Annotated in this window: 53 protein-coding genes (1 of these 53 running past the window's edge); 18 read left to right on the forward strand and 35 right to left on the reverse strand. The window is 60.9% G+C overall.

Annotated elements, in window-relative coordinates; all coding sequences use genetic code 11:
- Window positions 1-48 precede the first annotated feature (48 nt).
- From ACYQ1A_RS17640 to ACYQ1A_RS17650, 3 genes are all read right to left on the reverse strand, one after another.
- Entirely contained in the window at window positions 49-222 is a 174-nt protein-coding gene (locus ACYQ1A_RS17640; RefSeq protein WP_169788457.1) for a hypothetical protein, read from the reverse strand.
- Between the two features lie 269 nt (window positions 223-491).
- Complete coding sequence (locus tag ACYQ1A_RS17645; protein ID WP_499364010.1) at window positions 492-887, reverse strand: hypothetical protein; 396 nt, start codon at window positions 885-887, stop codon at window positions 492-494.
- 266 nt (window positions 888-1,153) lie between these two features.
- Window positions 1,154-3,712, reverse strand: a complete 2,559-nt coding sequence (locus ACYQ1A_RS17650; protein WP_499364014.1) for a mechanosensitive ion channel domain-containing protein — start codon at window positions 3,710-3,712, stop codon at window positions 1,154-1,156.
- 272 nt (window positions 3,713-3,984) lie between these two features.
- Between ACYQ1A_RS17650 and ACYQ1A_RS17655 the strand changes: the two genes are divergently transcribed.
- Entirely contained in the window at window positions 3,985-4,452 is a 468-nt protein-coding gene (locus tag ACYQ1A_RS17655) for a Dps family protein (RefSeq protein WP_062225467.1), read from the forward strand.
- A 137-nt stretch (window positions 4,453-4,589) separates the two neighbouring features.
- Here ACYQ1A_RS17655 and mscL read toward each other — a convergent pair whose 3' ends face one another.
- On the reverse strand, window positions 4,590-5,027 hold the full coding sequence (gene mscL / locus ACYQ1A_RS17660; RefSeq protein ID WP_499364019.1) for a large conductance mechanosensitive channel protein MscL: 438 nt from the start codon (window positions 5,025-5,027) through the stop codon (window positions 4,590-4,592).
- A gap of 92 nt (window positions 5,028-5,119) precedes the next feature.
- Complete coding sequence (rlmM, locus tag ACYQ1A_RS17665; protein WP_499364022.1) at window positions 5,120-6,352, reverse strand: 23S rRNA (cytidine(2498)-2'-O)-methyltransferase RlmM; 1,233 nt, start codon at window positions 6,350-6,352, stop codon at window positions 5,120-5,122.
- A 185-nt stretch (window positions 6,353-6,537) separates the two neighbouring features.
- Between rlmM and ACYQ1A_RS17670 the strand changes: the two genes are divergently transcribed.
- The 4 genes from ACYQ1A_RS17670 (at window position 6,538) to ACYQ1A_RS17685 (ending at window position 10,460) form a co-directional block, all read left to right on the forward strand.
- On the forward strand, window positions 6,538-7,938 hold the full coding sequence (locus tag ACYQ1A_RS17670; RefSeq protein WP_499364025.1) for an NAD(P)/FAD-dependent oxidoreductase: 1,401 nt from the start codon (window positions 6,538-6,540) through the stop codon (window positions 7,936-7,938).
- 221 nt (window positions 7,939-8,159) lie between these two features.
- Window positions 8,160-8,351, forward strand: a complete 192-nt coding sequence (locus tag ACYQ1A_RS17675; RefSeq protein ID WP_062225788.1) for a CsbD family protein — start codon at window positions 8,160-8,162, stop codon at window positions 8,349-8,351.
- Between the two features lie 150 nt (window positions 8,352-8,501).
- A complete protein-coding gene (locus ACYQ1A_RS17680) occupies window positions 8,502-8,702 on the forward strand; it encodes a hypothetical protein (RefSeq protein ID WP_499364027.1) in 201 nt (66 codons plus the stop codon).
- Window positions 8,703-8,813: 111 nt separating this feature from the next.
- Entirely contained in the window at window positions 8,814-10,460 is a 1,647-nt protein-coding gene (locus ACYQ1A_RS17685; RefSeq protein ID WP_499364030.1) for an EAL domain-containing protein, read from the forward strand.
- 12 nt (window positions 10,461-10,472) lie between these two features.
- Here ACYQ1A_RS17685 and ACYQ1A_RS17690 read toward each other — a convergent pair whose 3' ends face one another.
- The 12 genes from ACYQ1A_RS17690 to ACYQ1A_RS17745 form a co-directional block, all read right to left on the reverse strand.
- Window positions 10,473-11,021: a fimbrial protein gene (locus ACYQ1A_RS17690; RefSeq protein ID WP_499364032.1), complete on the reverse strand. Its 549-nt coding sequence runs from the start codon at window positions 11,019-11,021 to the stop codon at window positions 10,473-10,475.
- 26 nt (window positions 11,022-11,047) lie between these two features.
- Window positions 11,048-11,578 carry a fimbrial protein gene (locus ACYQ1A_RS17695; protein WP_499364033.1) on the reverse strand — a complete coding sequence of 177 codons (531 nt, stop codon included), beginning with the start codon at window positions 11,576-11,578 and terminating at the stop codon, window positions 11,048-11,050.
- A gap of 7 nt (window positions 11,579-11,585) precedes the next feature.
- Entirely contained in the window at window positions 11,586-12,119 is a 534-nt protein-coding gene (locus tag ACYQ1A_RS17700) for a fimbrial protein (protein WP_499364034.1), read from the reverse strand.
- Window positions 12,110-14,641 carry a fimbria/pilus outer membrane usher protein gene (locus ACYQ1A_RS17705; protein WP_499364036.1) on the reverse strand — a complete coding sequence of 844 codons (2,532 nt, stop codon included), beginning with the start codon at window positions 14,639-14,641 and terminating at the stop codon, window positions 12,110-12,112. Before ACYQ1A_RS17705 ends, ACYQ1A_RS17700 begins: the two co-directional genes overlap by 10 nt.
- A 145-nt stretch (window positions 14,642-14,786) precedes the next feature.
- A complete protein-coding gene (locus ACYQ1A_RS17710; protein ID WP_499364038.1) occupies window positions 14,787-15,521 on the reverse strand; it encodes a fimbria/pilus periplasmic chaperone in 735 nt (244 codons plus the stop codon).
- 65 nt (window positions 15,522-15,586) lie between these two features.
- Window positions 15,587-16,129, reverse strand: coding sequence for a fimbrial protein (locus ACYQ1A_RS17715; RefSeq protein WP_499364041.1), 543 nt, complete (start codon window positions 16,127-16,129; stop codon window positions 15,587-15,589).
- Between the two features lie 206 nt (window positions 16,130-16,335).
- Window positions 16,336-17,397, reverse strand: coding sequence for a fimbrial protein (locus ACYQ1A_RS17720; RefSeq protein WP_499364043.1), 1,062 nt, complete (start codon window positions 17,395-17,397; stop codon window positions 16,336-16,338).
- Between the two features lie 81 nt (window positions 17,398-17,478).
- On the reverse strand, window positions 17,479-21,696 hold the full coding sequence (locus ACYQ1A_RS17725; protein WP_499364044.1) for a PAS domain S-box protein: 4,218 nt from the start codon (window positions 21,694-21,696) through the stop codon (window positions 17,479-17,481).
- A 361-nt stretch (window positions 21,697-22,057) separates the two neighbouring features.
- Window positions 22,058-23,488 carry a 4Fe-4S binding protein gene (locus ACYQ1A_RS17730; protein WP_499364046.1) on the reverse strand — a complete coding sequence of 477 codons (1,431 nt, stop codon included), beginning with the start codon at window positions 23,486-23,488 and terminating at the stop codon, window positions 22,058-22,060.
- Window positions 23,489-23,497: 9 nt separating this feature from the next.
- Complete coding sequence (locus tag ACYQ1A_RS17735) at window positions 23,498-23,821, reverse strand: cupredoxin domain-containing protein (RefSeq protein ID WP_499364048.1); 324 nt, start codon at window positions 23,819-23,821, stop codon at window positions 23,498-23,500.
- Between the two features lie 77 nt (window positions 23,822-23,898).
- Window positions 23,899-24,438: an iron transporter gene (locus ACYQ1A_RS17740; protein WP_499364050.1), complete on the reverse strand. Its 540-nt coding sequence runs from the start codon at window positions 24,436-24,438 to the stop codon at window positions 23,899-23,901.
- 100 nt (window positions 24,439-24,538) lie between these two features.
- Window positions 24,539-25,348 carry an FTR1 family iron permease gene (locus tag ACYQ1A_RS17745; RefSeq protein WP_499364053.1) on the reverse strand — a complete coding sequence of 270 codons (810 nt, stop codon included), beginning with the start codon at window positions 25,346-25,348 and terminating at the stop codon, window positions 24,539-24,541.
- Between the two features lie 215 nt (window positions 25,349-25,563).
- Here ACYQ1A_RS17745 and ACYQ1A_RS17750 point away from each other — a divergent pair, with 215 nt between their 5' ends.
- Entirely contained in the window at window positions 25,564-25,899 is a 336-nt protein-coding gene (locus tag ACYQ1A_RS17750) for a hypothetical protein (protein WP_499364056.1), read from the forward strand.
- Window positions 25,900-25,903: 4 nt separating this feature from the next.
- On the opposite strand, the gene ACYQ1A_RS17755 is transcribed toward ACYQ1A_RS17750, so the two are convergent.
- Entirely contained in the window at window positions 25,904-26,305 is a 402-nt protein-coding gene (locus tag ACYQ1A_RS17755; protein WP_062226025.1) for a GFA family protein, read from the reverse strand.
- A gap of 221 nt (window positions 26,306-26,526) precedes the next feature.
- On the opposite strand from ACYQ1A_RS17755, the gene ACYQ1A_RS17760 reads away from it, so the two are divergent.
- Window positions 26,527-28,248 carry a T6SS phospholipase effector Tle1-like catalytic domain-containing protein gene (locus tag ACYQ1A_RS17760; protein ID WP_499364058.1) on the forward strand — a complete coding sequence of 574 codons (1,722 nt, stop codon included), beginning with the start codon at window positions 26,527-26,529 and terminating at the stop codon, window positions 28,246-28,248.
- 28 nt (window positions 28,249-28,276) lie between these two features.
- Here the strand turns inward: ACYQ1A_RS17760 and ACYQ1A_RS17765 are convergent, their stop codons facing one another.
- Window positions 28,277-29,344 (reverse strand): purine-nucleoside phosphorylase, encoded by a 1,068-nt coding sequence (locus ACYQ1A_RS17765; RefSeq protein ID WP_499364061.1) that lies wholly within the window; start codon window positions 29,342-29,344, stop codon window positions 28,277-28,279.
- 227 nt (window positions 29,345-29,571) lie between these two features.
- On the opposite strand from ACYQ1A_RS17765, the gene ACYQ1A_RS17770 reads away from it, so the two are divergent.
- A complete protein-coding gene (locus tag ACYQ1A_RS17770) occupies window positions 29,572-29,859 on the forward strand; it encodes a helix-hairpin-helix domain-containing protein (RefSeq protein WP_062223567.1) in 288 nt (95 codons plus the stop codon).
- A 3-nt stretch (window positions 29,860-29,862) separates the two neighbouring features.
- On the opposite strand, the gene rtcA is transcribed toward ACYQ1A_RS17770, so the two are convergent.
- The 4 genes from rtcA to ACYQ1A_RS17790 form a co-directional block, all read right to left on the reverse strand.
- On the reverse strand, window positions 29,863-30,891 hold the full coding sequence (rtcA, locus tag ACYQ1A_RS17775; RefSeq protein ID WP_499364067.1) for an RNA 3'-terminal phosphate cyclase: 1,029 nt from the start codon (window positions 30,889-30,891) through the stop codon (window positions 29,863-29,865).
- A 29-nt stretch (window positions 30,892-30,920) separates the two neighbouring features.
- On the reverse strand, window positions 30,921-32,351 hold the full coding sequence (locus ACYQ1A_RS17780; protein ID WP_062223565.1) for a hypothetical protein: 1,431 nt from the start codon (window positions 32,349-32,351) through the stop codon (window positions 30,921-30,923).
- Between the two features lie 7 nt (window positions 32,352-32,358).
- Window positions 32,359-33,579: an RtcB family protein gene (locus tag ACYQ1A_RS17785; RefSeq protein ID WP_499364071.1), complete on the reverse strand. Its 1,221-nt coding sequence runs from the start codon at window positions 33,577-33,579 to the stop codon at window positions 32,359-32,361.
- Between the two features lie 534 nt (window positions 33,580-34,113).
- On the reverse strand, window positions 34,114-35,682 hold the full coding sequence (locus tag ACYQ1A_RS17790) for a vWA domain-containing protein (RefSeq protein ID WP_499364144.1): 1,569 nt from the start codon (window positions 35,680-35,682) through the stop codon (window positions 34,114-34,116).
- 207 nt (window positions 35,683-35,889) lie between these two features.
- Between ACYQ1A_RS17790 and rtcR the strand changes: the two genes are divergently transcribed.
- On the forward strand, window positions 35,890-37,476 hold the full coding sequence (gene rtcR / locus ACYQ1A_RS17795) for an RNA repair transcriptional activator RtcR (protein WP_499364073.1): 1,587 nt from the start codon (window positions 35,890-35,892) through the stop codon (window positions 37,474-37,476).
- A gap of 39 nt (window positions 37,477-37,515) precedes the next feature.
- Here the strand turns inward: rtcR and ACYQ1A_RS17800 are convergent, their stop codons facing one another.
- The gene (locus ACYQ1A_RS17800) at window positions 37,516-38,280 is read right to left on the reverse strand and encodes a C1 family peptidase (RefSeq protein ID WP_499364075.1); all 765 of its coding nucleotides are present in this window, start codon (window positions 38,278-38,280) and stop codon (window positions 37,516-37,518) included.
- Between the two features lie 455 nt (window positions 38,281-38,735).
- Between ACYQ1A_RS17800 and ACYQ1A_RS17805 the strand changes: the two genes are divergently transcribed.
- Together ACYQ1A_RS17805 and prfH are read left to right on the forward strand one after the other, a co-directional pair.
- A complete protein-coding gene (locus ACYQ1A_RS17805) occupies window positions 38,736-39,878 on the forward strand; it encodes an RNA ligase RtcB family protein (RefSeq protein WP_499364079.1) in 1,143 nt (380 codons plus the stop codon).
- Window positions 39,878-40,495, forward strand: a complete 618-nt coding sequence (gene prfH, locus ACYQ1A_RS17810) for a peptide chain release factor H (RefSeq protein WP_062223569.1) — start codon at window positions 39,878-39,880, stop codon at window positions 40,493-40,495. The genes ACYQ1A_RS17805 and prfH overlap by 1 nt, the downstream gene beginning before the upstream one ends.
- Before the next feature lie 46 nt (window positions 40,496-40,541).
- On the opposite strand, the gene ACYQ1A_RS17815 is transcribed toward prfH, so the two are convergent.
- Window positions 40,542-41,414, reverse strand: a complete 873-nt coding sequence (locus tag ACYQ1A_RS17815; RefSeq protein WP_499364083.1) for an SDR family oxidoreductase — start codon at window positions 41,412-41,414, stop codon at window positions 40,542-40,544.
- Window positions 41,415-41,452: 38 nt separating this feature from the next.
- The gene (locus ACYQ1A_RS17820) at window positions 41,453-42,118 is read right to left on the reverse strand and encodes an O-methyltransferase (protein WP_499364086.1); all 666 of its coding nucleotides are present in this window, start codon (window positions 42,116-42,118) and stop codon (window positions 41,453-41,455) included.
- A 91-nt stretch (window positions 42,119-42,209) separates the two neighbouring features.
- Here ACYQ1A_RS17820 and ACYQ1A_RS17825 point away from each other — a divergent pair, with 91 nt between their 5' ends.
- On the forward strand, window positions 42,210-42,863 hold the full coding sequence (locus ACYQ1A_RS17825; protein ID WP_499364088.1) for a TetR/AcrR family transcriptional regulator: 654 nt from the start codon (window positions 42,210-42,212) through the stop codon (window positions 42,861-42,863).
- A 66-nt stretch (window positions 42,864-42,929) separates the two neighbouring features.
- Here ACYQ1A_RS17825 and ACYQ1A_RS17830 read toward each other — a convergent pair whose 3' ends face one another.
- The 4 genes from ACYQ1A_RS17830 to ACYQ1A_RS17845 all read right to left on the reverse strand — a co-directional run bounded on the left by ACYQ1A_RS17830 (window position 42,930) and on the right by ACYQ1A_RS17845 (window position 47,258).
- Entirely contained in the window at window positions 42,930-43,094 is a 165-nt protein-coding gene (locus ACYQ1A_RS17830; protein WP_499364092.1) for a hypothetical protein, read from the reverse strand.
- Between the two features lie 67 nt (window positions 43,095-43,161).
- On the reverse strand, window positions 43,162-43,515 hold the full coding sequence (locus tag ACYQ1A_RS17835; RefSeq protein ID WP_499364096.1) for a c-type cytochrome: 354 nt from the start codon (window positions 43,513-43,515) through the stop codon (window positions 43,162-43,164).
- Between the two features lie 32 nt (window positions 43,516-43,547).
- Entirely contained in the window at window positions 43,548-46,226 is a 2,679-nt protein-coding gene (locus ACYQ1A_RS17840) for a molybdopterin-dependent oxidoreductase (protein ID WP_499364097.1), read from the reverse strand.
- Between the two features lie 156 nt (window positions 46,227-46,382).
- The gene (locus tag ACYQ1A_RS17845) at window positions 46,383-47,258 is read right to left on the reverse strand and encodes a LysR substrate-binding domain-containing protein (RefSeq protein ID WP_499364098.1); all 876 of its coding nucleotides are present in this window, start codon (window positions 47,256-47,258) and stop codon (window positions 46,383-46,385) included.
- A gap of 111 nt (window positions 47,259-47,369) precedes the next feature.
- On the opposite strand from ACYQ1A_RS17845, the gene ACYQ1A_RS17850 reads away from it, so the two are divergent.
- Window positions 47,370-47,951, forward strand: coding sequence for a nuclear transport factor 2 family protein (locus tag ACYQ1A_RS17850; RefSeq protein WP_499364099.1), 582 nt, complete (start codon window positions 47,370-47,372; stop codon window positions 47,949-47,951).
- Between the two features lie 84 nt (window positions 47,952-48,035).
- Here ACYQ1A_RS17850 and ACYQ1A_RS17855 read toward each other — a convergent pair whose 3' ends face one another.
- Window positions 48,036-48,938, reverse strand: a complete 903-nt coding sequence (locus ACYQ1A_RS17855; RefSeq protein WP_499364101.1) for a LysR family transcriptional regulator — start codon at window positions 48,936-48,938, stop codon at window positions 48,036-48,038.
- A 182-nt stretch (window positions 48,939-49,120) separates the two neighbouring features.
- On the opposite strand from ACYQ1A_RS17855, the gene ACYQ1A_RS17860 reads away from it, so the two are divergent.
- The 5 genes from ACYQ1A_RS17860 to ACYQ1A_RS17880 all read left to right on the forward strand — a co-directional run bounded on the left by ACYQ1A_RS17860 (window position 49,121) and on the right by ACYQ1A_RS17880 (window position 54,010).
- Window positions 49,121-50,620, forward strand: a complete 1,500-nt coding sequence (locus ACYQ1A_RS17860; RefSeq protein ID WP_499364103.1) for a UbiD family decarboxylase — start codon at window positions 49,121-49,123, stop codon at window positions 50,618-50,620.
- 161 nt (window positions 50,621-50,781) lie between these two features.
- A complete protein-coding gene (locus tag ACYQ1A_RS17865; RefSeq protein WP_499364105.1) occupies window positions 50,782-51,498 on the forward strand; it encodes a DUF554 domain-containing protein in 717 nt (238 codons plus the stop codon).
- Between the two features lie 199 nt (window positions 51,499-51,697).
- Window positions 51,698-52,864 (forward strand): porin, encoded by a 1,167-nt coding sequence (locus tag ACYQ1A_RS17870; protein ID WP_499364107.1) that lies wholly within the window; start codon window positions 51,698-51,700, stop codon window positions 52,862-52,864.
- Window positions 52,865-53,113: 249 nt separating this feature from the next.
- Window positions 53,114-53,419 carry a putative quinol monooxygenase gene (locus ACYQ1A_RS17875; RefSeq protein WP_062225391.1) on the forward strand — a complete coding sequence of 102 codons (306 nt, stop codon included), beginning with the start codon at window positions 53,114-53,116 and terminating at the stop codon, window positions 53,417-53,419.
- Between the two features lie 234 nt (window positions 53,420-53,653).
- Window positions 53,654-54,010 carry a hypothetical protein gene (locus ACYQ1A_RS17880; RefSeq protein WP_499364109.1) on the forward strand — a complete coding sequence of 119 codons (357 nt, stop codon included), beginning with the start codon at window positions 53,654-53,656 and terminating at the stop codon, window positions 54,008-54,010.
- Between the two features lie 102 nt (window positions 54,011-54,112).
- Here ACYQ1A_RS17880 and ACYQ1A_RS17885 read toward each other — a convergent pair whose 3' ends face one another.
- The 4 genes from ACYQ1A_RS17885 to ACYQ1A_RS17900 all read right to left on the reverse strand — a co-directional run.
- Window positions 54,113-55,030 carry an ABC transporter substrate-binding protein gene (locus ACYQ1A_RS17885; protein WP_499364112.1) on the reverse strand — a complete coding sequence of 306 codons (918 nt, stop codon included), beginning with the start codon at window positions 55,028-55,030 and terminating at the stop codon, window positions 54,113-54,115.
- 156 nt (window positions 55,031-55,186) lie between these two features.
- Window positions 55,187-55,795, reverse strand: coding sequence for a hypothetical protein (locus tag ACYQ1A_RS17890; RefSeq protein WP_499364114.1), 609 nt, complete (start codon window positions 55,793-55,795; stop codon window positions 55,187-55,189).
- Between the two features lie 42 nt (window positions 55,796-55,837).
- The gene (locus ACYQ1A_RS17895) at window positions 55,838-56,662 is read right to left on the reverse strand and encodes a universal stress protein (RefSeq protein WP_499364116.1); all 825 of its coding nucleotides are present in this window, start codon (window positions 56,660-56,662) and stop codon (window positions 55,838-55,840) included.
- Window positions 56,663-56,677: 15 nt separating this feature from the next.
- Window positions 56,678-56,900, reverse strand: the 3' end of a protein-coding gene (locus ACYQ1A_RS17900; protein WP_499364118.1) for a universal stress protein. Its footprint extends 599 nt past the window's final position; the window shows 223 of its 822 coding nt (coding positions 600-822); its start codon lies beyond the right edge, outside the window; its stop codon occupies window positions 56,678-56,680.

Raw genomic sequence — 56,900 nt, forward strand, 5'->3', positions numbered from 1 at the left:
GTTCAGCGCAAAGCCAAACATCAAACCAAGCGCCGCAGGCTCCCCCTCTCATGGAGGATCCCGAAACCGCGTACTCCGCACCGCCCCCACTATCCCCAACCCGACCGCCACCACCACCCCCACCACTATCCAGTGATCCGGCACATGCGCCAGGTGCGCGCCGTAGGCCAGGCCCACGATGGCGATCACCATCCCGACCAGGTACAAGGCAAACGAAGACATCGTAACCTCCAGGCAATTTGTAATTGTTGATGCCATCAGTCTCGGTCAAAGCCGCAGCGACAGCCGTCGGTGCCAAAAGCAATCCCGTGTCGGCTATCCGCTGATTTGCCTTACGCCAGCGCACCCCTTGGCCGCCACGCAAAAAAAAACACCGCAGCCGTAGCTACGATGTTTTTTTATTCGTTAACAGAACCCCGCTCTGACCAGCTTGGGTAATCACCCCCGATTGCCAAAGCCTACCGTGCGCGGGCGCTGTTATTTAAAACGCCTTAACGCCAACCCCCATTGCTGGTCGAATCAGCCGGGGCCGTAACACCATCGGTGGTGGCCGGGGCCGGAGCGCTCAGACTGTTGTTGCTGTTGTCTTGCTGCATGGTGTCGTTCTGTTGCTGTGTGGCAGCCTGATTCTGCATTTGCTGCTCATCCAGTTTTTGCTGGGCAGCGCTGTAGGTGTAGCTGTCGTTGTTGTTCATGTTGTTGTACGGCGTCATGGCAGCCTGGTCAGTTTGCCACGTGTCCAGACGCGGGGTGTTGTTGTAAAGCCCGGCTTTAAAGCCGCGTTCGCCGTTACCGGCGCCACCGGCACCTTGGCCGCCTTCAGCATAAGAAACACCAGCAACCAGGGTTGCGGCAACGGTACACAGCGTGATGAGAGCCTTTTTCATGGCAGTTCTCCAGATTGGTTGTCACATGAGTGAATGGCCGTTCAGGTCATGGCTGTACTTTAAGCTTGTGCGATCGGCGGCGATGTCGGTGCGGGCTTGCTCTTTGTGTCGGGCGAGTAACGCGGGACCTTGTCAGTGATCACGAAAACCATTGCGCGCAATTACACGCCTTTGTAATCAAACCGCAGTCCCGCCACCCGCGCACCGTATAGGTTTGCTATCAAACGGCCACGCACCACGTAGGACAATGTCATTTGCAATCAGGTTCATACGGCTGTCGGCGGGCTGGCGGGCGTCGGAGGCGCGCTGCCATTGGGGTTGGGCACCATCACGGTGCGATTGGGGTTGGCGATTTCGATACCCAGTTCCTGGAACCGCTTAAACATCCGGCGATTGAATTCGCGCTGTACGCCCCAGCGGCCGCTGTCCGTCGTCGGAATCTGCCCCACCACCGTGATGGTCGCCCCGTCCACCGAATCCACACCCCACAGCTGGAAGTCGCTCAGGATGGCGTCCTTGAACTTGGGATCGTTACGCATGCCGGCGGCGATTTCCGTCAGCGCGGCCGCCACTTTGTCCGGGTCGGTGGGATAAGCCACATTGACCTTGACCGATGCATTACCTAGCCCGCGATTGACGTTGTTGACCGTCGTTACCGAGCTGAACGGAATGATATACAGCGAGCCATCGCCACCGCGCAGGCGTACGGTGCGGATCGACAGTTTTTCCACCGAGCCCGACACCCCGGCTGCGGTCACCCAGTCGCCCACTTCCATCGCGTCTTCCAGCATCAAGAAAATACCGGTGATGAAATCCTGCACCAGCTTTTGCGAACCAAAGCCCAGCGCCACGCCGATAATCGACGCGCCCGCCAGCAACGGTGCGGTATTGATCCCAAGCTGGTTAAGCCCGGTCAGACCAATGATCAGCAGCATCACCATCAACACCGTGGTGCGCAGGATGGGCAGCAAGGTGCGCAGCCGCACCGTGCGCATATGGTCGCCGCGGTCGCTCCACATCTGGATACGGCGATCAACGCTAACGTTGATCACTTCCCAGATCAGCATGGCCAGCAAACTCATGATGCCGATATTGACCGCGGCCGAGAACAAGCGCGGCCCCAGCGTGCCATGGCGCAACCAGCCCAGCACATCAAAGCCCCAGGCTTGCAACAGCGCCAGAATGGTGACGATGCCAACCACCCACGTCACCACCTTCTGCAGCAAGGGGTAATAGTGCTGCGCGCGCTGGCTGACGATGGAAAGCGCATCGCCGTTCTGCTGCAGGGTACGGCCCAACATGCCCAGTCCCACAATCAAGACCACGCGTGCCACGATCAGGATCAGCGCGGTATTGGCAAGGATGTGCACCAGTTTCTGGAAGCCATCGTCCACACCCAGCGCCCAGACAAACCACATCCCGGCAATCAGGCACACGGCAAACACCACCCAGACATCGGCCAGCCAGTTGCGCATCGAGGTCAACGCGCCCTCCTTGCTGCCTTCCGGCGCCCGAATCCAGCTAGCGACCACATGGCGCGAACGTACCACCATCATGATCATGGCCAGATGCGCCAGCAGGCTGAACAGTCGCAGCAAGGCGCGATGGGCTTCGGCACTGAGGCCGGAATCCGCGGCCGCGTCGGCCAAGGCGCCACCAAACACAAACAGGATGACGATGCGACGCAGCCAGACTTCGGCAAAGCGGGCGCTGGCGTCATCCAGCGGCAGCAAACGCAGGCCCGGGGCATGGGGTGCCAGCAGCAAACGCCCTGCCACCATGATGAGCTTGGCGGTAATCCAGGCATTCGACAGCTGCAGGACCAGCGGCCGCACCGGCGCATCCGGATCGACCAGCAAGCTGGTGAGCCCTGCGCTCACCACAAAGAAAGTGAGCACCGGCAACAAGGCCAGCGCCGCCAGCGTCAGCGCCCCCGGCAAACGGCGCAGAAACGCCCAATGCGTGGGCCGGGGTGCTTCTTTGAGCGGCGAGCTGCTTGCGGTGCCGTTGTGGGTCGGGATGATGGGTTCAGTGCTGCTGACCGTTGCGGCGGGTGCATTCAGCGTGACATCGCCGGGATGAGCGGCCGCGTCCGGGTCGGCGGTCGCGGTTGAGGCTGTCGTATCCGTGGGCGTAGCCTTGCCCGCCGCTGCGGCAGCGCGCGCCGCGGCCATATCGGCTTCGCCCGCCAGGAAAGTAATCAAGGTATCGCCAGCCAGAAAACGGCCGCTGGCTTCGGCCGAGGCCAGGCGATGGTCCACCCATGCGCGCAAGGTCAGGCGCGGTTTGCGCAAGCCCCACAACACCAGCGCCTGTATGGCATAGGCCCCCACCAACACCGCCACCAGCCGCCACAAGCCATCGACAAAGGCAGCGCGCCCGGCCGGTGTGCTGATCAGGCTTTCGAACCAGCCGCTGATGGCCGACACCTGCAGCGCGGCATGCGCGGTGTTACGCGCCTCGCGCACGGCGGCTTTAAGCCAGGTTTGCGATTGCACCAGGATTGCGGCGACCAGGCTATTGGAAGTAAACGCGCTCGCCTTGGCCGGGGCCGATGCGGCCACCGCCGAGGCCGAAGCCGCCGCCGGTGCCGAGGCCACCGCCGAAGCATCGACCACCACGCCCGCCTTGGCGACCGTGCGCAAGGTGGCCATCACCTCATTGCGCTTTCGATCATCTGACAACACCTCCAGCGCCTGGCGCGCTTCGGCCGGCGTAAGCTGGTCGGCGGCGGATGCCGAAGTGGGAACGGGCGCTTTGGCAGGACGGGCCTGCGCGGACAGCGCGGTTACGGCAAACAGCAAGGGCAGCAGGAATCGGCGCATGGTTTTGGGGGCTGGGCTCTGACAAGACGGTTATAGGAAAAGGTACGTGGCTTGTCGGTATTTGATGAGTCGGCAACAACGGATAGCCATGTAGGCCATAGAACCACGCCGTCCGTCCCGGCGCGGGGCAGTCCAACGTCGTTGTCTTAGCCAGAACCTATAGCCCGCAGCGGTAAAAATTGATTTCACCGTGCCGGTGCGGAGGTGCAGAATTGCTTTCGGCCCTGTCAGGCAAGCTCTCTGCAACAGACACCAACATCAGGAGGTTCATCATGGATATTCATCTGGGTATTTCTGAGCAAGACCGCAAAGCCATCGCCGACGGCTTATCCCGTTTGCTGGCCGACACCTACACGCTGTATCTGCAGACGCATAATTTTCACTGGAACGTCACCGGGCCGATGTTCAACACGCTGCATGTGATGTTCGAGACCCAATACAACGAACTGGCGCTGGCAACCGATCTGATTGCCGAACGCATCCGCGCCCTCGGTTTTCCTGCCCCCGGCACCTATGGCAAGTTTGCCGCCCTCACCCGCGTTGAGGCGGTGGAAGGCATTCCGGAAGCCACCGAAATGATCCGCATCCTGCTCAAAGGCCAGGAAACCGTGGTCACCACGGCGCGCGGTTTACTGGATAAGGTGGGTGAAGTAAACGACCAGGCCACCGATGATCTGCTGACGCAACGGCTGCAAGTGCATGAAAAGACGGCGTGGATGCTGCGCGCGCTGTTGCAATAACGCAGGAATGCTGTGGAGCATGCGTGCCGCGGCGGGTAGGGCAGATTTGCTTAGCGCCTTGATGCCCGCCTGCTGTCATCAATAAAAAACCCGGCCCAGTTTGCACTGGCCGGGTTTTTTGCGGGCGCCTGAAATGATTACAGCTGGCGCTGCTGCAAGGCGTCGCGGATCTCGCGCAGCAGTTTCACGTCTTCTGGCTCAGCCGCCACCGGGGCGGGTTTGGCTTCTTCTTTGTGTTTGAGGTTATTGATGCCTTTGACGATCAGGAACACCGCAAACGCCACAATCAAGAAACTGATCGCCACATTCAGAAACTGACCATAGTTCAATGTCACGGCACCGGCTTTTTGCGCCGCTTCCAGCGTCGGATACGGGCCCGGCACCTTGTCGCTTTGCTTCAGCAGCACATACAGATTGGCAAAATCGACCTTGCCCAGCAGCAGCCCGATCGGCGGCATGATGATGTCTTTGACCAGCGAATCCACGATCTTGCCAAAGGCCGCGCCGATGATCACGCCGACCGCGAGGTCGACCACATTGCCGCGCATGGCGAATTCTTTGAATTCCTTGAACATGTAAACCGCTCCGTTAGTTGGCTGAAAGGTTGCGAACAGGTTATTCATCCGGTCCGCAGCCTGTCAATGCAGAACTGCAAGCCCTGCCCCGCTTAACGCGGTTTGTTGCGCGGCGTGCGAGCACCGGTTTTGCTGGTGTTGCGTGCCACCGAACGCCCGCCCACACGCGGCTTGGCTGCGGGTTTGGCCGCAGCCGGCTTGGCCGCCACCGGTTTGGCCACGGCCTTGGCGGCCGGTCGCGCTTTGCTACCGGTATTCGGTTCGGTGGTCTTGCGCGCCGACACCGGCGCCTTGGGACGGCCCAGGTAGCAAGTAATCTCTTCGCGATCGTGATACAGATGGCGCGCGGTCAGCACGTAATGCACGTCGGCACGGTCCATCGCGGCTTCGATAATGCCAAAGCATTTTTCGATTTCGGCCCAGCGCTTTTTCATCGGCAACTTCAGATTGAACACTGCGTGCCGCGCCATACCATTGGCCAGCCATTTGCTGATCAGCTCGGCAATCCGTGCCGGTTGTTCGATCATGTCGCAGACCAGCCAGTCCACCGGATGTTGTGGCTTGTAGCGGAATCCGTCTTCGCGCAGATGTTTGACGTGCGGATGGATCGCCATATCGCCCTTCATCGGGCCGTTATCGATGGCGAAAACTTTGAGGCCGCGCGCCACCAGCTGATAAGTCCAGCCGCCGGGCGCAGCGCCCAGATCAACCCCGGTCATGCCCGGCTTGAGCAGCGAATCGGCATCCGGCACCAGCGTCATGAAGGCTTCGGACAGTTTGAGCGTGGAACGGCTCGGCGCTTCGGTCGGCATGCGCACCCGGGCAATGCCCATCGGCCATGGGTTGGAATGGCGCGGGTCGGTGGTGCCGATGATCGCGCGCGTCATGCTGGAGAAAAACACATGCAGCCGATACGGCGCGCGTTCATTCAACAGGTTCATTTCGGCCAGCGCGGTACCCAGCACATCGCCAAAGCGGCGGCAGAAACCGGACAGCGGTTTGCCTTCGTCGCTGTCTGGATGTTCCAGCCACAAATCATTGAACGGCCCGGCCCCGCTGGCTTGCAGCGCTTCCAGAATCGGGCCGAGACGGTCTTTCTCGCCCAGCTCGATATCGGCCATGACCCGGATGGTCTGACGCGCAAAGATGGTCTCATTGGCGCGTGGCACATTGGGGTTTTCATGGTCGCCGGCCTTGCCTGGCTTGAATAACACATAGCCCGGCGCGCTTTCCCAGCCGCCCGTTTGCCCGGTGCGGGCTTCCCATTCGTGGCGGACGTCGTTTTCGAAACCGGCCCGGCAATAAAACAGCAGTGCGTTGCGCATTGCGGTGATGCTCTGAAAAAACAAAAGCGAAGGATACAGCAAGTCCCTCATCCCGCCGAACGCCTGTCGCTGCCCGCTGCCGTTGATCGCCCAGCGGCTGGCCGGATGCATCCAGCCCCGGCCCGGCTGCGTATGAAGCCAACGACCCGGTTCAGCCGGCAATAACCAGCGCAGGAACAGGCAGGATGCAGCATTCATTTGGCTCCGACCCACAGCGCGCCGCAGCATGGGGCGCCGCTCCCCCGGCAGGCCCCGCCAGCACGCGGCCGCGGCGTGTTGCCGTGGTTGGCGCAGGCATAGCGGGGCTGGCCAGCGCCCTGCTGCTGCAACGGCGCGGGCATCAGGTCACGGTGTATGAAGCGGCCAACGTGCTGGGCGGGCATGCGCACACGGTGGACGTGCGGCTGGATGGCTGGACTTACCCGGTCGACACCGGGTTCGGCGTATTTGAGGCGCGCAGCAGCCCCAACCTCGCCGCCTTCCTCGACGCGCTCGGGGTGCAGACGGTGCACAGCGACCGCTCGCTGGGTGTATCGCTCGATGCGGGCGCGCTGGAATGGTCGACCACCGATGTGTTGTCGCTGTTTGCGCAACGGCGCAACCTGGCTTCGCCGCGCTTTTTGCAGATGCTGCGCCAGTTGCTGCGGTTTGATGCCGAGGCCGAGGCGCAACTGGCACCCTGCGCTGCACGCGGCACCACCTTGGGCGAACTGCTGGATCAGGGCGGCTACGGCGCGGCCTTGCGCGACTGGCACTTGTTGCCGCTGGCGGCGACGCGCTGGCATTGCTCGCTGGCGGCTGCGGCGCAAATTCCGGCCGCGCGCTTTTTGCGGCTGTGCCAGCAGCAAGGCTTGCTGCGCATTAACGACCGGCCGCAATGGCGTACCGTGGCGGGTGGGGCGCGCGAATACATCTTCCGCATCGATCAGGAATTACAGGATGTGCGCCGCTGCAGCCCGGTGCGCGCCATCCATCGCTCGGAGTTCGGTGTCACCGTCGTCAGCGGGCCCGAGGCAGAACAGTTTGATGAAGTCATCCTCGCCACGCCCGCCGCCACCAGCCTGCGTTTGTTGCAACAGCCGGACGCGCAAGAGCGTGCCGTGTTGGCGGCCTTCCAGGTACAGCACAATGTGGCCGTGCTGCATACCGACACCCGCTTGCTGCCGCAGCGGCGCAGTGTCTGGTCGGCCTGCAATTATCTGGGCGGCAGAGACGTCGCGCAGGATCAGCCGGTCAGCGTCAGTTATCTGCTGAATCAAATGCAGCCCTTGCCATTCCGCACGCCGGTGATCCTGACGCTCAACCCGCGCAGCGCCCCGGCCGAAGCATTGACGCTGGGCCAGTTTGGCAGCGCCCAGCCGCTACTCGATCACGCAGCGCTGCAAGCGCAACAAGCACTGCAGCCCTTGCAAGGGCGCAATCGCGTCTGGTTTGCCGGGGCGTGGACGGGTCTGGGTTTGCACGAAGACGGTCTGCATTCCGCGCTGGAGGTGGCTGCCGCGTTTGATGCGCTGCCGCCGTGGGCCACGCTGCAGGCAGCGCCGCTGGCCGAAATCATGGCCAGTCTGCAGCAGCGACCACGCTAAAGCGCGACCTCGGTCAACCCGGCGATGCAGTGCCTTTGCGGCGCCGACCACGCCGTCCGTCGCGGTCAGGTGAGGCATGGCCCACCCGGCGCGCCGCACTCTTCCTACAGCAAACTCAGGAGCTGGCGGATCGGCTAGTCCCGGCCACACGCCTAAAGTGGGAACCGTTGCAAGGCCATGTTGGCCACCGTTCAAAACGGCACATTACAAGGAGCTCGATCATGAACAAGGCACAAGTGGAAGGTCGCAAGGAACAAGTTAAAGGCACCGTGAAGGAAGTTGCCGGCAAGATCACCGGTAACACCGCCAAGGAAGTCGCTGGCAAGGTACAAAAGAATGCCGGCAAGGCGGAAGCGAATGTGGGTGATGCAGTGAATGAGCTGGACAAGACCAGCACCACCCGTCGCCACTAAGCGCCCTACCCGTCAGGGTTTTCCTGACTGGTCAATAAAAAGCGATGCCTTGTGCATCGCTTTTTGTTTGTGCGGCGCCGGGCTTGGCAAACGCCTGAATACACAGGCAAACTGCCGCGCAGGGCAGCCACCGCACCGGAGCATCGACACATGCTGAATCATCGCCACGCATTTCTTGTTTGTTTACCGTTACTGTCAGCACTATTACTGACGGGCTGTGAGCGTAAAGACCCGCCGGTCAAGATTGATCAGGGCGGTGCCGAGGCCATGGATAAGGCCAAGGCCATCAGCGAAGGTGTGCAAAAACAAGACGATCAAACCAACAAGAACATCGACCAGCAAAGCAAATAGCCGGGCAATATTTGCATTTGCACGCATTGCTGCCGTCCAACTGCAGACCATGCATCTGGCATAACGGCTGCTACGCTAGGAAAGGAACTCCCTCCTTGTGCAGGATAGCGTGTGCCCGCCACAGCCCAACCCGCCCCATCCACCGCCGCCGTGTCGCCTGGATTTCTGCACGGTTTGTCGCAACTCGATCGCCTGCGGCTGGCGCCCGCCACCGCCCTCGGCCTGACCCTGCTATTAGCGCTGGCGCTGCTGCTGCCGCTGCTGGCGGCCAGTTGGGTGGCCGAACTGGCCGTGCAAGCGCGCGAACGCGATGCCTTGGCGGATTACGCCGAACGCGGTTTGCAGAATTTCGAGACGGTGATGACCAACGTCGGCGAGGCGCTGGACCTGTTGCAACAACATCACGACGTGCCATGTAGCCCGGCCTGGCAAGAAACCGCCCGCCACGCCGTGGTGCGCTTCCGCTATGTGCAGGTGGCGCTGGCCATCAGCCCCGATCCCGCCCATGTGCTGCTGTGTGACTCCATGGCCACCACCTTTATCGCCCCACCGCGCCTGGGCAAGCCCGACTGGCACGGCCCGCGTTACAACGCCTGGATCAGCGTGCCCGATCCGCAAGGCGCGGGGCGCCAGATGATCGTGCTGGCGCAGGGGCAGAACGCCGTATTGATCGATCCGGAATCAATGATCGATGTGGTGAGCGACCGCAGTTCTTATTCGCTTGGCGTGGTCGGCGTTACCCACGGCGCGGTGATCGCCGCCTGGCCTTATGCCAATCGCGAGGCCTTGCGGCAAAGCTATTTTCAGCCCGGCGTTGCGCTGCAAGACGGCCGTTTTCATGTGGTGGCGCGCTCAAACAAGCTGCCGGTGGCGGTGATTGCCAGCGAGCCAGAGGATGACATCCTCGACCGCTGGACACTGGCTTTGCGCTATTGGTTGCCCGCCGGGCTGGTCTCGGGCGTGCTGGTGGCGTGGGTTTTTTTACGCGCGGTGCGCCGTCATCTGTCGTTTGAAGGCCAGTTGCGCCAGGCCGTGGCGCAGCGGCGCTTTGAAGTGCATTACCAACCTATTGTCGATTTGCTTAGCCGCCGCTGTGTCGGCGCCGAGGCACTGGTGCGCTGGCGGCAAAGCAGTGGCCAGTTGGTACGGCCGGATCTGTTTATCCCCTTAGCCGAGGAAATCGGCCTGATCCAGGCCCTGACCGATCAAGTGCTGGAAACCGTGATCAGCGAAATGGGCACCACGCTGGCGGCCAATCCGGCGCTGTATATCTCGATCAATGTGGCGGCGGTCGATCTGGCCGGGCGGCGCTTTGTCGACAAGCTGGCGGCCGAAATGCAGCAAGTCGGTTTTTCCCCGCAGCAGATTGCCATCGAAGCCACCGAACGCGGCTTTATGCATGCCGATACCGCCAACGAAATCATCCAGGCGCTGCGCAGCGCGGGCCATCCGGTGCTGATTGACGACTTTGGCACCGGCTATTCCGGCTTGTCGTATCTGCAGCATTTTCGGGTCGATACGCTCAAGATCGACAAAGCATTTGTCGACACCGTGGGCACCGAAGCCGCCTCGGCCAGCGTGGCGCCGCATATCGTCGAGATGGGCCATACGCTGCAGCTCAAGCTGGTTGCCGAAGGCGTCGAAACCGAAGAACAGGCCGTGTGGCTGGCGGCGCGCGGCGTGCAGTGTGGCCAGGGCTGGCTGTTTGCCCGCGCCATGCCACGCGACGATTTTCTGGCGTGGCTGGCCGAGCTGTAGTCGCTGGCAGCGTTATTGATAGGTAAAGGTGAAGGTGGACTTGGCCACCACTGAGCCGGGCCGTGGCGCGGTGCCCACCGTGGTTTGCTGCAGCCATGCCTCCACGCCAAAGCTGGCAGTGCGCGCGGCGCTGTTATAGCTGACCGTGGCAAAATCACCCAGCCGCATGCCGCTTTGTGCTGCCTGCACATACACCGCGCGGTTGCTTTTCAACTGCACCGCCACCCCGGTGGCGCTGCCGCTGTTTTTAAGCCAGTTGTTGATGTTGCCGGAGTCTGAGGTTTGCGCCGTGGTCACCATCAGCGTGCTCACATCACTGCTATCGCAATCGCGCAACACGATGGTGCCGGTGCGCGAAGCATGGCTCCAGCCGCCGCCCGTGAAGGCGGTACTCACATCCACATTGCCAAAACCGAGGTTGACACTGGTGGTGCTGCTGTCCACCTGGCAGGTGTTTTTGATAATGGTGGCCGAGATATTGATGTCGGCGGTGTTACCGGCCAGGGCCACCGGAGCCAGCACGGCCAGGGTCAGAGGGTAAGCAAAGCGGCTAAGGTGCATATCGTTCTCGCAATCATGAGGTGGGGTTACTGGTAACTGAACTCGAGCAACAAAGCGTGCTCCACGCTGCCGGGGCTAACGGCGGCGGGCGTGGCCTGGACCAGATTGGCCTTGAGCAAAATGCGCGCAACGCCGGGGTCTTCATAAATCGGCGTCGCCACGCTGTAGAGCGCAGTCGGGTTGCGCGTATCGGCCACCGAGGTCTGGGTGCTGGCAAACACCACATTCAGCCCGATGCCACCGGCGCTGCCTTTATTGGCCAGCAGGCGCGGCGCGCCGACATAGGGCAGGTAACTGGTTTTGACCGACATGGTTTCCAGACCGCCCACGCCGCATTGCCGGAAAGTGAGCGTCACGTCCTTGACGCCTGGCCCCTGATTAACGCCAGCAAAGTCAGCCAGCAACCAGGTGCCAAGGGCAATCGAACGGCGCGCATCGGCGGTGCTGATCATGCAGGTGGCACGGATCAGTTCGGCGCTGGCGGTGACTTCGGTCTCGTTGGCCGCTGGCACCGTGGCGGCGGCGAGCAGCGCGCCGCAGCCAATAAGCCAGGCCATCCCTGCCCTAGTCGTAGCGTACATACACCACCACCCTTGCCCGCACAAAGCCAGCCGTAACCTGATTGGCCGTTTGCACATAGCGGGCATGAAACCCATAAGTCTGGTCGGCCGTGGGGGCAAATCTGACGTCGGAACTGCCGTCGGCATTAAGCACATTGCGCCCGTCATCGGTAAACAAGGCCACACCGGCGCCATATGCGGGCAACAAGGTCGCCACATTGGCAAACCACTGCAACTGCCCCTGCAGCCGTACATTGTTTTCCGGCTGAAATTCAAAATGGATGGCTTGCACCAGGCCGTCACAGTCGCGCAGCGTGAGCTGGAACGGCGTATCCGCCACCAGGCTGCCGCGACCTTTGAACATGCCACGTGGCATACGCGCCAGCCGTACGAATTGTTCCGTCGAAGCCGGGCTGAGCTGGCAGGTGCCGCGATGGACTTGCCCGGTAAATTCCAGCTGGCTACTGCTTTCACCCGCCGCCCAGGCGGGCGCGCCGCACACCAGTAGTAGCAGGCCAAGGGCATGGATTATTCGCATCGCACTTGCTCCAGCATCAGCGGCACCGGCCGCGCGGTGGCTGCGGGCGGCAAGGCATAGCTCAGCGTGCATTGCCGCTCCACGCTATCGCCCCACTGCACCTTGAGTCGGCCCGCCGCTGCAATGCCACGGGTATACGCGCGGCCCCCCTGCCCCATCACGCCGACGCTATTGCCTTGTTCGTCAAAAATCTCAGCGCCGAGCGGAATCACGGCCGCACCCGCATCGCGCACAATATTCAGCGTGACCGAACGGCCCAGGTCAGTTTCAAAGCGCAACAACAAGACGGCACCGGCGCGTGGCACCACGGCAGCGCTGCTGCTTTTCAGTTCGATATCGTCGCTGATGCCTTGCGGATCGAGCGCCACTTCATTGCTGCGATAGGGATTGAGATTGGGCATGATGGCGCGGCCAAAGCCATCAATCCGCGCGCCGCCGCCATTCACCAGTACCGCGCCCGCCGCGCCATCGGCTTCGACTATGGCGATGGCGCTATCGGCCTGCAGCGGCGGCCCCAGCACTACCCCGTTGCGATACGCCACCAGCGCGCCCGATGCGCCGAGTGAGGCCTGGCGCGCTTCGCTGCCCTGGCTGAGCGAGGCATTGAGCGTGCCGTAGCGCGTGGCATAGCTGGAATAAGCACCCAGTTCATTATTGCCTTGCACACCATGGTTGGAATGACCGTTCAGGCCGTAACTGAAATCGCCTTGCGCGCCGGAGGTACTGGCACCAAGGTTGCGGTGACCATCGCTGCTGCGGGCAAAGGTGGCCGAGACCGAATTGAAGGCGGGTTTATCCGTGCCGCCCCCAAACGGCAGCGACAGATTGACGAACACTTGCGTGGTGGCGCGTTCGGCATCGGCCGGTTGATAGCGTTGCAGACTGGCGCTGTAACTGAGCATGCGCCAGGTGTTGGAATAGCCGATCTGGTATTGCAGATCCGCCTGCGGCTGGTCCCAGTAGTTCTGGTGGCTGGCCGTGATATAGGCGGAGCCATAGGGCGGCGGCAAGGTCTGGTTGAGCGACACCTGAGCCCGGCTACGTACCCGCGCCACGCTGGCCGCACTGCCGCGCGCGCCATTCTGGATGGCGACCTCGGCATCGCGCAGGCTGTAATAACCGGCGGTGTTGTAGCGATAAGCCGCCAATGTCAGATCGGTCTGCGTACCGGGTAAGGTCTTGCTGTAACTGGCGCGCCAGCTGGCGCCGTCTGCTTCATCACGCGGCAAGGTGGTACGGCTTTGCGTTACGTCCAGTGCCAGCGCGCCCCACGCGGTATTAAAGGCTGCGCCTAACAACGTGGCGTGATAGCGGTCGCTGACAGCCACGCCCGCGTAGCCGGTCAGCATATTGTTGATGCCGTATTGCCACGTGCCCTGCACCACAGCGGGGTGCCGCGTGGTGGCGTTGTCGTCCAGTTGGCCCAGCGCAAAACTGAAACGGCTCTGCCCCGGTCGCAACAACTGCGCCACCGCAGCATAGGGCACGCTGAATTTTTTTTCGCTGCCATCTGCTTCGGTCACCGTCACATCCAGATCGCCGCCATAACCCGTGGCATACAAATCTTCAAACGCAAACGGCCCCGGCGCGACCGTCGTCTGGTAAAGCAGATTGCCGTTCTGCGTTACGCTGACGCGGGCATTCGTGGTGGCTACGCCACGGACCACCGGTGCAAAACCTTTTTCGGTATCGCCCAGCATGCGGTCATCGCTGCCCAGGCGCAGCCCGACCAGACCATAGGCATCAAACAGTTGGCCATCGGTGTACAGCTGGCCCAGCGTTAATTGCGCCTGCCAGCGCGTGACGTCGTGCTGCGCCCAGGTTTCCAGCGATTGGTAGCGGGTAGGCGCGTCGCCGCTTCGGTTCAGGGCCGAGCGATAGCGTAATCGCCAGCCGCCCACGTTAAAGCCACTGAGCAAGCTTAACCACGCGCTGCGGGTGGCGGCGTCGCTGCCGTCGGTGCGATAAAGGTTGAGATCATATTGCACGGTGGCTGCGGTAATGCCTTCATCCCAGCGCGCCGGATTGACCACGCCCGGGCGTTCACGCTGCAGATACAACTGCGGCACGCTCAGTTCCAGCCTTTGTTCGTTCACGTCAAAGCGGGCGCGGGCGCCCGCCAGCTGCGCCAGCGTGGCGCAGTCATCCAGCGGGCCGCTGGCCACGTCGGGCGTCAGGGTGGGCGGCGTGATGCCCAGGCTTTGCAACAAGGCCGCACCGAGGCAGGGCTGCGCTTCGCGGGCAGCGGCTGCGCGTTTGAAAGTGATGGCCTGTTTGCCCATGGCATTGCCGTTGAGCAAGACCTCCACCGTCAGATTGCCCTGCGGCATGGGATTGCCGCGCGCATAACGCGATAAATCGATCATGGCGCCAGAAACAAATGAATCATCAAATTCAATATTCTCATTTTCGATTGCTGGCTCGGCCATTTCAGTCGGCGCGTCCACTGTCTGATCCGCCAGCACGCGTGTTATTGCAAAAGCCAGCAATAAAAGAATGAGGCGCGCATTTATTTTTGCCATGACCCATCCCGGCCCGCTGGCCCTGGTTTTGTTTTTAATAAATGACGGATTTCATTGCATCACCGCGCCCGGTTTTAATGGGACGGACAATTTAATTCGTCTATTTTTTCAGCAGATTGCAATTCGATAAGCGCTTTGAATTCTTCTATTCAAGCAGGGTTTGTCCATCCACCACGCCACCGAAATCATTTATAAAGTGGTAATCAATCGTCACCGGCCCGGCCGGTTTGCCTTTCAGGCCTTTCAGCGCAAATTGCTTTTGACTGTGCGGGGCCACCATGCCGGCTTCTGCGTTGGCCTTTGTGCCCGCGGCGCTCACATCGATGCCTGCCAGTGACACATGAAACGGCGATGGATTGGCAACCTGCAGCATTACTGCATGCGGGTCAGCCGGGTCGGTCTGCAATTGCCACGTCAGCAGCGCGGGTGCAGCGCTGGCCTCGCCGACCAGACCCACCGGGCGAAAGAACAATTTGATGCGCGTGCGAAACGCCAGCTGCAGGGTATTGGCGTCGTCGCCCGTCGCTTTGCTCTTGGGCGGCACCTCCAGCACGTTAAGCCAGAACAGCGATTCACGATCTGTCGGCAGCGCTTCCTGGGTATAGGCAATACGCAGACTCTGGCCCTTGCCCGCATCCAGTCGCGCCACGGGCGGTGTCAGCGTAAACGGCACTTTGATCTCTTCCGGACGTTGCTCGGCGGCGCCATCATCAATCCACGATTGCGCCAGCAGCGGGCGTTTGCCGCCATTGGTCAGGCGTACCGTAATTTCCCTGTCCTTGCCGTTGTAGACCGCGCGGGTGCCGGAAATCACCACATCCGCCGTGGCCGCCAGCGCCGCGCACAGCGCGACAAAGCACAGCACAAGCTTGTTGAACATTTGCATACCAGGGGCTCCTGCCTCCCGAGCGCGTCGGGAGGATCGCTCAGCAATCAGCCTGCCGCTTAGTCGTAGGCCAGGGTGTAGACGGCACTGGTGGCGATCGTGCCTTCGGTGTGTGCGCCGGTACTTTTGTAGCGCGTAACAAAATGCAGATTGGCCTTTTTATTGGTGTCGATCTTTTTGGTAATGACCGAGGACGGATCGCCCACTGCCACTTTTTTGACCACACCGGCTTCCTCGTTGTACAGCGCCACCTGGATGTTCTGCGCCGACAACGCCGTCAGCGACGGCCGCAGATTATTGGTGGCCAGATCGGCCAGGTTGGGATTACCGGCCATAAACGAGGCATATACATTGGTTTTGGCGCAGTTGCTGATACTGATATCAAAACTGCCCATATCCGCCGATTCGGCATTGGCCGCTAATTTGGCTACCGGCATGGTGCGCATGGCAACCAAAGCATCCGGGCCACCGCTATTGGTGGCAACCGTGCATGTTTCATTGGTGAGCGCGCCGTCAATATTAATGCGGCCAGTATCAGCGTATGCATAAGTGGCAATGCCGGATAGAAACAGCATTGCGCCTGCCATCTTTGACTTTTTCATGTTGTGAACCTTAAGCGGGTTAATTCAAACGGATAAAAACCGAGTCCGGCGCGCTGCGGCAAAATGAATTCAAAGCGTGTAACGGGATCGGCTGCACAGTATTGCCAAAGCGCGCGCCGGGCAGAATAGGAACAGTCTCACTGGATTTGTTTGGCCTATGTGCTGGCACCTGGCTACTGGCAATAATCCGGGCGTTGCGGCTGGTCCTAAAAGTAGGAGAAGGTCATGACCAGCTTGCCGGTCATATTGCCGCCCTTGACGGTCTGGCCAACCTGCACCACGCGTACATGCCATTGCACCACCAGGCGGTCGGGCTTGCCTTTGCTCCCCACCCGCACCAGTTGCGTGCGCTTGTCCAGCGCAAACGGCTTGGTGCCGCTGCTATCCATCAGCTGGAACATCAGCCCCGCCGTGCCGCCCCCTGCAACCGGCGGAAACATACCGCTTGGTGCGCTATAGGCATCGGTGCTGGATTTGGCCTGAACATGCACCAGCGCACCGTCACACTGACTCAGCGTCACCGCAAACGGCTTGGCAGGAGAGGCGTTACCCGGCGCCCGAAACGTGGTCGCCAGCGGAAAGGTGCCGATGCTGAAGCTCTGTTTGACGCTGCTGCTATCGACCGTGCAGGTGGGCACATGGGGCGCCTCAACCACGACATTGATACGCACATTGGGGCCACGGCGGGTGTCGATCACCTGCCCCAATCCAGCGGGAGTGGTATATCCGAGCGTCCACATCCGGCGATACAGCGAGCCGCTCTGGACCGGGCCGGTGACCACCAGTTGATAGCGTGCGGTATGTGTGCGACTAAACTGTCCGGGATCACGGACGTCGATATCGGCGCAGCCGCGCGGCAGCAGCCCCCAGTTCGACCCGGTGTTTTCGATATTGCCGCCCGGGTTGACCAACTGCAGGCCGATGCCAGGGATGCCGGTGATCAAGGGCACCGTACCGGGCATCGGGCTGGCCGTATACAGTGCAAAGCCATCATTCCTGAAGCAGGCCCAAATGTAGGCACTGAGATCGCTGCTATTGGTGTTGCAGGTGTAGCTATAGCTGGCGCGGGCGGTCGCCACCACTTCACGCGGCTGGGCCGTGGTCGGCACCGTCACCGTGCCAAAATCGATGTCATTAAAACTGTTCAGGCTGCAGACGCCCCCCGCGCTCCACGCCATGCCCGGCAGCAGCAGCGCGGCAGCTGACACGGCGCGCCCAAGCGGGCCGTCGCAGCGTGGCAGCCGGTTTAACAAAATGGATAAGGGCATGGCGGCAAACTCGTGACAGTGGGCGAAGCGCTGACCATAAGTGGCCGCCTTCGCCAGCGACTATCGGAGTTTTCTCGGCGCTCAGGCCACGCCGCGACCGAGCAAGTCGGCGCTCTGGCTGGCCAGATCGCGGATCGCCGCCAGATCTGATGCACTCAGGGACAGCGCGCGCCGATCGGTGGCCGCTGCGCTGGCCTTGTGCTCCAGCGCCGCCGCCAGCTGCGCCAGCGCCACTGCGCCCATGGTGCCAGCCATGCCTTTGAGCGCATGCAGCGTGGCGGCCGCCGCAACCAGATCGCCCATGGCGACCTGGCGCTCCAGTTCGGCCTGCATGCGCTGGCATTCCGCCGGGAACAAGGCCAGCGCGGCGCGATACACCTCGATCTGCCCCCCAAAGCGCTGCGCCAGCGCATCAAACGGCTCAATCAAGGCGTCTGCCGCATTGGCGGACGCGGGCGCGGTTGCGCTCGCGATAGGCGCGCCGGTGAGCGCCAGCACTTTCTGCACCACTTCTTCCATATCGATGGGCTTGCCGACATGGCCATTCATGCCCGCCGCCAGGCAGGCTTGCTGATCGGCCTCGGACACGTTGGCGGTCATGGCCAGTATGGGCAAATGCGCCCCGCGCGCATCGGCGCGGATACGGCGCGTGGCGGTCAGGCCGTCGATATCGGGCATCTGCACATCCATGATGACCAGGTCGTACAACGCGTGCCGCGTCAGCGCCATCTCCACGCCTTGCAAACCGCCTTCCGCCAGTTCCACTTCGGCGCCTTCATAACGCAGCAATTCAAAGGCGACCTGGCGATTAAGCGCGTTATCTTCAACCACCAGGATATTGAGGCCCGTCAGCCGCTCCGGTGCTAGCACCGGCGTGGGTAAAGCCACCGGGGCCACCGACTGCGCCATGGCATGCTCGATGGCGTCGATCAATTGTTGCGGCGTGACCGGTTTGGACAAAAACGCCAGGAAGGGGGCATCGCCTTGATGCGTGAGGTCACCCAGCACCTCGCGACCATAGGCAGTCACCATCACCACCACCGGCGGTTTGGCATGCGCGGTGTGGATGGCCGTGGCCGCCTGCAAGCCATCGATACCCGGCATGCGCCAGTCCATCAACACCACGTCATACGGCCGCTGTTGCTCGCGGGCTGCCTGCACCCGGTCTATGGCTTGCCGCCCGCTACCCACATAATCGGCATGCCAGCCTATGGTCTCGACCGTGTTGACCAGGATTTCACCCACCGTGGGCAAATCGTCCACGATAAGCACACGCAAATTTGGGGTGCCGCGCGCGCTGGCGATGGGCACATCGTTAGCCACTTCAAATGCCAGATCAAACCAGAAGCGACTGCCCTCACCGACCGTGCTGCTTACCTGTAACTCGCCCCCCATCAAATCGACCAGCTTCTTGCTGATGGCCAGGCCCAGCCCGGTGCCGCCGTAGCGGCGCGTGGTCGAGGCCTCGGCCTGGGTAAAGCCATCAAAAATCCGCTGCAAATGATCGGGCTCGATGCCGATGCCGGTATCGCGCACGCTAAAGCGCAAATTAATGCGCTGCGCGCTACGCGCCAGCACCTCGATGCCCAGCACCACAATGCCGGTATCGGTGAACTTGAGGGCGTTGCCTGCCAGATTGATCAGGATTTGCTGCAAGCGCAGCTGGTCACCGCGCACCATGGCAGGCAGCGTCGGCGGCAACTGGTACATCACTTCGACGTTTTTATTGCCGTAGCTACCCGACAGAATCACGGCCAGATCGCGCAGCAATTCTTCCAGCTCAAACGGATGGAGATCGAGTTGCAGTTTGCCCGCATCGATTTTGGAAAAATCCAGAATGTCGTTCAGCAAGCCCAGCAGCGACGTGGCGGCGGTCTGCGCCTTGCTGGCGTAATCCAGCTGGCGTGCGTCCAGCTCGGTCTGGCGCATCAGTTGCAACATCCCCAGCACGGCGTTCATCGGCGTGCGGATTTCGTGGCTCATATTGGCCAGAAACTGGCTCTTGGCCACGCTGGCGGTTTCGGCCATCTCACGCGCCTGGCGCAAGCCGGTTTCAAATTCCAGGCGACGGCTGATGTCCTGCGCGATGCCCAGGTAGCCGGTGATATTGTTGTGCTCGTCGCGGATGGAGGTCACCGTGATCGACACCGGCACATGGCTGCCGTCGCGGCGCACATAGGTCCACTCGGTGTCATCGTTGCGCCCTTCCATCACGATCAGCGTGCGCACGCCAGGCAAGGGAATGCCGAGTTCAAGCTCGTATTTATGCCGCCGCAGCGCAATTTCTTCGGGCAAATGCAGCAATTCCGGCGTGCTCTTGCCGACCAGCTCTTCGGCGCGGTAGCCCAACATGCGCTCGGCGCCTTCATTGAATACGGTGATGATGCCGTTGAGGTCGGTGGCGATGATCGAGTAATCCGACGCGGCGCGCAGCACGCTGCCAAGCAGGCCGTTCAGGCGATCGACTTCCATATTGCTGAGTTTGCGGTCGGTCACATCCACCCGCAGCGCCACATAGCGCTCGATGACACCATCGGCATCGGCGTACGGCGCAATCACCGTATTAAACCAGCGTAAAGAACCATCTTTGGCCCGATTACAGATCTCGCCGCGCCAAGCCTGGCCATGCGAAATGCTGTGCCATAGCCCGGCCCAGAAGCCGGCCGGATGCACGCCGGAATTAAATATGCTGTGCGGCTGCCCCAGCAATTCCTGACGGGTATAGCCGCTGGCCTGGCAGAGCCGCTCGTTGACTTCCAGAATGCGGCCGTCGCGATCGCTCACCGAATACAACATCTGTTCATTGATGGTCTGGAACAGCACATTGCGCTCACGCAGCGCCGTGGCCAGTTCTTCGGTACGGGCGCTGACCTGGGCCTCGAGATTGGCGTTGAGTTCGTTGATTTGCGCCTGCGCTGCTTTTTGTTCGCCAATATCGCGCACGGTTTTGGAGATGCCGATGATCACGCCATCGGCATCACGCACGGGCGACAGCGAGATCGACACATCCAGCATGCGACCGTCGCGATGGCGGCGCACGGTCTCGAAGGCGGGAATGGCCTCACCAGCCACCACGCGCTGCTGGATCAGCTTTTCTTGCTCTTCTTGCTCGGCCAGGCGCTCAGGCAAATTACGCCCGATGGCTTCGCTGGCGTGGTAGCCAAACAAGCGTTCGGCCCCCTGGTTCCAGCTGGTGACCGTGCCATCGAGCGCCTTGCCGATGATGGCGTCGATCGAGCTTTCCACGATGGCGGCGCGGCGTGCTTGTTCGGAGCGCAACAAGGACTTGCGCTGCCGGCTTTGCGTCAAGGTCCAGATCAACACGCCTTTGAGGATGGATAACATCACCCCGATCAGGACGACCCACTCCGGCGCAAACAGATTCAGCCCTTCGGCAAATGTCGGGTAAACATGCAGCGCCAGCTTCCATTGGCGGCCATAAAACCCTTGCTGTAAATCCAGCGTTGCGGTTTCGGCCCCTACGCCTTCGGCCAGCGGCGTGCGATAAAACGGCGCCGCCTGCGCCGACTGCGTGATATCGCTGACCACCAGTTGCGCGGCATGCGGGTCAAGACCAAGGTTGGTCAGCACTTCATCCATCGACAACGGCGCATAGGACCAGCCCATCAAGGCAGCCTCGCGGGCCGCGGGCGACGCGGGCATGCTGCCGTCGCCGCGGAACACCGGCAGCAAAAACAAAAACGACTGCAGCGGCTTGCCAACGGACTGCACCAGCGTAATCGGCCCGGTCAAACGCGCTTCGCCGGTCTGCATGGCAGCCACGGCGGCCTGGCGGCGGTTGGATTCAGAGGCGATATCGAGGCCGATGGCCTGGCGGTTGCGGCCCTCGGGCTCGACATATTGAATGACAAACAGATCGCCATCATGTGGCGCAATTTGCAGAATGCTGAAGGACGGGTTGTCGACGCGGGCACTGGCGACAAACATTTCGCGCTGCGCCGCCGGTACCCGCCGCACAAAGCCAAAGCCGCCAGCGCCGGGAAATTCGCGCAGCAGATCTCGCGTCTGGCTATAGCGATGAAACACATCGCGCGAAATGCCGTTCTCCCCCGCCACCACCACCGCCCCGCGCGCGCCGCGCAGACCAAACTGATAGCGCAACAAACGCTCGGCCATGGTATCGCTGATCTGGCTGGCCACTTGCTGCATCGCCTGCGCCTGCTCGCGCACATTGTGCTGCCGCACCTGCGCCGCCACGATCAGCGTCAGCACCAGGCCGGCGACAAAACCGATAACAGGCCAGAACATCGGCGCAGAGGGGCGTACAGCCAGCTTCATAGGAACCAAGGGGGCAAAGGTGATGGGCACAAAGCTGAGCGTAGCCCAAAGCGGCAGGCCGTGTATCGCCCGATGCAGCGGCCGCCGGGGACACGGCCCGGCCCGGGCCACTTGCAATTCAGTACATAGGCCAGCGCGCAGCAGTCGGCAAGCTCGGGCCCACGGCGCGCACGCGGCCCGCTGCAGCAGACCGGGCTGGTTGCGGCGGGGCGTCGCGCCAACCCATCCGCGTTTGCTGGCGTCGGCGGGCGGGCGCTACGCCCGATGCAGCCCGTTTTTGTGTGATTGGCGGGCGGACCGCTGGCGCAGCATGCCACTGCGCCAGCGTATTAATGCAAAGCCCGGCCAGACTGATCCGCGCTCAACAAACCCGCGCGCCAGGCATGCAATGCGCCAATTGCCACACCGACCAGCCGCCAAACATCAGCCACCATGTCAAATCCACCAGCGCACATGCGGCCGCGACCGACAGCCATGCCAGGGCGCGTTGTGCCATGCCGGCCTGATAGCGCCGCACGATGCCCAGCGCCAGCACAGCAGTCCACAGGTTGGCGCCGGCCAACAAGCCAAAACGCAGCGGCTGCACCCAGGTCAGATTGATGCCCTCCGGGCGTAGCAGGCTGACGGTGGTGGCGGAAAGCCCGAGGAACAGGCCACAGCCCGCCAGCGGCACCAGCGCCAACGCCAGATGTTCAAAGCGCTTGCTGTCCCAGCCACCCAGCGCCCGATTGCCCACGGCCAACAGCAGCGACAACGCACTGCCCATCACTGCGCCCACGCCCACAATCCAAGCCACCACCAGCGTGCCATCCAGAATGGTGAACACATCGTTGTGCAGCGGGTAATTGGTAAACACGTACCACGGCAGGGTTTTTTCCAGCGGCCACATCAGGTCATGGTTGATCAGCCATTCGGCACAGGCTTGTTTGATCGCCACCATCCACGGGCTAACGGTCCACTGAAACGCACCGATGGCAATGCCCAGCATGCCAAACAACAGCAACGCGGTTTGCCACTTCGATTCTTTGGGCGGGCCAACCTGCACGATTTCGGCATTGGGCGAGCGGGGGCTGAGTGCGATGGCATCACGATGGCCACTGCACCGGCCGCACATATGGCATTCGGCATTGCCTTGCATATTGCGGATCGGCACCATCGGCGCACAGACGATGGGGATCACCTTGTGGCTGTGATAGCTTTTTTTCCAGGCATGCACGTCGACGCGGAAATGGATGGGCGCAAGTCGCGACAACAAATTGAATACGCCATTCACCGGGCACAGATATTTGCACCAGGCGCGCCGATCGCGCGCGTAGACCAGGCCGATGAACATGGCGGCAACGGTGGAGCCGCCCAGCACCACCAGCACCGCGCGCGGATATTGGTACACGCTGACCATCTGGCCGTAAATCGTGGTGCCGGCAAATGCCACGAAGGGCCAGCCGGACCAGCGCAGCCAGCGCGGCATGGCCCGATCCAGCCCAAAGCGACTGGTGAATTCGCTAAGCGCGCCTTCCGGGCATAACACCCCGCACCAGGCACGGCCCAGCAGCACCATGCTGAGCAAAACGAAAGGCCACCAGATTCCCCAGAACAGGAACTGCGCAAACACCGTCAGGTTATTCAGGATGCGCGCGTCCGAATCGGGCAGCGGCAGGGCCACCGGAATGATCAGCAGGCTGGCATAAAACAGCACCACCAACCATTGCATGCCGATGATCATGCCGCGATGGCGCGCCAGCCAGTCACCGGCGCGGGCAAGAAGCGGAGAGGCAGACAGCGTGCCGCTCATAATGATTCCTTAACGGGCAACGATGGTGCCTTTGGCGGTATTGGGGTGGAAATCGTCGAACCATTTATAGGTGCCCGGCTGCATCGGCGCGCAAATGACTGAAGACGTCACGCCGGGGCCCAGCACTTTTTCTTTGCGCAGGTCGGTGCTTTCAAATTCCACCGGCTGCGCGCCCGCGTTGGTGACCACAATGCGGATTTTCTTACCCGCAGGCACGGTGAGGTTCAGGGGCGTAGCTTTGCCATCCTTGAACTCGATTTTGATTTCAAATGGCTCTTCGGCATGGGCCAGCGGCGCCAGTGCAACCAGCAAACCCACTGCAACAGCGGACATCCATCGACGCATTGTTTGGTTCCTGTCCATAAACAACAAAGCCGGGATGCCAAGCATCCCGGCAGCACAGCCACGACTTAGTAGCCGCCCTTCTTGCCGGTACCGGCGAAGGTGAATTCGTAGTCATTGGTGATGGGCGCCCACCATGCACCCACGCCGGTTTCCTTATCGACGTGACGACCAAAATGCGCCATCGGGTTTTGCGACGGCGGCAGGATGGTCAAATGCAACTTGTATTTGCCCGGGCCAGCCAGTTTGACGTTATCGCCATAATGCGGGCCGTCGCTGGCCACCATGGCCATCATGTCGCCAGCGATTTTGGTGTTGCTGCCAACTTTGGTGATTTCGTATTTAACCAGCAGCGCCGGCATCCACTCGCCTTCGGCAAAACCGTTGGGATTGTTCTTGAGCGCGTGGATATCGGCTTCAAGGTGGATGTCGGATTCTTCGGCTTTGCGCATCATGCCTTCCGGTTCCATCTTGATCGGTTGCAAATAAACCGCGCCGATTTCCATACCGCCTTTCAACAGCGGTTTGCCGATGGGATATTCAGCAGCGAACGACGGGGCCGACAGACATACAGCGGCGACAGCACTTGCCAGGATGTATTTACGCATTGCGCTTGGTCTCAGGTTGTTAAACGTTATTTGAATGATGCGTGCGGTTGCGGCGTGTCGAGCCACGCCAGAAAAAAACGATCAGTGACAGCCGTCGCGCTCAGGCACGACGCTTGCCCAGCGTGCGTGCCAGCAGCGTGATGACCAGCAGCGTGCCCACCCAGGCCAGCAACTGGATGCCTGCGGGGCGTGCGGTATAGCCCACCACGGCGTGCAGCATCTTGCCGGTGACGCTGTCATCGGTGAGCAGCCACGAGGTATCCCACAGTGCATCGCCCAGCGGCGGCACCCAGTCGGCAGCAATCAAAAAGCCGACGCACTGGCTGGCCATACCGGCGGCCAGCAGCAGCACCAGCGCATTCGTCACGGCAAACAATTTGCGGGTATTGATCTGCAGCAGGCCAAAGTAAAGCGCGGCGCCCACGCCTACCCCACCCGCCAGCCCGATCAGGGCGCCTATGGCCATCTGCACGCCCTGGCCTTGCTGGCCAGCGGCGATGCCATACAAAAACAACACGGTCTCGGAGCCTTCGCGCAGCAAGGCGATGCCGACCACCATGGCCAGACCCGTCATGGAGGTCGACCCGGCGGTGACCGATCTGCCGAGCGAACCGAGTGACTGCGCCATTTCGCGACCATGGCGGTTCATCCAGATGCAATGCCAGGCCAGCATCAGCACCGCGACAAACATGATGCCGGCGTTAAAGACCTCTTGCCCCATGCCTGAGGCCCAGTTGGAAATGACCTCGGCAAACACGGCGACCAGGCTGGCACCTATGGTGCCGCCCACGATGCCCAGGCCCACCCACAAACCACGGCGTGGCACCGTGCGGGTGGCGGCCATCACGATCGAGACCACCAGCGCGGCTTCGAGAATCTCGCGAAATACAATCAACATCGTGGAAAACATGGGCTAATCCGGCGGAAATCGAGGGCGTATTTTGCACCTGTTAAGCGTCAACAGGAATCATTCTCGATTGTGGAAACGCCGACTTAGGCATGACTTAGCCTGTGCCGGGCGTCGCCAGATATCGCAAATTTCAGCCTAACTGTTTGACAGATAAGGGAGTCGCCAGCCAGGCTCAAACTCGAGACGCAAAATTATACGCATTTGGGAGTATTCACATGCCGACCATCAGCCCGTATTCCAACGCGAGCCAGGCTTACTACCAGCAATTGCTACAGCAACAGCAGCAGCAAGCTGCCCGCGCGCCAGCCAGCAACACCGACAATGCCGTCAGCAGCAACAGCACCAGCAGTGTGACCGCTGCGGCCGCCGCCCGCGCCACCGACATCGCGGCGCAGAATGCCACCCCGGCCAGCACGGCGGTGCAGAATGCCGCCAGCGGCAACGGCGCCAACGCCGTCACCGCGCCCAACAATGCCTTTAGCGTCTACAACAACGGCGGCAGCGTGCCGCAGGCGTTTCAGACCGGCAGCGTGCTCAATACTTCGGCCTGAGGGTTTACTCGCCGGGCAGTTCGGCAAATTGTGGCAATTCGTCGGTGATGTGATACCACGGCGCTTTAAAGGCGACGTAGATATGGTGATCCGGCTGCTTGCTCGGGCTGTCCTGCAACGAGCCCAGCCGCACATGCACGTACTCGCGCCCGCGCACCAGGGCAAACAGGGGTGAGTGGCAGCGCGCGCACAACGCGTCATAACCCTCAGCCGATTCATCCTGCCGGAGTAACTCGGTCTCGCCTTGGGTGACCTGCAGCCGATCGGCGCGGATGCCGCCATAGGTACTGAAAGCGGAACCCGTGCGCTGGCGGCAGCGCGTGCAATGGCAATAACCCGCGTATTCCAGCGCGTCTTCCACCTGATAGTGCACCGCGCCGCAAAGGCATCGTCCTGTCAGTTGCATATTGCTGTCCTCCTTTCATTTCGACGCCAGGCGTCGCGTGGATGCGTCCGGATCAAGCCTGGCACAAGGTACTGGAAGCCATGGGCGAAGGTAGAAGCGCATCTGCCCAGCGGCCACGGCGCGGCGGCAGGCCGCACGCCAGGCCACCGGCTATCAGCGCGCCCGGCTGACGCCGCCACACTGTCTAGGCTGATGACAGCCCACGCCTTCCGGAGCTGATCATGCCCGACGCCGCCCCCCGCCATCTGATGCTGTTTTGCGACGGCACCAATAACACGCTGACCGCGCATCATGGCGATACCAACGTGCTGCAACTGTATGAACGCTTTGCCCACGCCTATCCGGATGATCCGGCCTGGTTGCTGTATTACGATCCCGGCATCGGCTCGATCAGCGGCGCGCCACCGGTGGATTTAAGCGACTGGTTGCGCAACAGCGCCAATCGCACGCTGCAACTGGCGCTGGGCAAGGACATCTACGCCAATATCGCCGATGGCTACCGTTTTTTGATGCAGCACTGGCAAGCGGGCGACCAGATCTATTGCTTTGGTTTTTCGCGCGGTGCGTTCACCGCACGCGCGATTGCCGGGATGGTCAATCTGTTTGGCGTGCTGCGCGCGCAACACGAGGTGATGCTGCCCACGCTGCTGAATATCTATTTCTCTGCGCCCGGCGCCGCACCTGGCGCGGCCAGCGTGCCGCACGGCATGATCACCGGCATGGTGCAGAAATGGCGGCTGCGCCAGGCGGAACGGCGTGGCCGGTTTGCGGCCAGGCTGACTGGCGTGGCGGCGGCAGCGCGCCAGGATGAAGCGCCGACGCGGGAATCGCTGGCGCGCCAGATCCGGCATAACTTCACCAGCCTGCCCGGCCGCGACGCGTGGGTGGAATTTATCGGGGTGTGGGATACGGTCGAATCGGTCGGCGCAGTGCCGTTTCTGTCGCAAAAAAATCCCAGCCCGCCCACCGTACTGGGCAAGCGCTTTCATCATGTGCGACACGCGCTATCGCTAGACGAGCATCGCTTTACCTTTTTGCCGCGCCTGTACGACGAGCCCGGCGATCTCAATACCGCCGAGCACACGCTGCGCCAGCGCTGGTTTGGCGGTGTGCATTGCGATGTCGGCGGCAGTTATCCACTGGCCGAAGCCGGGCTGTCTGACTTTGCGCTGGACTGGATGATCGAAGAACTGGCCGGTTGCGGCGTGGCCACGCCTGCCGTGGCGCGCCCTTTGCCGCCGCCGGTGTGGCTGCGCCACGACACTTTGTTTACCACACCGTGGTGGGGGCTGGCGGGGATGACACCGCGCAATATGCAACCGCGCACCACGCAAGATCAGCCCATCGCCGTCATCCCGCAACCGACGCCCGTGGGCGTGGAAATCCATAGCATCTGGGAACATCGCCGCTCGCGCGCCAAGCTGATCATCGCGGCGGTACTGGCCTTGCTGTTGCTGTATGTCACGGCGGGCGCGCCCTATCGCCCCGGCAGTGAAGGCCTGTTCGGCTACTGGACCGCCCTGTTGTTGCCCTGCGCCGATCCCGCACGCTGGCTGGCGTTAAGCGCCGGATGGCATTGGTTGGGCCAACCGCTCTTGCTGATTTGCGCTGCCTATTTGTTGGCCCGCTTGAGCACGCGCGGCTACACCTTGTGGATCGGTTTGCGTCATCCGGGCGCTGGCGGGTACGCCCTGTGGCAAGCGCTCGGCTGGCTACCGGCGGCGACGGTGCTGGCGGCCATTGCAGAAATTCCGCTGAGCGCACTGGGCGCACATATCCCGCCGCACGGGTGGGATTATTTCTGGCAGGCGCTCGCGTTGCTGGCAGGCGGCATCAAAGTGATCAGCTTGCTGGCAAGCATATTGATCTATGGCGCGGGCAGCGTGCTACCGGCGCGCTGGTTACATCCCGCCGCTGTCCCACCGCCCGCGGCAGCGGCCTGAAGCCACGGGCCCAGGCCTGGATCGACCCTCAGCGCGCTGGCACCCCGTCGCGCCAATCGGCCCAGCGCGCGGTAATGTCCTGCACCAGCGGATTGCCCGCGCGATACAGATTATCAATCGCGGGCACAAAGCCGCCTTGTTTGGCGTAATCGAGCAGATTGTCGACCGGCGATTGCCCCGGCGCGGGCCGATCAAAATCCGAACCCGTGCGCACCACCGCCAGACGGCTCAGATCCACCCGCCCGGTACTGGCCGCGCGCTTCAGCGCTTCGTAGGTTGCGTTGTCTTCTTGCTGCGTGGTGCAATAGGTGGCTTTGCCGTCGGTGATCTGCTTCGTCCACGCGCGCGCGCGCTCGCCGATCAAATTGCCCGACCACCAGGTATCCCCGGCGAGGGTATCGCACTGGATCACTTTGGGTGGCAGATTGGCCGGCGCTTCAGGATAGCGGGCGCGCGCGGCTTGAGCCTCGGCGCTATCCGCCAGTTTGACGTTGCGCGACAAGGCATAGGCACGCTCGGCCAGCGCGGCATTCAAGGTAAACGCCTCGGTGCGATAATCCAGCGGCGGCTTTTCAGAGGGCGAACGTGTATTGATGCCGAGCATGCCGCTGGGCCAGTCGTCGGGCTTCTCGCGCGCATCCAGCTCCCACTGCATGCCGAAATCCACCAGATATTTAGCCCACGCCGCCGACCCCAAGGTGCCTTGCGCCGGGTCGATCCCGGCAATGCCGGCGATCAGAAACCAGGTGCGGCGCAAATCAAAGCGATCTGAAAAGGTCAGCGCCATGACCGAGGCTGCCGCATTGGCGTGGCCCATCCCGGTGGTCAACACGCACACCGCTTGCGCATTGCAGTGCACTTCGGGGTAATCCGGCGACAAGCCCGGCACCGCAATCGCACGCCACGGCCCCAGATGGTCCAGCCACACTTTGCCCTCCGGCCCGAACATCGAAATGATCATGACCTTGACCGGCTGCGCCAGCGTGCTGTGCTGCGTGCTCGGCGTTGCGGCGTGGGCCGCGACTGGCAGCGCGAGCGCCAGCGCGGTGGCAAACAAGGTGGCGCGGAAACGGAATGACGGGAAGGCAGCAGGCATGGCGGATTCGCAGGTCTGGATGAGATGCGAGCATTTAAGCCGTGAAATCGTGGCCTGCCAACTACCACCGCATTTGCGTTCGATCAGATGGATGAGGCAGCGCGCTCAATCCGCCCCGGACATGCCTGGATCGAAGTGCGTATAGACCCGAAACACCGCCGCGTAGAAATCGCTGCGCCGTCAGATTATGCTAACCACATCTCATCTGGACGCCGCTGGAGCCCCCCATGCATCCCGCCAAAGTTGATCGCAACCGTCTGCACGCGCTCACCGACCTGCCCAATGTCGGCCCCGCCGTGGCCGCGGATTTGCGTTTGTTGGGCATCGACACGCCCGAACAATTGCGCGGCCGCGATCCTTATGATCTGTACGACCAACTCTGCAGCGTTACCGCCACCCGCCATGACCCGTGCATGATCGATACGTTTATCGCGGTCACGCGCTTTATGGATGGCGCCGAGCCGCAAGCCTGGTGGGCGTATACGGCCGAGCGCAAGCAGCGTTATGCGGCGTAGCGCTCAACGCACCGTAATGCGATAAGCGGCCCCGTCGGCTTCGATCTCAATGCTGACATCCAGAAATTTCTCAATCACTTGTGCGTTGGTGATCAGATGGCTGGATGCATGCGTGGTGCTTACCGTGCCAGCGCCCGCCAGCGCCAGCGGCAATAACAGCTGGTCGGCCAGATATTCGCCCACTGCGGCATCGCGGCGCAGATAGCTCAGGGCGTCTTGCGCCACGCGGTCGGCCACGCGTTCAGCGGCGATGCCTTTTTCGCCCAGGCCGATGAACAGTTCGGTGACGTTTTCGTGCTGGACGCGCACCAGCACCGCATTGCCTGGCCCCATCCGATCGGACAATTCCTGGTGTACGGCCGTCACCGCGGGCAAACGTGCACGCAGGCAGTCCACCTCGCGCAGCGCAACACTCACCGGCACGCCAGCCACCATGGCCACGGCATTAAGGGCGACGTGCGCGCCACGCGTCGACAAGTCGAGCGGCTGCAAAGCAGGCACCGGCTGCGTATGCGCCACCACCTCACCGCCACCGGCCGGATAAAACCCATGCCGCACCAACTCGATCTGCGTCTGCACGCCCATGCGCTGCAGTAGCGGCAGCCATGCATCAATCAGAAAATCTGCGGGTGGCGCTTTAGGATTATGCGTGCCGCCACTCACGCAAATGCGTGCAGGCGCATCGGCAAACCACAAGGCCGGCAGCACCGTCTGCAGCACCAGCGTGCAACTGCCCGCGCTACCGATGGCAAAGCGATAATCGCCGCCGCGTATCGGGCCAGGCGCAAACGTCAGCGCTTGCGAACCGGGCGTCGCCCCTTCCACCGTTGCCCCACAAATCGCCGCGGCCGCCTGCACTGCGGTGAGATGCTGGCGCAGCAAACCAGGCTTCTGTCGCCCGGCCCGGATCTGGCTGATGCGGATGGGCACAGCGGTAATCATCGATAAAGTGAGCGCGGTACGCAAAATCTGCCCCCCGCCCTCGCCCATGGAGCCATCCAGCTCCAGATATTCAGTTTTTGTTGTTGTCATTGCTTTTAGTCCACGCCTTGCGGCGAGTTTTATTGTTTTAGCGCCACGCGCGCGCGAATCGCCGCATTCAGCAACGGCATGGTGCCCAGCGCAGCGCTCACGGTTTGATTATCCAGCAAGCGGCGTACCCGCTCGCTTTCTGTGGTACCGGGCACGATATACACATGCCAGCCTGACGGTCTTTCCCATTGCCGCAGTGCTGTGAGCACGTCAGCATGCAGCGCAGTGTCCGCATTAGCCGCCAACGCTTCCAGCAGCAATAGCAACCTGAACCACGGCGACAACGTCTTGCCCAGCCACCATGCCGCAGGGACATCCCGCGCCGCCAGGCAGACCTCGGCCAGCGCGGAAATCTGTGCGCAATCAAACCCGGCTTCCGCCTCGATCTGGCGCGCCATTGCTCGCCGTACTTTGCGCGCAGGATCAAGCAATGCTTGCCGCGCGATAGCAAAACGCGACTCGCTGGGCTGACTCAAGCGTATGGCCCACGCCGCCAGTCTTATGCCGGGCAGCGGATGGCTGCTGAGTTGCCGCAGAAAATCAGCCGCGACAGGCAAGCCGGCACGGCCCGCTTCGATAAGCCACGCAGCCAGCGCGTGCCCATGCAACTGCGTCGGATCGATGCGCGCATACAGCGCCGCAGGGGTCTGGCCCGCTTGCTGTAAATGCCACAATGCGATGGCGCGCACGCCACCAAAGCGGTCGAGCAGCATGCTCTCCAGCAATGCATCACGTGCAGGACCGTCCAACAACGCGAGCAAACGCCGCATCATCATGCAGCGTGGCCCGGCTGCGGGCAGTGCTTTGGCAACATTGAGCAAGTGCAACTGAACCGGCGCGGAAAAGCTGGCCGCCGCCTGTATCGCCATGCTTTGCACCGACGGGTCGGGGTGGCGCAAGGCCCGGGAGATAACGTCGATGCGCTCATCCGGCGGCAAGCGCTCCAGCAGCAAGGCCGTCAGATAGCGCGCCGACGCCCCCGTGAGCCCACGCAGGCACTGCAACACCGTGTCGCGCCAGATCTCCTTGCATAACATCTGATCGAAGCGCTGCTTGAGGGCGGCATGACTATGCCGTCGCATCGACAGCAAGCGCAGCAATGCAGGCAAGCCGCCTATAACCCATTCGATATCGCAAGCCGTCAGCATGGCGTTGACCACATCTGCCGCCGCATGGCGCACCTGGGGCACCCAGTCATTCAAGCGCAACAAGATTGCGGAGCACGCGGCAGGACTATGCACCTGCGCCAGTTGCTGCACGGCTTCCTGGCGTAAATAGCCGTTGCCGCAGGCACTGACCTCAATCCAGAACGCGGCGGGTACGTCTTGCCCGGCCAGCAACGCATGCAGGTAACGCACGGCATTGGCGCCCACGCCAAACAGCTGATACCAATGCGCCGCCATGTCGACGCCGGCGGGGCACAGCGTAGTGACCCATGTCACCCGGTTTTGCTCGTCCATGCTCAACTCATCCTTTTACACATACCACCTGCCGCAAGGTATGCACCACTTCCACCAGGCTGTTCTGTGCTTGCATCACCGCGTCGATATCCTTGTACGCCATCGGAATTTCATCAATCACATCGCTATCCTTGCGGCATTCAACGTGTTCGGTGGCTTTGATCTGGTCGTCCACGGTAAAGCGCCGTCGGGCTTCGTTACGGCTCATGGTGCGACCTGCGCCGTGGCTGCACGAGCAGAACGCCTCTTCGTTACCCAGCCCGCGCACGATAAAACTTTTGGCGCCCATCGAACCGGGAATGATGCCCAACTGCCCCTTCTGTGCCGACACCGCGCCTTTGCGCGTGACCAGAATCTCGGCGCCGAAGTGCTTTTCTTTCTGCACATAGTTGTGGTGGCAGTTCACCGCTTCCATGCTGGCGTTAAACGGTTTGGTGATCACGCTGCGCGCCGCGTCGATTACGTTCTGCATCATCACGGCGCGGTTACGCCGCGCGTAGTCCTGCGCCCAACCCACGGCCTCGACGTAATCATCAAAGTGCTCGCTGCCTTCTTCGAAATACGCCAGATCCTTATCCGGCAGATTGGCGATGTGCTGGCGCATATCGGCCTGCGCCAGTTCGATAAACAAGTTGCCGATGGCGTTACCTACCCCGCGCGATCCGCTATGCAACATGAACCACACGCGGTCCGCCTCATCCAGGCAGACTTCGATAAAGTGGTTACCCGTACCCAGGGTACCCAGATGCTTGTAGTTGTTGGTGTTCTTCAGGCGCGGATATTTATCGGTAATGCGCTTGAAACCGGGCAACAAATCGGCCCACATACTATCGACGGTTTCGGGCGGCGTGGACCACGCGCCTTTATCACGCGCACCCGGCGTACGTCCGTGCGGCACCGCTTTTTCGATGGCGCTACGCAATCCCGCCAGGTTGTCGGGCAGGTCTTTGGCCGTCAGCGTGGTACAGGCAGCCATCATGCCGCAGCCGATATCCACGCCCACTGCCGCCGGAATGATCGCGCCCTGGGTGGGAATCACGCTGCCGATGGTCGAACCCTTACCCAGGTGGACGTCCGGCATTACCGCGATATGGTCAAAAATGAACGGCATTTTTGAGGTCTGGAACAACTGCTTTTGCGCAGCGTCTTCCACCGGTACGCCATTGGTCCACAGCTTGATGGGCTTACCGCCGCTGACTTGCAGCACTTGATAATCGTTGGTGCTCATTGTTTATCTCTCGTTTTAAAGTGGCCTTGGCTGGCCCCGGCCCCGCCGTCCAGAGCAACGACGGGGCCATTCAATGCGTGTTTGCTATTCGTTAGAAAAAGGGTGCGATGACAAAAATGTTGAAACAGAAAAGCACTGAGCTATCTTGCGCATCGATAAGCCGATGCACTCAGCAGGATTTGAACCCGCCCCTCCCGCGTTGCCGCGGGCGCTCTATCCGATGTAGTTCCAACTGCATTCACCGCAAAACTCAACAAAAAAGGATCGGCGACAAAATAAACGAAACGTTGGCGTGTTCTACCGTTGAACTACGGCCCCACAGTGTTGGAGCCGACGGGATTTGAACCCGTATCTCGATCTTCAGAGGATGTAGTTCCGTTCGCATTCGCCGAAAAACCTGGCCGCGCCGCAAGCAGCGCGGATAAAAGAGTGGCACGACAAAACAAGCGAGTCTGCGCGCACCGCAGTGCGGGCTGGATCACCTTCCAGCAAGGTTCGCAGAGGTAGACCCGTCTCCCATTCGTGCCGGATTGCTCAAGCTGCGGCGTCCCCGGCCAGGCGGGTCCGCTTGATGGCTTGGACCCAATGCCCGGCGCCAAAACTGCCCGCCGCAAACTGCGCCACCACATCAAACACCGCGTCGCCAAAGCCGCCCACATTCAGGATGTCCGGGCTGTCTTGCGCTTGCGTGGTGCCGTACGGTTGCATATCGATGCAGATCAAGCGAGCTTGCGGATTGCGGTGTTTGATCTGCTGCCACTGTTGCATGGTCTCGGTGGCGCCATAACGGCGCGCATCGATCCACGATTCGTTATCCGACACCAGGATCACGGTATCGACCATGGCCTTTTCCTTGACCAACTGCACCAACGGGGCCGAACAACGCGTTCCGCCGCCGCCGATTGCAGCCAGTTTTTCGGCATTGCTCAGCACGCTATCGCGGGAATTCAACTGCACCGGCACCACATCCGTTGCAAACGGTAATACGCGCGCTTGTGGGCACTGGCGCAGTACCGCCGCTGCCATCAAGGCCGCAACATCAATGCAACGTACCGCCGTCGTGGCGCCGCGCCGCCCACCGGTGACCGGACTCGACATCGATCCCGAAACGTCCGGGCACACCACCACATTGCCTTGCAGCGCGGGCACATTGCGCAAAGCGATTTCCAGCGCATCCTGCAGCGCATTTTTGATTTGCAGCGGAATCTCATCCCCGGCCATACGCCATGCCGCCAGCAACTGATACGGATAAACCCGCGCTGCCGCAACACGTTCCGCGTCCGCCAGGCGCGCCGCTAGCGCGTCGACCATGCCGGGTTGCGCAAAGACGCCGTGCCGGGCCAGCGTGTTCAGATTCATGCGCAATGCGTGCCAGCCCATACGCTCGGCCAGTTGCGCCCATTGCATGCTGCTCAGCGCCGCGCTGGTCAATAACTGGAACGGCACATTCGGCAATTCCAGCGCGGTATCGGCGCGGAAGGCCAGCAACTGTTGGGTCAGCGGCGGCAGCGCTGCGCGATGACACGGTTGGCCCAAGACCCAGGCAAAAAACGCCTCACGCCATGCTTCTTGCGGCTTGGGGTGGACCATCTTGATCACGTCGGCCAGCGAAGGTGCACTGCCGACGCTTGCGCTCAACAACTGCGCTTCGGTGGCACGGTTCAGCCACGCCTGCACTGCCTTCTTGGGACGTGAGCCCAGCGACTTACGCCCGCTGGCCCCGCTGCGCATGATCTGCACAAAGTTGCGCAACATTTTGCCGTTATCGATGACCTGATCGAACACTTGCGCAAACAGCACCGCATCTTTGCGCGACAGCACCGCCAGCAGCAGCGCCGGCATGTCTTTCATATAGCCACGCTGTCGCCCATACACCGCCGCCTGAGCGATAAAGCGCGCATCCAGTTCTGCACACAGCGCCAGCACGTCGGCCAGTTGCAATTCGGCGTGCGCATAGAAGGTTTGATTCAGGCAACCGGTCATGACCAGCTGCGCCAACTGGTGTTCGGGCGAATAGGCATAGGCTGCGGCGGCGGTCTGATTAAGCGTATTGGTCTGCGGCAGTCTGGCGGTCAGCGAGTTGAACAATTGCGGGTTGGCCATTTCAGCACTCACAGCGTTTTCGTTTGATGCCAGCTACTTTGCAATCGGCGTGCCAGGCGTTGCGGCGGAGCCAGATAAAACCCGCTAAGCAAATGTTTTTTAAAGAATTAATCTTCATCAGCAAACGACAGACCGCCTGCGCGCTAGCCGGTTCTGCAGCGCTTTATATATACTTTGCGCTAGTCATTTATCTTTCTGGATAAACCCATGCGTAAGACCGTCGTGATTGGCTTTATTGGCACCGTGCTCGACCACGCCGGGCGTGGCAGTCAGCGCTGGGAGAAATGGCGGCCCACCATCAGCCTGGGCCAGCAAGAAGATCTGATCGTGCACCGGCTGGAACTGCTGCATGACGAGCGCAGCCGCGGCCTGGCGGAGCGCACCTGCAATGATCTGCGCAGTGTCTCGCCCGAAACCGAAACCCGGCGCGTAGAAATCAATCTGCGTAATCCGTGGGATTTTGAGGAGGTGTACGGCGCACTGCACGATTTTGCGCACGATTACCCCTTCGATACCGAGAACGAGGATTACCTGATCCACATCACCACCGGCACGCACGTGGCACAGATTTGCTGGTTTCTGTTGGCGGAAGCGCGTTATCTGCCGGGCCGTTTGATCCAGACTTCGCCACCGCGCAAAACCGACACCGGTCATGCAGTCGGTAGCTACGCCATCATCGATCTGGATTTGTCGCGCTATAACAAAATCGCGCAGCGTTTCCAGCGCGACGCAGCTGAGACGGTGTCGTTTTTAAAGTCCGGCATTGCCACGCGCAACGCGCATTTCAATCGGGTGATCGAACAGATTGAGCATGTTGCCGGGCGCTCCAAAGCGCCGATCCTGATGGTGGGGCCAACCGGTGCGGGCAAATCGTTTCTGGCACGCAAAGTGTATGAACTGAAGAAATCACGCCATCAGATCAGCGGCCGCTTTGTGGAAGTCAATTGCGCCACCTTGCGCGGCGATAGTGCAATGTCGGCTTTGTTTGGCCACGTCAGGGGCGCGTTTACCGGCGCACAAAGCGAACGCCCCGGCCTGCTGCGGGCGGCCGACGGCGGTTTGTTGTTTCTGGATGAGATCGGCGAACTGGGCCTGGATGAGCAAGCGATGCTGCTCAAGGCCATCGAAGAAAAGCGCTTCTTTCCGTTTGGTGGGGACCGCGAAGTCGCAAGCGATTTTCAATTGATCGCGGGCACGCACCGCGATTTGCGCCGCTGGGTGGCGGAAGGCAAGTTCCGCGAAGACCTGTATGCGCGCATCAATTTATGGACTTATGACTTGCCGGGCCTGGCCGGACGCACTGAAGATATCGAGCCCAATCTTGATTTTGAATTAGCTCGCTTCGCCCAGGATCAGGGCGAACAAATCCGCTTTAACGTTGAGGCACGGCGGCATTATCTGGAATTTGCCACCTCGGCGCAGGCGCGCTGGTCCGGCAATTTCCGCGAGCTGAGCGCGTCCATTACGCGCATGGCGACACTGGCCCATGCCGGGCGCATTGATACAAGCAATGTAAACCAGGAAATAGCCCGCCTGCAGCGGGGCTGGGATGGCATGCAGACGCAATCGGAACTGGACCGTGTGCTGGGCGAACGCGCGGCTCGGCTGGACCTGTTTGATCGCGCTCAACTCGACACCGTGCTGCGTGTTTGCCGCCAGGCCAGCAGTTTGTCGGAGGCCGGCCGCATGCTGTTTGCCGTATCGCGTGAAGACAAAAAACAAGCCAACGATGCTGATCGTCTGCGCAAATATCTGGCCCGATTTGACCTGACCTGGGCGGCGCTGCGTGACTGAACGCAGCTTGTTGCCGCCCACATCCGGCGGGCTTGGGCCTCAGGCGGCGATGGTGCGGATGGTCCAGAAATCCGAAGACAAACTGGTGTCGACCATATAGGCATACGGCATCTTGCCGTAACCCTGCTGGCCCCATGCATCGCCCCAGGAATTGCGGAACCAGAAGCTCGAATCGGCATCGTCATAGCCCACCAGCAGCACACAATGCCCGCCTACCACGGTTTCGCTACTGGTCGGCATCGGCACCACGCCGTCTTTGGCCACCGCGGCGGATTCAAAGCTCTCGTACACAGTAAAACCGACCACCACGGGATAGCCCTCTGCCAGGCAACCTTTAATCTGCGCCAGGGTTTGCTGCACGCGCTGGTATTGCACGGCTTTGTACTTGAGCGCGTCGCTATAGGCCTGAGTCGGCGGCTTTTCGGCAAACCTGGCGATGTCATACTGCCATTCGGTTTCAGGGCAATCGCCTTGCTTGGCCACGCTCTTGATGCCGTCGCGGATTTGCGCGCCGTTGTCCGACGCCACCGAATGCTCAATCACGCGTTCGTTGTAATAGATAAACAAGCGCGACGGCACAAAGTCATCGGCAAAACCCTGCTTTTTGCGATCGAACTGGATGGCACCGGCGATGCCATTGGCGGTGCAACTCCCTAACTGGCCCTGGTCGTACACGGCCGGACATTGCGCGCGCAAATCGATATTGGCCGGCAGGGCTTTTAAATGCGCGGCAGGCGCAGCGTAGAAATGATCTCGGTGGTCGGGTAAATCGGGAATCCAACCGTAGCGGGCGGTCTTGAGCATGGGTGCTGTCCTTTTTTGGGATCAAACAGAAGCATCAGAAAAAACGGTGGCAACGGCGGCTGACGATCTGGTTTTGTGCGGGCGTCTGTATTGGACTTAGCACATGCGGCAGCCGCGTGCTGCGCTGCAATGTGCGCAATTTGTATCGCCATGACCCAGGCCACAACCGCACCATGTCGCCGGCGCTGCCAGCGCGGGGCGTGGCATTCATGTCATACCGACGCAAGCGGGCGTGGCCGCGCCGGAAAACCCGTGCTACATTGCGGGCACTTTTTGCTTAACCCTGACCCCCGGAGGAACACACCATGCAACGCTATCTCTCCTCCCTTCGCGGGCTGTAGTCCGGGTTAACGCGCCTTCCGTCTTTTCTTGTAAAGACGCTCCTCCGCATTGCCCCTGGGCTAGCCGCCCGCCGTTCCCGCTTTATCTTTTATTCCTGAACGGACCAAACACTTATGGGCAATGCCATTCAAGATCTGGCAGCCGGTGTCACGCTGTGCGCGACCACCGACACCTGGATCGAAGGCGAAGCAATTCGCCAACTTAAACAAACAGCAACACTCCCCGGCATGCGCCACGTCGCCGGAATGCCGGATCTGCATCCCGGCCGCGGCTATCCGGTCGGCGCGGCTTTTTTTGCGGTCGGATATATCTATCCCGCCTTGATTGGCGGCGATATCGGCTGCGGCATGGCGCTGTGGCAGACCGATCTTGATACCCGGCTAACGGGCATTAACAAGCTGGTCAAACAACTGGGCAGCATCGACGGCGCGCTGGACGACAGTTGGGCCGAACACATCGCCAGCTATGATCTGGCTGACCGCGATTATCTGGGCGCGCTGGGCACCATCGGCAGCGGCAACCATTTTGCCGAAGTGCAAAAACTGGATGCCATTTACGATGCGCAAGCCGTCGCCAGTCTGGGTCTGCGCGCAGATCAATTGCAGTTGCTGGTGCATAGCGGCTCGCGCGGCCTTGGCCAGGCCGTGCTGGAACTGCATTTGCAGGCCCATGGCCACCGCCCTTTGCTGGCGGACAGCGCCGAATGCCGCGCCTATCTACAGCGCCATGATCACGCCTTGCGCTTTGCCGCAGCCAATCGCCAACTCATTGCCTTGCGCATGTTGCGGCGCTGGCGGGCGCACGCCAGCTGCGTGCTCGACGTCGATCACAACCTGGTCACCCCGGCTGTGATTGCAGGCGAGGCGGGCTGGCTGCATCGCAAAGGCGCCACCCCGGCCGATGTTGGGCCGGTGGTGATTCCAGGCTCGCGCGGTGATTACAGTTTTCTGGTGCAACCGCTGGCCGATGTCGGCGCGGCCACCTTGTATTCGCTGGCCCATGGCGCCGGGCGCAAATGGGCGCGCAAAGATTGCAAGGGGCGCCTTGAACGCCGTTATTCGGCGGCGCAGTTAACGCGCACCCGGCTCGGCAGTCACGTCATCTGCGCCGACCGCGAGTTGCTGTATGAAGAAGCGCCAGAAGCCTACAAATCGATTGATAGCGTGGTGGATGCGCTGGAAGACGCGGGCTTGCTACGCAAACTGGCGCGGCTGGCACCGGTACTCACCTACAAGACCAACGGGGAGTGCTGCTGATGCTGTTATTGCAACTCTCCGCCGCCCAAGGTCCGGCCGAATGCGAGCTGGCGGTGGTTCATGTGCTAGCCGCGCTCACTGCGCAAGCAAACGCCATCGACGTCCAGATCGATGTACTTGAGCGTACGCCAGGGCGGACGGCGGGCACCTTGAGCTCGGCGCTGCTCAGCCTGGAGGGCTCGGCCGCTGAAGCACTGGCACAAAGCTGGATCGGCTCCATCCGCTGGACCTGCCCGAGCCCGTACCGGCCGGGCCATGCCCGCAAAAACTGGTTTATCGGCATTGCCCGCTGTGCGGCCCCGCCCGCCGCACTGGGCCACGAAATCCGCTTTGAAACCTGCCGTGCTGCGGGCCCCGGTGGTCAACATGTCAACAAAACCGAATCGGCCATCCGCGCCACCCATATCGCCAGCGGGATCAGCGTGCGGGTGCAGACCGAACGCAGCCAGCACGCCAACAAACGACTGGCGCTGGCGCTGATTGCACATCGGCTGGCAGAGCGCGCAGAGGCGGCCGATGCGGCGTTGCGAGCCCAACGGCGGCAAATGCATCTGGCGCTGGAGCGCGGCAATCCGGTCCGCAGTTTTAAAGGAGAACGGTTTATCGAAATAGTCTGAGGCATGACGGCGCGGTGCCTGCGCTAGCGCACCGCGCCCCATTGCCTTATGCGGCGTAATAGCCGGGCTGATCCAGATCGCTGAGCAAATCCGGCCCGCTGGGTTGCCAGTTCAGCACGGCGCGGGTGTGGGCGGCGCTGGCGGCCATATCCATGCTGGCAAAATCGGCGAACCAGCCAAAATGCTCGCGCTCGCGCGATTCAACCGGCAGGCCCAACTGGCGGCCGATGACCTCGGCAATGGCTTTGAACGGCACTGATTCGTCGGCGACGGCGTGGTAGGCCGCTTCGCTCAGACCGGTTTCCAGCGCCAGCCGGTAAACGCGGGCAGCGTCGGTGCGATGCACGCCAGCCCAACGGTTCTGCCCGTCGCCAAGGTAGGCCGACACGCCTTTCTCGCGCGCCAGTTTGATCAGGATGGGCACAAAGCCATGGTCACCCAGGCCATGCACGCTGGGCGCAAGCCGTACCGTGGCGGCGCGCACGCCTTGCTCGGCCAGCGCGCGTGCGGCGAATTCCGATTTACGCGCAAACTGCGCGTCCGGCACGTCGGCTTCGGTGGCCAGGCGGCCGGGAGCCAGCCGTGCCAGCCCGGACGTAACCAGCAGCGGCTTTTGTGTACCCAGCAGCGCACTGCCGAGCGCTTCGATGGCGCTGCGATCCTGTTCGACGTTCTGCAAAAAACGCGAGAAATCGTGATTAAACGCGGTGTGGATCACGGCATCGGCCGCGCTGGCACCTTGGCGCAGCAGGTCGAGTTCATCCAGTGTGCCGCGCAAGACCTGGGCGCCTTGTGCGCTCAATGCGGCGGCTTTGTCGGCATCGCGTGCCAGGCCAGTGACTTGATGGCCAGCTTGCAGCAAATCTGCGACGACGGTGTGGCCGACCCAGCCAGTGGCGCCGGTGACAAATACATGCATGGGATTACTCCGTGTGGGGTGATTTTAAAAAGTCAGCCTTAGCCAAGGCGGATGGAGAGTTCGACATCATCGCCAAAGGGCATCGACAGATAACCGGCGTCACGATTACGCACATGCGCCAGGTATTCAGGGCTGTAATCCGCGTCGTCGGCAATGATCAAAGCGCCCGGCCGCAGGCGGCTTTCCAGCAAGGCCAGCACTTCGGGATACAAGGCTTTGGCGCCATCGAGCAGCAGCAAATCGATCTGGGCCGGCAGATCGGCAGCCAGTGTTTGCAGGGCATCGCCCACGCGAATTTCGACCAGATCGGCCAGGCCCGCAGCGTTGATATGCGCCTGGGCTTGTGCCACTTTGGAGGGCTCGAATTCGGTGGTGATCAGGCGGCCGCCACCGTTGTCGCGTATTGCGGCTGCCAGATGCAACGTCGAAATGCCCAGCGAGGTGCCAAATTCAACAATCGACTGCGCACGGCTGTGGCGCGCCAGCATGTACAGCAACTGGCCGGTCTCTCGCGATACTGCCAGCGGCACGTCTTTCAGCCGCGCATAGAAATCGGTGTATTCAGTTTTGCTGCGCATCAGCCGCGCCAGCAGCTCATCGCTGATGCCAGCAATCGCCATATTCATGGCCATACCGCTGGCATCGGCTTGTTGAAACAGCTTGGCGAGCAAAGGCGCAACCGGGGCGCTAAGCAAGGTATTCATCGAAAGCTCCAAGGGGTAATTGAGTGACTCGATACGGTGATTTAGAATACGACGAATTATTCGCGTTTTACTATTCGCATTCCCGGACCCCATGACAGCCCGCAAAAACACCGCCTTAAGCTCAAGAAAACAGCCACAACAGGCGCGCTCGACCGAACTGGTCGCCACCATATTGACGGCTGCTATTCAGGTTCTGGCGCGCGAAGGCGCCACCCGATTTACCACGGCGCGGGTGGCGGAGAAGGCTGGCGTCAGCGTTGGGTCGGTGTATCAATACTTTCCCAACAAGGCCGCCATCCTGTTCCGTCTGCAGCAGGACGAGTGGGAACAGACCACCGCCATGCTGCGCGCGATATTGCAGAATCCGGCCGAAGCGCCGCTGCAACGCGTCCGCACCCTGGTGCATGCGTTTCTCAAATCCGAGTGTGATGAAGCAGAGATGCGGGTGGCGCTCAGCGACAGTGCGCCGCTTTATCGTGACGCGCCGGAGACCGAAGCGGTGCGCGCGGCCGGGGACGACATCGTGGCGCGCTACATGCAGGAATTATTGCCCCAGGCCGACGCGGCCCACCGCGCCCTGGCCGGCGATCTGATCAATAGCACCTTGAGCGCAGTGGGCAAGGAATTTTCCAGCCGCCCGCGCAGCGCCGCGGAAATCGTTAGCTATGCCGATGCGATGGCGGACATGTTTATCGCCTATTTGCAGCAACTGGGGGCGGCAGCGCCGGCAGCCTCCGGCGTTTGAGCGGGTAGGCTGGCAGGCCATAACACGTGTCGTTGGCGCTGTGGATGGCGGCGGCGGCATCGCCGATCACCGGCTCAAGATCGCTTCGCGCGCAATCCGCATCGAGTTAAACCCGGCCGGGAACGCCAGCGCTACGGCGTTGGCAAGATCGGCGGCGTCCAGGCCCCGCACCGGCGATTTGCCGCCCAATTCCTGCGGCACCTGTTTGAGCGTGCCGGCGGCACTACTCATCAAAAAGGCTGCACAAGCAGCCTTTTTGATGAGGGTGGTGGCGTCCGGCTTGCGAGCCAGGCACTCACTATTTTTGCGACAAAATCCATTTAACCAAGGTCTTCAAATCCGCATCGGCCACTTGCGGGTTCGGCGGCATCGGCATGGTGCCAAAGCTGCCCGAGCCGCCGTTTTTAATTTTCTGTATCAGCATTGCTTCCGCCTTCTTCTGGCCTTTGTATTTGGCGGCAACTTCTTTGTACGACGGCCCGACGATTTTTTGATCGACGCCATGACAGGCCAGGCAATTATTCTGCTGCGCCAGTTCCAGCGGCGTGGCGGCATAGCCGGCGCTGGCGCAAATCCAGGCGCCAGCAGCGATTACAGCAAGTGCGGTTGTCTTCATTGTTGGTTTTCCTCTTACGCTTATAAATGGATGCATCCCGCAGGATGCACCCGGTCCAGCAACTGGATTTATTGCTTGGCATTCTCGAACAGGAAATCGAGCACCAGCTTTTGCTCGTCCTTATTCAGGCCCGCACGCGGGAACATGCTTTGGGTAATGCCCAACCATTGCTTTTGATTGAATTGCGCCGGATCTCGCGGGCCATGGCAGACGGTGCAACGTTGATAGAAGATTTTTTCGCCCGGCGACAAATCAGCCATTGCCTTCTGCCGCAATGCCCAGGCGCGTTCCAGGCCATAAAACTTTGGATCGAATTTGACCTTTTTGCGCACAATCGGTGGCGGTTCAAACGCACGGGTCGGGCCGTCCGGATCCACACATTTGCGGATTGATGCCAGGCAGGTATCGGCCACAGTCGCCTGGCTCAGCCCACTGGCTGCGCGGCTGGTGGTGATGAAGTTGATCTGGCCGTTATTGCAGCGGCCTTTGCTATCCAGTTGTGGCCATGCGCCTTCCTGCAGACTGACCACGCCCGGCATGATCTTGTCGGACAGCACGGCGCCCACCACCACCGTGCCACGCTCGTTGTACAACTCGACGATGTCGCCGTGCTCAATGCCGCGTGCTTTGGCATCTTCGCGATTCATCACCAATGGCTCGCGCCCTTGCACCTTGTACAGCGCACGCAGCGGCGCGGCGTTGTCCATCTGCGAATGCAGGCGGTAGAACGGATGCGGGCTGACCACATGCACCTGGCCCGGTTTGGCATTGCCGAGATACTCGGCCGGTTCCAGGAATTTGGGCATCGGCGGGCAATCGGCCAGACCCATTTTCTCGATGGTGGAGGAATACATCTCCACTTTGCCTGACGGCGTGTGCAGCGGGTGTTTGTCGGGATCGGTGCGGAAATCGCCATGCCGTACCCAGCGTTGTGCCTCGGGCGGCACCTTGATCATGGCCACGCCATCGGCCCAGAATTTCTCGAATGAAGTGGTGGCGGCGGCCGAACTGCCCGCGTAGGCCGCCTTGATATAGTCCATCTGGGTTTTGCCTTCGGTGAAGCCGACTTCGACACCACACAAGGCAGCCAGACGCCGGAAGATTTCAAAGTCATCCAGCGTATCGCCTACTGGCTCGATTACCTTTTTCATCGCGAAAATCTTGTCGATGCTATAGGTGCCGCCCGAAGAAATATCGTTGCGTTCCAGCGGCGTGGTCGAAGGCAAAACAATATCGGCATAGCGCGCCGAGGCGCACCACCAGCAATCCTGCACCACGATGGTATCCACCACCGGCAATGCCTTGATCAGCTCGTTCTGGTTCTGCTGATGCGACATAAAGTTATTGCCGGCATTAAAGATCATTTTGGTGAGCGGATAGGTGTAATGGCTGCCGTTATAGGTAAACGCCTTGCCGGGATTGTTCAGCATTTCGGTCAGGCGCGAGGCCGGGCAGATTTTCTTGACCCCATTGCGCCCTTGCGACACGCCCAGAGGCCCGGTGCCGCCCGATTGCGCAGTACCACCACCGCCGTAATGCCAGCTGAAACCCACGCCCTGCCCGGCCAGACCGATGCTGCCCAACATGCATGCAAAATTAACGATGGCCCAATACGGCATCTCACCGTGATGGGCGCGCTGAATCGACCATGAACCGGCGAATTGCGTGCGCTTGCTGGCAAACAACATCGCCATTTCGCGGATTTTGGCGGCCGGAATGCCGGTGATTTTCTCAGCCCATTCCGGCGTTTTGGGTGGCGAGCCGTCCGGGTCTTTGCCGACCAGATAAGCCAGGAAGCGATCAAAGCCAACCGTATATTTGTCGATAAAGGCCTTGTTGTATTTGCCGGTGATATACAACTCGCGGCTCATGGCCAGGAACAAGGCGGTATCGGTATTGGGAATGATGCGGACCCACTCCGAACCCATCTTGTCATCGGTGGTGGTGACCTGGGGATTGATCGAGATAAATTTGACCCCGGCTTTTTTGATCTCGTCCCAATGATCAAACATCTCGTGATCGGCCGTGGTGTATTCCACCCGATTGTTCTTGTTGGGATCGCACCCGACAAAGACAAATACCTCGGTCTGGTCACGTACTTGCTGCCATGCGGTTTGCGCTGAATAGACCTCCATATCGCCGATGATATAAGGCATCACAATCTGCGCTGCGCCGCCGGAATAGTCGCCCGTGGTAATGGAACAGCCACCCAGCAGATTAAAGAAGCGGCCCTGCAATACATTGGCGCGGAATATGCCGCCATGTGACCAACCGTCATACGAGGTACTGAATACCGCCTCATTGCCGTGTTTTTCTATGGTGTCGAGGATGGCTTTGGCGGTCAGACCCAGCGCGACGTCCCACGACACCTGCACAAATTCATCCTTACCGCGCAGTTCGGGTTTGCGATTGCCGCTGATGCCTTCCAGATAGGATTTGCGCACCATGGGGCCGGCGATACGGCTCTTGTCATAGGTGCGGGCCAGAATGCCCAGGGTAAGCATTTCGGTCGGGCGCGCATCAAACCGTGTGGGCGCGATCTTTTCGATATGGCCGTTTTTGACGGTGGCGACAAAGGGGCCGTAGTGCGTCGCGTGCATGACGGTGCCGGTGAAATTGGCCATGCTGTTATCGAGTTTGCCACCCAGTGCCTTGGCCAGTGCACTGGATACCGGACCGAGGCTGAAGGCGCCGGCCGCCCCCGTTGCCCCCGCTACAGTCAAAAACTGCCTTCTGGAAAACGCCATGCTAGAGCCCCTTCTACGTGGTGAAGGGTTCCGAATATCCGCGTGGGTTATGGGGACGATGTTGATTTGCCACAAGTGCAAGGCCGCTTTGCGAATCTTCTCAATGCGCAAACGTACGCAGGCGGGGCGCCGTTCTTGCCGCAGCCGTAAACGCCGTCAGCCCGTCGCCAACGCCAGATAGGCCCTGACCGCATTGCCTGGCTCAAGCACCCGGCTGATCATCACCAGATTGGCGCTCAATTCCACCCGGCGCAGCGGCCGATAAACCAGGCCCGGAATACCTACCTGCTGCAGCGGTGCAGGCACCAGCGCCAGCCCCAAACCCGCCGCCGCGTGCGCCAATACCGCCAACGTGCTGCTCAAGCGCTGCGCCACATTCAGCCGCGGCCCCAGGCGCTGGCTGAGCAAGTCGTACAGCGGCTCATGCGCGTCGTGGGCGTCGTACAGAATCAGGGCCTGATCGCCAAGTTGCTCCAGGGTAATTTCTGTTTGCGCGGCCAGAGCGTGATCGCTCGGCAAGGCCAGCATGATCGGCCATAGTCCAATGTGCCGTAGCGCAATGCCGGCGCTGCTGGTTTTGGGATGATCAGGCGTGTAACCAATATCAATCTGCCCCGCCAGGATAGCCTCGACTTGCTGTTGCGGCCCAACCTCTTGTATGACCAGGTCGGCATCTGGATAGCGCCGGTGAAACGCCCGCAGATGTGCGGTGAGCATGCCGCTGAAAATGGCATTCCCGGCAAACCCGACGCGCACCCGGCCGGTTTCGCCACGTAGTGCGCGCGCCACCGTCTGGCGTGTGTGCTCAAGCTGCGCCAGGGTGCGCTGTGCCTCGGCCTGCAGCAAGGTCCCGGCCTCGGTCAGCTCCACCCGGCGGCTGGTCCGGATAAACAACGGCCCGCCCAGTTCGGCCTCGAGCGCTTTGATCTGCATGCTCAAGGCGGGCTGGACGATATGCAGCCGCTCGGCGGCGCGACCAAAGTGTCCTGCTTCAGCCACAGCTAAAAAGTAACGTAAGTGACGGATATCCATAAGCGGGTACCTGATCAGGTTATCTGATGAATTGGTCAAATCAATCTATTGGAGTTTAACTGCGAGCGGCGCCAGACTGGCTGCCTGTTAGATCAAACGGAGCAAAATCTTATGCAGAATCAACTGGAAGACCGGCAACTACTGAATGACCTGATTAATGGCTGGATGCATCGCGACCTGGGCGAATGGGACCAATTGCGCAATCTGTTTCATGCCGATGGCACCATCGAGATCACCTGGTTTGAAGGCCTGGCCAGTGACTTTGTCGACGGCTCGATGCGCATGGGCCAGTCCGATTTGCGCACCAAACATCTGATTGCCAGCCCGACGGTCACGTTTAACGCAGCGGGCAATAAAGCGATTCTGGAAACCAACGCCATGATCATCGGCGAGAACGTCAAATTGAATCTGGGCTGCGAATGCCATAACCGCTTTTATGACCTGGCCGAGAAACGCGACGGCGTGTGGAAGCTGTTTCATCGCCAGAGTATTTACGATATGGGCACGTTCACTTTCCCGCTGGGGCCGGTGGCGATCGACCAGAACGTGGTCAGCAAATATCCGCGCGAATACGCGACGCTGGCGTACTTGCTGGAATTGAGTGGTTTTCCGCTGAACCGTGTTTTTGCGACGCGCGGCAGTGCACTGGAAAAGCAGATGAAGGCCAAGGCACAGCAGTGGCTGGCGGCATAAACGCGCGCTAATCGTAGCCATGTAATAGCCGCGACGGCAGTCCATACACAGCCGCCTGCTTTGCTTTGGGCCGGGCCAGCGCCATCACGCCGGCACTGCCAGCGGGCTATGCTGGCCCACCAGCTCCATCACTTCTTCCAGACCGGACGCCTGCGCTAGTTTGACGATGGCCGGGTAGAACAGATCGACGCCAGGCGCCAACGGCCGCTGGATGCAATGACTTAAATTGCAGCCGCGCAGCTCGGATTCGGGCAGCAGGGTGGCTGCCTGCATGCCGGCTTGCAGCCAGCCGAGTATGGCGCGTGGCTGCGTGGCATGTGCAACCACATGCGGCTGTGCGTCAGCGCTGCGCAGCAGGTCGAGCAGTCGGTCAAAGGTGCCGAGGCCTTCGGCGCGCTTGAGCAAGACCAGGGGCCAGCGGGCGAGCTCGGCCAGGCTGATTGGCACATCGCCCGCTGCCGCGTCCTGGCACAAGGACTGATGCAACACCGCCACCGTGCGCACCGGCGCGAAGGTAATGCAATCAAAGCCATGGGTGTGCTCCGGCTTCTGGATCAGCGCCACATCGATCAATCCATTGCGCAAATGCAATTCCAGATTGCTCGAATCAAGAATTGAAACGGCAATCTGTTTATCCGGATTTTTACGGTGGATTTCGAGCAGCAGGCTTTCAAAATAATTCTGATACAAATGGCTAAGGCCAATTCGCAGCGTACGGGTTTCAGCCCGCGCCAATAACGCGGTTTCGCGCGCCGCATCGTCCACCCGCCGCAGGATTTCACAAGCGCGGCGGTACAAATGATAACCGGCTGGCGTAGGTTCTATCTTTTTGGTTCCACGCAGAAATAACGGTGCGCCGACTTCTTCTTCCAGCTCCTGCAAGCGCTTGCTCAGCGGCGGTTGCGCAATATTCAGGATGCGGGCCGCGCGTGAAATCGTGCCTTGTTCCACCACCGCACAAAAATACTTCAGTCGTTTTAAATCCATTTGCCTTTCCTCCAATAACGCTTGAATACCTGCTTTATATCCGCGCGTTATTGATATGGATCAATTGCACTGGGGGATATCTTTTTGGTTTGGCCTCTCTATCAAAACAGTATTTTTACGCAATTATTGCCGGGCATATATTGGCCTCCGACCGAATTAGCCGGTTCTTTCTGGAGAAAACCATGTCCGAACAGCAATATCCAAAAAACGATGTGCATGATCTGCGCTCTGCCTTGCAACTGCTGGCCAGTTTGCCGGGCGAGCTGGTCGAAACCGACACACCGGTGAACCCCGAAGCCGAATTGTCTGGCGTTTATCGCTACGTGGGCGCCGGCGGCACTTGCGAGCGCCCCACCCGCAAAAACGGCCCGGCCATGATCTTTAACCAGGTCAAAGGCTTTCCGGGCTATCGCGTGGTGATTGGTGTGGTCGGCTCGCGTAAACGGGTGGGTGCCTTGTTGGGTTGCGAGCCGCGCAAGCTGGGCTTTTTGCTGAAAGATGCAGTACAGAATCCGATTCCGCCGGTGCTGGTGGGCGCGGACAAAGCGCAATGCCAGGAAGTGGTGCATCTGGCCAGCGATCCTGGCTTTGACCTGCGCACTCTGCTGCCCGCGCCGACCAATACTGCGGAAGATGCCGGGCCGTATATCACCATGGGCCTGTGTTACGCGTCCGACCCCGAAACCAAAGAATGGGATATCACCATACACCGCCTGTGCGTACAAAGCCGGGACGAATTGTCGATGTGGCTGACGCCGGGTCGGCATATCGAAGTGTTCCGGCAAAAGGCCGAGGCGCTGGGCCAACCGCTGCCGATTTCGATCAGCATCGGCGTCGATCCCGCTATCGAAATTGCCGCTTGCTTTGAGCCGCCCACCACCCCGCAAGGTTTTGACGAGCTGAATGTCGCCGGTGCCATCCGCGGCCGTCCGGTCGAATTGTCACCCTGCCTCAGCATCGAAGCGCGCGCCATCGCCCATGCCGAAATCGTGATCGAAGGCGAATTGCTGCCAAATGTGCGAGTGCGCGAAGACCAGAACACCGATACCGGCAAGGCGATGCCCGAATTCCCCGGTTATACCGGCGAAGCCAAAGACGCGCTGCCCATCATCAAGGTCAAGGCCGTCACCCATCGGCGCAACCCGATTCTGCAAACTACAGTCGGCCCCGGCGAAGAACACGTGAACATGGCCGGTATCCCCACCGAAGCCAGCATTCTGCAAATGGTGGAGCGCGCCATGCCCGGCAAGCTGCGCAATGTCTATGCGCACACGTCGGGCGGCGGCAAATTCCTCGCCATCATGCAGTTCCGCAAAGCCGCCGCTGTGGACGAGGGTCGTCAGCGCCAGGCCGCACTGCTGGCGTTCTCGGCGTTTCCTGAACTCAAGCACGTGATTCTGGTGGATGAGGACGTGGATATTTTCGATACCGACGACGTGCTGTGGGCAATGCAAACGCGTTACCAGGGCGACGTCAGCACCGTGTTTATCCCCGGCGTGCGCTGCCATCCACTGGATCCGTCCCAGATTCCGGAATTCAGCCCGTCGATCCGTCAGGTGGGGCAATCGTGCAAGACCATTTTTGATTGCACCGTGCCGTTTGATCTCAAGCATCACTTTGAACGCTCGAAATTCATGCAAGTAGATGTGCGGCGTTTTCTGCCCGATTTTGAGCAGAACTAAGGTTGGCGGACCAGGGTGATTAATCTGGCCCTGGTCGCCGATCTGACGCCAGCCGGCACGGCGCTGGCATGGCAAACCGGCCTGGATGCCCGGGCCCGCTGCGCCAGCGCCCTCGCCCGCGGTCGAGCAACAACCGCATATAACGATAAAGGGTAATTACCATGATCGGACCGTATGTAAACGGCGCCGCCGTGATTCTGGGCGGCCTTACCGGGGGCTTTTTGGGGCAACGTCTGCCCGAGCGACTGCGCACGGCATTGCCGCAAACCTTTGGCCTGGCCTCGATGGGGCTGGGCATTGTGCTGGTAACCAAGGTCAAGTTCATGCCGGCCGTGGTGCTGGCTTTGATCATCGGCGCAGCGCTGGGTGAACTGATCCATCTGGAACGCCATATAGGCCGGGTGGCTGGCTCCGCGCGCGGGCTGGTAGATCGCTTTCTGCCCTCTTCGTCCACGCTCAGCCATGCCGAATTTACCGAACGCTTTGTCGCCATCCTGGTGCTGTTTTGCGCCAGCGGCACCGGCATTTTCGGGGCCATGCATGAGGGCATGACGGGCGATCCGTCCATCCTCTATATCAAGACCATTCTTGATCTGTTCACCTCGGCCATTTTTGCCACCGCGCTCGGCTTTGCCGTGGCCGCGATTGCCATCCCGCAGGTGATTTTGCAGCTGGCTCTGGCTTTCCTTGCGGTGCTGATCCTGCCACTGACCACGCCCGACATGATGGCCGACTTCTCTGCCGTCGGTGGTCTGATCATGCTGGCAACCGGCCTGCGCATCTGCGGTATCAAGCCGTTTCCGGTGGCCAATATGATCCCGGCACTGGTGCTGGTGATGCCGTTCTCGCACCTGTGGGTCAGCCTGGTCGTGCACTAAGCCAACCCCCGTCCCCCGCACTGAATAAACCCTACATCGCCCCCCCTGCATCAAACGCTGAAGGCAAGCCGGCATGCCTTGCAGCGCGCTCAATAAATCAAAGGCCGGCAAGCCACTGGCATGACATCAGCGCGTACCTGTCGCCGCCCGCCACTTGCGTGGAGGCGACCAGCCAATCGCTTTTCAAGGTATAGAGCAGATGAAAAACAAAATACTGGCCCTGGCCCTGTGCCTCAGCCCGCTAGCCCCCGCCGCCTTTGCCGATGTCACCCTGTACGGCAGCCTGCGTGGCGATATCGAATATGATCACTACGGCACTTACGGCACCAACAGCCCGGCCGCCAACGGCCATGCGCGGGTGGTGGATTCGATCAGCCGCATCGGCTTCAAGGGCGAAGATCGTTGGGACAACGGCTGGACCGGCCTGTGGCAGATTGAATCCGCCCTCGCCTCCGCCGGCACTGCCGACGTGAACGGCGCTAATCCCAAAGGCTACGGCGGCAGTACCTGGGGCGGCCGCAACTCTTATATCGGCTTTAGCAGCCCGACTTACGGCATCTTCCGCGCTGGCAATTACGATACCGGCTACAAATCGATGCTGATCATGTCCAGACTGTCGCCGGTGTTTGACGATTTTCTTGATTCGTTTGATTACAAAGGCAAAAACGCCACTTTCTCGCAACTCTCGACCCGGCTGAACGACAGCTTGTCGTGGGACACGCCGGTGTGGAACGGTCTGCAATTCCGCAGCAACTACGGCATGGACGGCAGCCCCACCGCCGCCGGGCGCGCGCCGGTATATGTGGTGAGCGCCCTGTACAACCACGCCGGTTTTAACGCCGGACTAGGCTGGCAATACGCCAGAAATCGTACCTTTACCCAACTGAGCGGCCTCGCCAGCGCCGATAGCCAGGTGGTCAGCAGCAGTAGCAGCGGCAATGTCACGCCCGGCGCGCGCACCGAAGGGGCGCAGCTGGTGGCCAGTTATACCTTTGCCGCTGGCTATGCGTTGGGCGCGGGTTGGGAGCATATCGATAACGTCGACCCCACCACGCATAACAGCCACTGGAACAACTTTGTGCTGAGCGGCAATGTCTGGCTGACCCCCAAGCTGGAACTGCAAGGTTTGTACAGCCAATCGCATGACATTCTTGGCGTATCAGGCCTGACCGGCCAGCAATACTCGCTGGCGCTGGTGGATTATCTGAGCAAAAAAACGCGGGTTTATCTATCTGGCGTGACGTTGCGCAATGGTGGCGAAACCACAGGACAGCAATTTGTTTTCCAGAATGCATCGGGCTCTTTGGTGGCGCATAACGGGCAAACCGTCGCGGCCCTGTTAACCGGCGTGCGTACCGATTTCTGATACCGCGGCCCGGCAGCGCAGCCCACGCGGGATGGCGTGGGCTTGCGTTTTATCGAACCGTCATCGCGGGGCGGCCTTGTCTGCGGTTTGGGGCAGGGCTACGCTGCGCGATGCTGCCGCATATCAGTACCGCGGCTAATGTAATTGAGCAGATATCCGCGCATCCGGTTTGCGTCCGGATTGCGAATCAATTGGTTCGTCCCTCTATTGCCTGCCCCATCCACCGTGATTAAACGGAGCGCCCGCGCAATGAATAACACGATTGTTTTACTGATTCGCTTTGAGACCAGACCGGGGCAAAGAGATCTGTTTGTTGAGCGGCTCGCTAGCCTGGTCAAAACCATGAGCCACGAAACGGACTTCGTGAACGCCGTTTTGCATACCAATCTGGACGAGCCCGATGTAGTGGTCATTTACGAGACGTGGCGCGGCACACGGGAGACGTGGCTGCAGCAAGAGCTTCCACGGCCCTATCGCCTATCCTATGAAAACGAGCTTGCGCAGTTGGTGGCCAGCAGAACGGTGCAATGGCTGGTGCCATTAAGCGGACCTTAGTGCCTTAGCCCTCGCAGGCGCCAGCAGCACCGGACCTGGAACACCGCATATTGCGGGCCCTGATCACCTGCGCGCCAGACATGCCGTGAACGGTCCATCTCGTCTATAGTTCTGCCCATCTGCCCGGTATGGTTCTGCTTGATGAGACGTCTTGTCCCGCTTTTAGTGTGGGTGGCCAGCATGGGATATGCAGCCGATGCCCCGGTGACGGCCACACCGTCTGATGATTTGCAAATGTTGCGGCGTCAAATATTGGCCGGCGTGCCGCAGACCTTGCCGTGGACCGCTGAACACGATACCGAACAGGTGCTGACATTTGCCATCGCACAATATAGCCAGGCCGTGGCAAAGACGATGAACATGGCCAGCGCGGTGCTGACGCTGCGGCAGAATACGGATCAAGCCAAAGCGGCAGAAAGCGCAGCACTAGCCGACGATTTACTCACCCAGATCGGTGCGACTTGCTATGAGAACTCGCACAAACTGCATGACGCGATTCTGGCCAAATTCGGCCCCCATCCGGAGCTGGATGCGCAAGACGATCTGGTCGAAAGCGGCTGCGCGCTGATCAGCCGGCTGCACTATCGCTGACGGGTTGACCCTTGCATCGACGGCCGTCCGTGCCGTCTGGTCCGCGCCTGCCGGGTCGCGCCCGAGCCCGATTGTCGTGGCCCGCTCAGGCCGGCGCTTTGATCAGCGTTTGACCAGGTCCGACCGATAAATCACGTTGACGCCAGTATCAACACGGATCAGCTGTGCAGGCGGATCGTTTGCTGCCGCATGGTACGCGGCGATGACGCCCTGATAGCCGATGAGCCACGGATGCTGCACGAACAAGGCGGTGATCTGGCCACGGATGACGGCTCGCGCCAGTTCATCATTGATATCGAAGCCGATAAAAACCAGTTCGTGACTTGCCAGCAAGCCGGGCTCGCCACGGAGGGCGGAAAGCATCGCCAGGGTGACGGACTCATTCGGCGTGAATACACCGTTGACCGGTTCAGCCAGCGAAGAAAGCAGATTGGCCGCCTTCAGCCTGGCCGCTCCGACATCTGAACCGATGTAAGGGCCCACAATCACGCGCAAGCCGCTCGCACGCGCGGCTTCAAGAAATCCGCGTTCGCGTTCACGGGTGGATGCGACCTCTTCTTGCATACGAAACAGCAATACCGTGCCGCGCCCATGCAGCTTGTCCGCCATGATCAAACCTGCCCGGGTGCCAGCTTTAAAGTTATCGGTGCCAACAAAAGCCTGGATGGCTGCGCCACCGGGGTCGCGGTCGATATAGACCGCGGGGATGCCCTGCTCTTTGAACTGCTGAACCTGAGCGTTAACGGCACCGCTGCTGGGCGCGATCACTATGGCCTGGCATTGCTGCCTTCTGACGGCCTCGATGATTTTGTGCTGCGCTTCTGGATGCATTTCGTCCAACGGGCCGCGAAAATAGATTTCCACGCCCAGATGTACCCCCGCAGATTTCGCGCCGCGCCCCACTTCTTGCCAAAACTGATTGCCGCCGCCCGCCGTGACCACGCCTATGCACTGCGCGACACTTAACCGGATGGTAAAGAGCAGCAACAGGGCAAGCCAGACACGGGTGGAACGCTGCATACGATGCCCTTTTTCTTCGCTGTAAAAGTGCGCGAAGCAAAATTAATTAGAAGTTGCTAATACTTCATAGCATTCTTGCAGCGATTCGCCATGCCCAATGCCTTGCAGGGCAAGCGCAGCGGCTAAAGTCCGGCCTGCCGCGACATCGGATGCCACTTATCCCCACGCTGGCGCGCGGAGCTGGCGGTGCATATGGCTGCGGCGGGCGCGGCGGGTAGCTGCCAGCGTGAGCAGACCCGCAAGGGCAAGCGCATAGGCGGGTGGCTCGGGCACCGGGCTGATATCCAGCGCATTCATGGCCCAATACGAATAACGGGTGCCAAAATGGTCGCCGCCAACAAACTCCAGGCTGTCGACGGCCACGCTGAAGGGCGAGGCGTAAAAGCGGAAAGTGCGATCGGGCGGCAAGGCAAAGCGGGCGCTGCCCACCGCAATACCGTGGCGGTAGCCGGTGACACTCACCGCTTCGGTCGGCGTCTGATACCAATCCAGCGGCTGGGTATTAAGACTGACGCCACCAAACACCGCGGGTCCGGCCAGCATGTCCACGGTGATGGTGTATCCAAAATAGGCATCTACGCCCGCCTGACCATAGCCCATCGCGCCAAAACTGAACGCCAAGCCCTTATAGACATAGGGCTCGCCGGTCCACGGCTGCGCCGGTACATGTGCGAATTGGTCCAACGAGATCATTGCGGCTCGCGCATCGGGGCATGCGACGCCCAGCGCGGCGGCAAAGAACAGGTAGCGCAAAAAATGATCCATGGTTTGATCCCTGAATTGATCCCGTCGGCCTATGCGTGCCGTTCAATGCGACAACAGCACGCACTGCTCGCAACGCAGCAGAAAATCACGACTTACGCCGCCGGCAGCCCACTCCTGCGCGCGGCTGTGCCCATAAAGCCCTGCCACGACCAGGTCGGCCCCCACATCCAGCGCCAGCTTGCGCAGGGTGGGCGCGTGCGGTGCGCCACTGTGCTCCAGCTTGTACTCAGCGCGTACGCCATGTGTTCTTAGCCAGTGCGTCACGGTGCGAAGACGGTTTCTGGCGTCATCTTCTTCGGCTTCGGTGCTCACTTCGACCACGGTAACGGCGCTGGCCAGCAACAAGACCGGCAGCGCATCGGCAATGATTCGCCGCGCTTCAGGTTTGTCTTGCCAGCAAACCATGACGCGGCTGACCGCGATTTCCCGAAGCGTGGGTGGAACCATCAGCACCGGCCGACCGGCGTGCATCGCCAGTTCGCCAGGTGGTAGGTCCAATGCGGCTACGCTGCGGGGATTGGGCGCGGCACAGATCAGCAGATCAGCAGCGCGCGCCTCGCGGCAGATCCATTCCAGCGCTGGCACCGCTTCGTGATTGCAGCGCAATTCCATACGGTCTGCGGGCAGCCCCGCGTGGGCCTCCATGTTCGCCTGCAGCGCGGCGAACTGCTGCTCAAGCCATGCTTTTTTCTGGGCGGAAGGCTGCACGTCCACAGTCTGCCCGCCCATGACAGCCACCGGGTTGACCCCGGTAACCAGCCCGATCAGCCGGGCCGGAAAGCGCCGGGCCAGTGAAGCGGCAGCCTGCAATAGCGGCGTGTTGTCCTGACCTGCGGCCAGATGAACCATGATCGACGTATAAGTCATGATGGGCTCCCGGGCTCAATGTGAAACCAGTGTGCAATGTTCGCCACGCAGTAACAGGTCACGGGTAAACCCGCCCAACACCCATTCCCGTACCCGGTGATGACCGTACGCCCCACCGACGATCAGGGTGGCGTCGATTTCCTTGATCAGATCGTCGAAGGCAAGCAATTGATGTTCGTTGGCCGAAACGATGCGGTAATGCGCGTGGACGCCATGCGGCCTTAGCCACGCAGCGACA

It is taken from the genome of Silvimonas sp. JCM 19000 (assembly GCF_054652575.1).

Coding starts and splice junctions, on each gene's coding strand:
- ACYQ1A_RS17640 (WP_169788457.1), bottom strand. CDS start 222: ATGTCTTCGTTTGCCTTGTACCTGGTCGGGATGGTGATCGCCATCGTG.
- ACYQ1A_RS17645 (WP_499364010.1), bottom strand. CDS start 887: ATGAAAAAGGCTCTCATCACGCTGTGTACCGTTGCCGCAACCCTGGTT.
- ACYQ1A_RS17650 (WP_499364014.1), bottom strand. CDS start 3,712: ATGCGCCGATTCCTGCTGCCCTTGCTGTTTGCCGTAACCGCGCTGTCC.
- ACYQ1A_RS17655 (WP_062225467.1), top strand. CDS start 3,985: ATGGATATTCATCTGGGTATTTCTGAGCAAGACCGCAAAGCCATCGCC.
- mscL (WP_499364019.1), bottom strand. CDS start 5,027: ATGTTCAAGGAATTCAAAGAATTCGCCATGCGCGGCAATGTGGTCGAC.
- rlmM (WP_499364022.1), bottom strand. CDS start 6,352: ATGCGCAACGCACTGCTGTTTTATTGCCGGGCCGGTTTCGAAAACGAC.
- ACYQ1A_RS17670 (WP_499364025.1), top strand. CDS start 6,538: ATGCAGCATTCATTTGGCTCCGACCCACAGCGCGCCGCAGCATGGGGC.
- ACYQ1A_RS17675 (WP_062225788.1), top strand. CDS start 8,160: ATGAACAAGGCACAAGTGGAAGGTCGCAAGGAACAAGTTAAAGGCACC.
- ACYQ1A_RS17680 (WP_499364027.1), top strand. CDS start 8,502: ATGCTGAATCATCGCCACGCATTTCTTGTTTGTTTACCGTTACTGTCA.
- ACYQ1A_RS17690 (WP_499364032.1), bottom strand. CDS start 11,021: ATGCACCTTAGCCGCTTTGCTTACCCTCTGACCCTGGCCGTGCTGGCT.
- ACYQ1A_RS17695 (WP_499364033.1), bottom strand. CDS start 11,578: ATGGCCTGGCTTATTGGCTGCGGCGCGCTGCTCGCCGCCGCCACGGTG.
- ACYQ1A_RS17700 (WP_499364034.1), bottom strand. CDS start 12,119: ATGCGAATAATCCATGCCCTTGGCCTGCTACTACTGGTGTGCGGCGCG.
- ACYQ1A_RS17705 (WP_499364036.1), bottom strand. CDS start 14,641: ATGGCAAAAATAAATGCGCGCCTCATTCTTTTATTGCTGGCTTTTGCA.
- ACYQ1A_RS17710 (WP_499364038.1), bottom strand. CDS start 15,521: ATGTTCAACAAGCTTGTGCTGTGCTTTGTCGCGCTGTGCGCGGCGCTG.
- ACYQ1A_RS17715 (WP_499364041.1), bottom strand. CDS start 16,129: ATGAAAAAGTCAAAGATGGCAGGCGCAATGCTGTTTCTATCCGGCATT.
- ACYQ1A_RS17720 (WP_499364043.1), bottom strand. CDS start 17,397: ATGCCCTTATCCATTTTGTTAAACCGGCTGCCACGCTGCGACGGCCCG.
- ACYQ1A_RS17725 (WP_499364044.1), bottom strand. CDS start 21,696: ATGAAGCTGGCTGTACGCCCCTCTGCGCCGATGTTCTGGCCTGTTATC.
- ACYQ1A_RS17730 (WP_499364046.1), bottom strand. CDS start 23,488: ATGAGCGGCACGCTGTCTGCCTCTCCGCTTCTTGCCCGCGCCGGTGAC.
- ACYQ1A_RS17735 (WP_499364048.1), bottom strand. CDS start 23,821: ATGTCCGCTGTTGCAGTGGGTTTGCTGGTTGCACTGGCGCCGCTGGCC.
- ACYQ1A_RS17740 (WP_499364050.1), bottom strand. CDS start 24,438: ATGCGTAAATACATCCTGGCAAGTGCTGTCGCCGCTGTATGTCTGTCG.
- ACYQ1A_RS17745 (WP_499364053.1), bottom strand. CDS start 25,348: ATGTTTTCCACGATGTTGATTGTATTTCGCGAGATTCTCGAAGCCGCG.
- ACYQ1A_RS17750 (WP_499364056.1), top strand. CDS start 25,564: ATGCCGACCATCAGCCCGTATTCCAACGCGAGCCAGGCTTACTACCAG.
- ACYQ1A_RS17755 (WP_062226025.1), bottom strand. CDS start 26,305: ATGCAACTGACAGGACGATGCCTTTGCGGCGCGGTGCACTATCAGGTG.
- ACYQ1A_RS17760 (WP_499364058.1), top strand. CDS start 26,527: ATGCCCGACGCCGCCCCCCGCCATCTGATGCTGTTTTGCGACGGCACC.
- ACYQ1A_RS17765 (WP_499364061.1), bottom strand. CDS start 29,344: ATGCCTGCTGCCTTCCCGTCATTCCGTTTCCGCGCCACCTTGTTTGCC.
- ACYQ1A_RS17770 (WP_062223567.1), top strand. CDS start 29,572: ATGCATCCCGCCAAAGTTGATCGCAACCGTCTGCACGCGCTCACCGAC.
- rtcA (WP_499364067.1), bottom strand. CDS start 30,891: ATGACAACAACAAAAACTGAATATCTGGAGCTGGATGGCTCCATGGGC.
- ACYQ1A_RS17780 (WP_062223565.1), bottom strand. CDS start 32,351: ATGGACGAGCAAAACCGGGTGACATGGGTCACTACGCTGTGCCCCGCC.
- ACYQ1A_RS17785 (WP_499364071.1), bottom strand. CDS start 33,579: ATGAGCACCAACGATTATCAAGTGCTGCAAGTCAGCGGCGGTAAGCCC.
- ACYQ1A_RS17790 (WP_499364144.1), bottom strand. CDS start 35,682: ATGGCCAACCCGCAATTGTTCAACTCGCTGACCGCCAGACTGCCGCAG.
- rtcR (WP_499364073.1), top strand. CDS start 35,890: ATGCGTAAGACCGTCGTGATTGGCTTTATTGGCACCGTGCTCGACCAC.
- ACYQ1A_RS17800 (WP_499364075.1), bottom strand. CDS start 38,280: ATGCTCAAGACCGCCCGCTACGGTTGGATTCCCGATTTACCCGACCAC.
- ACYQ1A_RS17805 (WP_499364079.1), top strand. CDS start 38,736: ATGGGCAATGCCATTCAAGATCTGGCAGCCGGTGTCACGCTGTGCGCG.
- prfH (WP_062223569.1), top strand. CDS start 39,878: ATGCTGTTATTGCAACTCTCCGCCGCCCAAGGTCCGGCCGAATGCGAG.
- ACYQ1A_RS17815 (WP_499364083.1), bottom strand. CDS start 41,414: ATGCATGTATTTGTCACCGGCGCCACTGGCTGGGTCGGCCACACCGTC.
- ACYQ1A_RS17820 (WP_499364086.1), bottom strand. CDS start 42,118: ATGAATACCTTGCTTAGCGCCCCGGTTGCGCCTTTGCTCGCCAAGCTG.
- ACYQ1A_RS17825 (WP_499364088.1), top strand. CDS start 42,210: ATGACAGCCCGCAAAAACACCGCCTTAAGCTCAAGAAAACAGCCACAA.
- ACYQ1A_RS17830 (WP_499364092.1), bottom strand. CDS start 43,094: ATGAGTAGTGCCGCCGGCACGCTCAAACAGGTGCCGCAGGAATTGGGC.
- ACYQ1A_RS17835 (WP_499364096.1), bottom strand. CDS start 43,515: ATGCATCCATTTATAAGCGTAAGAGGAAAACCAACAATGAAGACAACC.
- ACYQ1A_RS17840 (WP_499364097.1), bottom strand. CDS start 46,226: ATGGCGTTTTCCAGAAGGCAGTTTTTGACTGTAGCGGGGGCAACGGGG.
- ACYQ1A_RS17845 (WP_499364098.1), bottom strand. CDS start 47,258: ATGGATATCCGTCACTTACGTTACTTTTTAGCTGTGGCTGAAGCAGGA.
- ACYQ1A_RS17850 (WP_499364099.1), top strand. CDS start 47,370: ATGCAGAATCAACTGGAAGACCGGCAACTACTGAATGACCTGATTAAT.
- ACYQ1A_RS17855 (WP_499364101.1), bottom strand. CDS start 48,938: ATGGATTTAAAACGACTGAAGTATTTTTGTGCGGTGGTGGAACAAGGC.
- ACYQ1A_RS17860 (WP_499364103.1), top strand. CDS start 49,121: ATGTCCGAACAGCAATATCCAAAAAACGATGTGCATGATCTGCGCTCT.
- ACYQ1A_RS17865 (WP_499364105.1), top strand. CDS start 50,782: ATGATCGGACCGTATGTAAACGGCGCCGCCGTGATTCTGGGCGGCCTT.
- ACYQ1A_RS17870 (WP_499364107.1), top strand. CDS start 51,698: ATGAAAAACAAAATACTGGCCCTGGCCCTGTGCCTCAGCCCGCTAGCC.
- ACYQ1A_RS17875 (WP_062225391.1), top strand. CDS start 53,114: ATGAATAACACGATTGTTTTACTGATTCGCTTTGAGACCAGACCGGGG.
- ACYQ1A_RS17880 (WP_499364109.1), top strand. CDS start 53,654: ATGTTGCGGCGTCAAATATTGGCCGGCGTGCCGCAGACCTTGCCGTGG.
- ACYQ1A_RS17885 (WP_499364112.1), bottom strand. CDS start 55,030: ATGCAGCGTTCCACCCGTGTCTGGCTTGCCCTGTTGCTGCTCTTTACC.
- ACYQ1A_RS17890 (WP_499364114.1), bottom strand. CDS start 55,795: ATGGATCATTTTTTGCGCTACCTGTTCTTTGCCGCCGCGCTGGGCGTC.
- ACYQ1A_RS17895 (WP_499364116.1), bottom strand. CDS start 56,662: ATGACTTATACGTCGATCATGGTTCATCTGGCCGCAGGTCAGGACAAC.